This window comes from Niveispirillum sp. FG148, from assembly GCF_057809655.1.
On record NZ_JBMDKJ010000023.1, the window covers coordinates 55,691 to 100,852 of the forward strand.

Annotated in this window: 51 protein-coding genes (1 of these 51 running past the window's edge); 38 read left to right on the top strand and 13 right to left on the bottom strand. The window is 64.0% G+C overall.

What is annotated here, in order from left to right; translation table 11 throughout:
- Positions 1–38: the final stretch of a helix-turn-helix transcriptional regulator gene (locus ACODTW_RS20590; RefSeq protein ID WP_488947953.1), read on the top strand. It extends 655 nt beyond the left edge of the window; the window shows 38 of its 693 coding nt (coding positions 656–693); its start codon lies beyond the left edge, outside the window; the stop codon is at positions 36–38.
- Here ACODTW_RS20590 and ACODTW_RS20595 read toward each other — a convergent pair.
- From ACODTW_RS20595 to ACODTW_RS20605, 3 genes are all read right to left on the bottom strand, one after another.
- On the bottom strand, positions 35–907 hold the full coding sequence (locus ACODTW_RS20595; RefSeq protein WP_488947954.1) for a protein phosphatase CheZ: 873 nt from the start codon (positions 905–907) through the stop codon (positions 35–37). The genes ACODTW_RS20590 and ACODTW_RS20595 overlap by 4 nt on opposite strands.
- Positions 908–913: 6 nt before the next feature.
- Entirely contained in the window at positions 914–1,285 is a 372-nt protein-coding gene (locus tag ACODTW_RS20600) for a chemotaxis response regulator CheY (RefSeq protein ID WP_488948005.1), read from the bottom strand.
- A gap of 242 nt (positions 1,286–1,527) precedes the next feature.
- Positions 1,528–3,198, bottom strand: coding sequence for an NAD+ synthase (locus ACODTW_RS20605; protein WP_488947955.1), 1,671 nt, complete (start codon positions 3,196–3,198; stop codon positions 1,528–1,530).
- A 278-nt stretch (positions 3,199–3,476) separates the two neighbouring features.
- On the opposite strand from ACODTW_RS20605, the gene ACODTW_RS20610 reads away from it, so the two are divergent.
- The 5 genes from ACODTW_RS20610 (at position 3,477) to ACODTW_RS20630 (ending at position 6,119) form a co-directional block, all read left to right on the top strand.
- Complete coding sequence (locus ACODTW_RS20610; protein ID WP_488947956.1) at positions 3,477–4,133, top strand: hypothetical protein; 657 nt, start codon at positions 3,477–3,479, stop codon at positions 4,131–4,133.
- Positions 4,130–4,621, top strand: coding sequence for an FKBP-type peptidyl-prolyl cis-trans isomerase (locus ACODTW_RS20615; protein WP_488947957.1), 492 nt, complete (start codon positions 4,130–4,132; stop codon positions 4,619–4,621). Before ACODTW_RS20610 ends, ACODTW_RS20615 begins: the two co-directional genes overlap by 4 nt.
- 89 nt (positions 4,622–4,710) lie before the next feature.
- The gene (locus ACODTW_RS20620) at positions 4,711–5,274 is read left to right on the top strand and encodes an FKBP-type peptidyl-prolyl cis-trans isomerase (protein ID WP_488947958.1); all 564 of its coding nucleotides are present in this window, start codon (positions 4,711–4,713) and stop codon (positions 5,272–5,274) included.
- A 107-nt stretch (positions 5,275–5,381) separates the two neighbouring features.
- On the top strand, positions 5,382–5,582 hold the full coding sequence (locus ACODTW_RS20625) for a YdcH family protein (protein ID WP_488947959.1): 201 nt from the start codon (positions 5,382–5,384) through the stop codon (positions 5,580–5,582).
- A gap of 132 nt (positions 5,583–5,714) precedes the next feature.
- A complete protein-coding gene (locus ACODTW_RS20630) occupies positions 5,715–6,119 on the top strand; it encodes a VOC family protein (protein ID WP_488947960.1) in 405 nt (134 codons plus the stop codon).
- Between the two features lie 70 nt (positions 6,120–6,189).
- Here ACODTW_RS20630 and ACODTW_RS20635 read toward each other — a convergent pair whose 3' ends face one another.
- Complete coding sequence (locus tag ACODTW_RS20635; protein ID WP_488947961.1) at positions 6,190–6,822, bottom strand: LabA-like NYN domain-containing protein; 633 nt, start codon at positions 6,820–6,822, stop codon at positions 6,190–6,192.
- Between the two features lie 186 nt (positions 6,823–7,008).
- Between ACODTW_RS20635 and folK the strand changes: the two genes are divergently transcribed.
- From folK to era, 9 genes are all read left to right on the top strand, one after another.
- Positions 7,009–7,581 carry a 2-amino-4-hydroxy-6-hydroxymethyldihydropteridine diphosphokinase gene (gene folK / locus ACODTW_RS20640; RefSeq protein WP_488947962.1) on the top strand — a complete coding sequence of 191 codons (573 nt, stop codon included), beginning with the start codon at positions 7,009–7,011 and terminating at the stop codon, positions 7,579–7,581.
- 83 nt (positions 7,582–7,664) lie between these two features.
- Positions 7,665–8,051 (top strand): DNA-directed RNA polymerase subunit omega, encoded by a 387-nt coding sequence (rpoZ, locus tag ACODTW_RS20645; protein WP_488947963.1) that lies wholly within the window; start codon positions 7,665–7,667, stop codon positions 8,049–8,051.
- Between the two features lie 65 nt (positions 8,052–8,116).
- Entirely contained in the window at positions 8,117–10,324 is a 2,208-nt protein-coding gene (locus ACODTW_RS20650) for a RelA/SpoT family protein (RefSeq protein WP_488947964.1), read from the top strand.
- Between the two features lie 40 nt (positions 10,325–10,364).
- On the top strand, positions 10,365–10,916 hold the full coding sequence (locus ACODTW_RS20655; RefSeq protein ID WP_488947965.1) for a DUF2062 domain-containing protein: 552 nt from the start codon (positions 10,365–10,367) through the stop codon (positions 10,914–10,916).
- Positions 10,913–11,662, top strand: a complete 750-nt coding sequence (locus ACODTW_RS20660) for a pyridoxine 5'-phosphate synthase (protein ID WP_488947966.1) — start codon at positions 10,913–10,915, stop codon at positions 11,660–11,662. The genes ACODTW_RS20655 and ACODTW_RS20660 overlap by 4 nt, the downstream gene beginning before the upstream one ends.
- The gene (gene acpS / locus ACODTW_RS20665) at positions 11,659–12,081 is read left to right on the top strand and encodes a holo-ACP synthase (protein ID WP_488947967.1); all 423 of its coding nucleotides are present in this window, start codon (positions 11,659–11,661) and stop codon (positions 12,079–12,081) included. The genes ACODTW_RS20660 and acpS overlap by 4 nt, the downstream gene beginning before the upstream one ends.
- Positions 12,082–12,085: 4 nt before the next feature.
- On the top strand, positions 12,086–12,946 hold the full coding sequence (gene lepB / locus ACODTW_RS20670) for a signal peptidase I (RefSeq protein WP_488947968.1): 861 nt from the start codon (positions 12,086–12,088) through the stop codon (positions 12,944–12,946).
- Positions 12,943–13,632, top strand: a complete 690-nt coding sequence (gene rnc / locus ACODTW_RS20675; RefSeq protein ID WP_488947969.1) for a ribonuclease III — start codon at positions 12,943–12,945, stop codon at positions 13,630–13,632. Before lepB ends, rnc begins: the two co-directional genes overlap by 4 nt.
- Positions 13,629–14,600, top strand: a complete 972-nt coding sequence (gene era, locus ACODTW_RS20680; protein WP_488947970.1) for a GTPase Era — start codon at positions 13,629–13,631, stop codon at positions 14,598–14,600. Before rnc ends, era begins: the two co-directional genes overlap by 4 nt.
- A gap of 184 nt (positions 14,601–14,784) precedes the next feature.
- Here the strand turns inward: era and ACODTW_RS20685 are convergent, their stop codons facing one another.
- Positions 14,785–16,359 (bottom strand): PI-PLC domain-containing protein, encoded by a 1,575-nt coding sequence (locus ACODTW_RS20685; protein WP_488947971.1) that lies wholly within the window; start codon positions 16,357–16,359, stop codon positions 14,785–14,787.
- A gap of 365 nt (positions 16,360–16,724) precedes the next feature.
- Here ACODTW_RS20685 and ACODTW_RS20690 point away from each other — a divergent pair, with 365 nt between their 5' ends.
- The 9 genes from ACODTW_RS20690 to ACODTW_RS20730 all read left to right on the top strand — a co-directional run bounded on the left by ACODTW_RS20690 (position 16,725) and on the right by ACODTW_RS20730 (position 24,056).
- On the top strand, positions 16,725–18,494 hold the full coding sequence (locus ACODTW_RS20690; protein WP_488947972.1) for a hypothetical protein: 1,770 nt from the start codon (positions 16,725–16,727) through the stop codon (positions 18,492–18,494).
- Positions 18,495–18,656: 162 nt separating this feature from the next.
- Positions 18,657–18,809, top strand: a complete 153-nt coding sequence (locus ACODTW_RS20695; RefSeq protein ID WP_488947973.1) for a DUF3309 family protein — start codon at positions 18,657–18,659, stop codon at positions 18,807–18,809.
- Positions 18,810–18,890: 81 nt separating this feature from the next.
- Positions 18,891–19,370, top strand: a complete 480-nt coding sequence (locus ACODTW_RS20700; protein ID WP_488947974.1) for a nucleoside deaminase — start codon at positions 18,891–18,893, stop codon at positions 19,368–19,370.
- 19 nt (positions 19,371–19,389) lie between these two features.
- Positions 19,390–20,019 (top strand): bifunctional nicotinamidase/pyrazinamidase, encoded by a 630-nt coding sequence (pncA, locus tag ACODTW_RS20705; RefSeq protein WP_488947975.1) that lies wholly within the window; start codon positions 19,390–19,392, stop codon positions 20,017–20,019.
- Positions 20,020–20,121: 102 nt separating this feature from the next.
- Positions 20,122–20,844, top strand: a complete 723-nt coding sequence (locus ACODTW_RS20710) for a glycosyltransferase family 2 protein (RefSeq protein WP_488947976.1) — start codon at positions 20,122–20,124, stop codon at positions 20,842–20,844.
- A complete protein-coding gene (locus ACODTW_RS20715) occupies positions 20,841–21,161 on the top strand; it encodes a lipid-A-disaccharide synthase N-terminal domain-containing protein (protein ID WP_488947977.1) in 321 nt (106 codons plus the stop codon). The genes ACODTW_RS20710 and ACODTW_RS20715 overlap by 4 nt, the downstream gene beginning before the upstream one ends.
- The gene (locus ACODTW_RS20720) at positions 21,158–22,810 is read left to right on the top strand and encodes an ArnT family glycosyltransferase (RefSeq protein ID WP_488947978.1); all 1,653 of its coding nucleotides are present in this window, start codon (positions 21,158–21,160) and stop codon (positions 22,808–22,810) included. Before ACODTW_RS20715 ends, ACODTW_RS20720 begins: the two co-directional genes overlap by 4 nt.
- A 72-nt stretch (positions 22,811–22,882) precedes the next feature.
- Positions 22,883–23,350, top strand: a complete 468-nt coding sequence (locus tag ACODTW_RS20725) for a RidA family protein (RefSeq protein WP_488947979.1) — start codon at positions 22,883–22,885, stop codon at positions 23,348–23,350.
- 136 nt (positions 23,351–23,486) lie between these two features.
- Entirely contained in the window at positions 23,487–24,056 is a 570-nt protein-coding gene (locus ACODTW_RS20730) for a DNA-3-methyladenine glycosylase I (RefSeq protein WP_488947980.1), read from the top strand.
- A 643-nt stretch (positions 24,057–24,699) separates the two neighbouring features.
- On the opposite strand, the gene ACODTW_RS20735 is transcribed toward ACODTW_RS20730, so the two are convergent.
- Positions 24,700–25,995, bottom strand: a complete 1,296-nt coding sequence (locus ACODTW_RS20735; RefSeq protein WP_488947981.1) for an NCS2 family permease — start codon at positions 25,993–25,995, stop codon at positions 24,700–24,702.
- An 81-nt stretch (positions 25,996–26,076) separates the two neighbouring features.
- On the opposite strand from ACODTW_RS20735, the gene ACODTW_RS20740 reads away from it, so the two are divergent.
- Genes ACODTW_RS20740 through ACODTW_RS20750 form a run of 3 tightly spaced genes read left to right on the top strand, consistent with a single transcriptional unit; the run spans position 26,077 to position 28,649 of the window.
- Positions 26,077–26,472: a hypothetical protein gene (locus tag ACODTW_RS20740; protein ID WP_488947982.1), complete on the top strand. Its 396-nt coding sequence runs from the start codon at positions 26,077–26,079 to the stop codon at positions 26,470–26,472.
- Between the two features lie 19 nt (positions 26,473–26,491).
- Positions 26,492–28,207, top strand: a complete 1,716-nt coding sequence (gene ade / locus ACODTW_RS20745) for an adenine deaminase (protein ID WP_488947983.1) — start codon at positions 26,492–26,494, stop codon at positions 28,205–28,207.
- Positions 28,208–28,217: 10 nt separating this feature from the next.
- The gene (locus tag ACODTW_RS20750; protein WP_488947984.1) at positions 28,218–28,649 is read left to right on the top strand and encodes a DUF805 domain-containing protein; all 432 of its coding nucleotides are present in this window, start codon (positions 28,218–28,220) and stop codon (positions 28,647–28,649) included.
- Positions 28,650–28,811: 162 nt separating this feature from the next.
- Here the strand turns inward: ACODTW_RS20750 and ACODTW_RS20755 are convergent, their stop codons facing one another.
- Complete coding sequence (locus ACODTW_RS20755) at positions 28,812–29,024, bottom strand: antitoxin MazE family protein (protein ID WP_488947985.1); 213 nt, start codon at positions 29,022–29,024, stop codon at positions 28,812–28,814.
- Positions 29,025–29,238: 214 nt separating this feature from the next.
- Here ACODTW_RS20755 and ACODTW_RS20760 point away from each other — a divergent pair, with 214 nt between their 5' ends.
- The 4 genes from ACODTW_RS20760 to ACODTW_RS20775 all read left to right on the top strand — a co-directional run bounded on the left by ACODTW_RS20760 (position 29,239) and on the right by ACODTW_RS20775 (position 32,807).
- On the top strand, positions 29,239–29,784 hold the full coding sequence (locus tag ACODTW_RS20760) for a hypothetical protein (RefSeq protein WP_488947986.1): 546 nt from the start codon (positions 29,239–29,241) through the stop codon (positions 29,782–29,784).
- A gap of 84 nt (positions 29,785–29,868) precedes the next feature.
- The gene (locus ACODTW_RS20765; RefSeq protein ID WP_488947987.1) at positions 29,869–30,780 is read left to right on the top strand and encodes an endonuclease/exonuclease/phosphatase family protein; all 912 of its coding nucleotides are present in this window, start codon (positions 29,869–29,871) and stop codon (positions 30,778–30,780) included.
- A gap of 119 nt (positions 30,781–30,899) precedes the next feature.
- Positions 30,900–32,213 (top strand): proline--tRNA ligase, encoded by a 1,314-nt coding sequence (gene proS, locus ACODTW_RS20770; RefSeq protein WP_488947988.1) that lies wholly within the window; start codon positions 30,900–30,902, stop codon positions 32,211–32,213.
- Between the two features lie 198 nt (positions 32,214–32,411).
- Positions 32,412–32,807 (top strand): hypothetical protein, encoded by a 396-nt coding sequence (locus tag ACODTW_RS20775; RefSeq protein WP_488947989.1) that lies wholly within the window; start codon positions 32,412–32,414, stop codon positions 32,805–32,807.
- A 336-nt stretch (positions 32,808–33,143) separates the two neighbouring features.
- On the opposite strand, the gene ACODTW_RS20780 is transcribed toward ACODTW_RS20775, so the two are convergent.
- Positions 33,144–33,563: a winged helix-turn-helix transcriptional regulator gene (locus tag ACODTW_RS20780; protein WP_488947990.1), complete on the bottom strand. Its 420-nt coding sequence runs from the start codon at positions 33,561–33,563 to the stop codon at positions 33,144–33,146.
- A 124-nt stretch (positions 33,564–33,687) separates the two neighbouring features.
- Between ACODTW_RS20780 and ACODTW_RS20785 the strand changes: the two genes are divergently transcribed.
- On the top strand, positions 33,688–34,560 hold the full coding sequence (locus ACODTW_RS20785; RefSeq protein WP_488947991.1) for an SDR family oxidoreductase: 873 nt from the start codon (positions 33,688–33,690) through the stop codon (positions 34,558–34,560).
- A 69-nt stretch (positions 34,561–34,629) separates the two neighbouring features.
- On the opposite strand, the gene ACODTW_RS20790 is transcribed toward ACODTW_RS20785, so the two are convergent.
- Entirely contained in the window at positions 34,630–36,156 is a 1,527-nt protein-coding gene (locus ACODTW_RS20790; RefSeq protein WP_488947992.1) for an acid phosphatase, read from the bottom strand.
- 162 nt (positions 36,157–36,318) lie between these two features.
- On the opposite strand from ACODTW_RS20790, the gene ACODTW_RS20795 reads away from it, so the two are divergent.
- Positions 36,319–37,491 carry a cytochrome-c peroxidase gene (locus tag ACODTW_RS20795; protein ID WP_488947993.1) on the top strand — a complete coding sequence of 391 codons (1,173 nt, stop codon included), beginning with the start codon at positions 36,319–36,321 and terminating at the stop codon, positions 37,489–37,491.
- Between the two features lie 3 nt (positions 37,492–37,494).
- On the opposite strand, the gene ACODTW_RS20800 is transcribed toward ACODTW_RS20795, so the two are convergent.
- The 4 genes from ACODTW_RS20800 to ACODTW_RS20815 all read right to left on the bottom strand — a co-directional run bounded on the left by ACODTW_RS20800 (position 37,495) and on the right by ACODTW_RS20815 (position 40,032).
- The gene (locus ACODTW_RS20800) at positions 37,495–38,106 is read right to left on the bottom strand and encodes a DNA-3-methyladenine glycosylase I (RefSeq protein WP_488947994.1); all 612 of its coding nucleotides are present in this window, start codon (positions 38,104–38,106) and stop codon (positions 37,495–37,497) included.
- Positions 38,107–38,117: 11 nt separating this feature from the next.
- Complete coding sequence (locus ACODTW_RS20805; protein WP_488947995.1) at positions 38,118–38,408, bottom strand: YciI family protein; 291 nt, start codon at positions 38,406–38,408, stop codon at positions 38,118–38,120.
- 14 nt (positions 38,409–38,422) lie between these two features.
- Positions 38,423–39,001: a TetR/AcrR family transcriptional regulator gene (locus ACODTW_RS20810; protein WP_488947996.1), complete on the bottom strand. Its 579-nt coding sequence runs from the start codon at positions 38,999–39,001 to the stop codon at positions 38,423–38,425.
- Between the two features lie 80 nt (positions 39,002–39,081).
- A complete protein-coding gene (locus ACODTW_RS20815) occupies positions 39,082–40,032 on the bottom strand; it encodes an alpha/beta hydrolase (RefSeq protein WP_488947997.1) in 951 nt (316 codons plus the stop codon).
- A 227-nt stretch (positions 40,033–40,259) separates the two neighbouring features.
- Between ACODTW_RS20815 and ACODTW_RS20820 the strand changes: the two genes are divergently transcribed.
- From ACODTW_RS20820 to ACODTW_RS20840, 5 genes are all read left to right on the top strand, one after another.
- Complete coding sequence (locus ACODTW_RS20820) at positions 40,260–40,874, top strand: phytanoyl-CoA dioxygenase family protein (protein ID WP_488947998.1); 615 nt, start codon at positions 40,260–40,262, stop codon at positions 40,872–40,874.
- 93 nt (positions 40,875–40,967) lie between these two features.
- Positions 40,968–42,206: a lipoprotein-releasing ABC transporter permease subunit gene (locus ACODTW_RS20825; RefSeq protein ID WP_488947999.1), complete on the top strand. Its 1,239-nt coding sequence runs from the start codon at positions 40,968–40,970 to the stop codon at positions 42,204–42,206.
- Positions 42,199–43,449, top strand: a complete 1,251-nt coding sequence (locus tag ACODTW_RS20830) for a lipoprotein-releasing ABC transporter permease subunit (RefSeq protein WP_488948000.1) — start codon at positions 42,199–42,201, stop codon at positions 43,447–43,449. Before ACODTW_RS20825 ends, ACODTW_RS20830 begins: the two co-directional genes overlap by 8 nt.
- Before the next feature lie 4 nt (positions 43,450–43,453).
- Positions 43,454–44,134 carry an ABC transporter ATP-binding protein gene (locus ACODTW_RS20835; RefSeq protein WP_488948001.1) on the top strand — a complete coding sequence of 227 codons (681 nt, stop codon included), beginning with the start codon at positions 43,454–43,456 and terminating at the stop codon, positions 44,132–44,134.
- A gap of 2 nt (positions 44,135–44,136) precedes the next feature.
- Positions 44,137–45,006: a DNA-3-methyladenine glycosylase family protein gene (locus ACODTW_RS20840; RefSeq protein ID WP_488948002.1), complete on the top strand. Its 870-nt coding sequence runs from the start codon at positions 44,137–44,139 to the stop codon at positions 45,004–45,006.
- Positions 45,007–45,162: the final 156 nt, after the last annotated feature.

Genomic DNA, 45,162 nt, shown 5'->3' on the forward strand with positions numbered 1-45,162 from the left:
GCTGGCAGGACAGCCTGAGGCGGCCCGACTGCGGTTAAGGGAACAGGTCGTCCACGGCCGATTGCGACAGGACGGGACCGCTGGCCGGCGCCTCATCCTCCGGCGGTGCCACGGCACGCGGGGCAGGCGGGGGCGGTGGCGGGGAAGAGGCGGCAACGGGTTGCACTGCCAGCGGGTCGGCGCCGGCGGCCCGCGCCGCAGCACCCCCGGTCAGCAGCAGGTCGACGGCATCCTGGTTGATGGCGCCCTTCAGCGGCGGGCCATGCATCAGATGGGCGTCGGGACGGGTATCCCGAGGTTCATCCGCCAGGGCGGCGGCCATTTCCGCCTCGTCCAGGTTTTCCAGGCCCCAGATCTGGATCATGGCATGCACGCGCCGCTCGATATAGCGCAGCGTGTTGACCACCTTGGTCATGCGCTGGCCCGTAATGTCCTGGAACGAACAGGCCGTCATGATCTCCGTCACCTCGTTATCCAGCATCTGGGCGAGGTCGGGATGGGTCTTGCGCAGGCGATCAGCCACCGACTGGATGCGCTCCGATCCGTTCAGGATCTCCGTCGTCGCATGTTCGGTGGATTGCAGGATGGCGTCCAGTTCCTCCGTCGCCCGCATGATGCGGTCGGCGGACGGGTCATCCGGCTTCAGCGCGGCAATTTCCCGCCGCGTTTCGGCTATATGCGAAGAAAGGTCCTGCAGCTCCCGCCGCAGAACCTTGATATGGGACTTCGGGTCCACTTCCGGATGTTCGCGATGATCGCGGATCAGGCGGCGGACATCGTCCACCGCCACCACCCGATTCCGCCGGTCGCGTGCGCGCAAGAAGGCGCGACCGCGCGGACTGGACATCAACGCGTCCTCGATCTCGTCATAGTCCTGGTCGGACAGATCGAAGATCGGTTCGGACACGATCGATCAGCCCAGCGCGCCCAGAACGCTTTCGATCTTCTTCTTCAGCGTGTCGGCGTTGAAGGGCTTCACAATGTAGTTGTTCACGCCGGCTTCCTTGGCCGCGATGACGTTTTCCGTCTTCGATTCGGCGGTCACCATGATGAAGGGCGTGGCCTTCAGACGCACATCGGCGCGCACTTCCTTCAGAAGCTGCAGGCCGGTCATCGGCTCCATGTTCCAGTCGGAGATCACCAGACCGAACGGCGCGGCGCGCAGCTTGGCCAACGCTTCGGCGCCGTCGGCAGCCTCGTCGATCTTCGTGAACCCGATCTGGGTGAGCAGGTTCCTGATGATACGCCGCATCGTCGCGTAATCGTCGACAACCAGCACCTGAATGTTCAAGGACACTGCGGAACCCCCACCTGAACGTGTTGCACCAGCAAATTGCTTAATTCCTGATCAGCGATCGAACGACATGCCAATGCTGACCAAACTACCGTTTCAGGTTACCCGATCGGAAATGACAAGCCAATCGTGTTCACCCTTATCGGCGTACACGGCCGCACTTTGGTGGGCGGCCCTGTGCTTGTCAAGCCGTCCAAAAACGGAGCGGCCTGAACTTTTCCGCCATTCTATCCCTATGCACCGCGCAGCAGCGACAGCAGACCGCTGGTGATGGGATAGCGGCGGTCGCGTCCGAAACTCCGCGACGTGATCTTGACCCCCGGCGGCGCCTGCCGGCGCTTATATTCTGCGCGGTCCAGCATGCGCCAGACCCGGTTGACCGTGGCCGCGTCATGGCCCCGCGCCAGGATCTCCGCCAGCGACATGTCACGTTCGATCAGGCATTCCAGAATATCATCCAGGACAGCATATTCCGGCAACGTGTCCTGGTCCTTCTGGTCGGGTTTCAACTCCGCCGTCGGGGCCTTGGTGATGATCCGTTCGGGAATCACCTGCCCCGTCGGGCCCAGCGCGCCATCGGGCCGGTTGGCATTGCGCCAGTGCGACAGCTTGTAGACGGTCGTCTTGTAGACATCCTTCAGGACATTGTAGCCGCCGCACATATCGCCATAGAGCGTGGCATAGCCGACCGACATTTCCGACTTGTTGCCTGTGGACAGGACCATGCCGCCAAACTTGTTCGACAGCGCCATCAAGGTGACGCCACGCGACCGGCTTTGCAGGTTCTCCTCCGTAATGTCGGCCTGTTGGCCGGCAAAGGACGGGGCCAGCATCTCGGCAAACGCTTCCATGGCCGGGCGGATGGAGATGGTGTCGATGCGGCAGCCCAAGAGGCCGGCGCATTCGGCCGCGTCATCCAGGCTGTCCTGGCTGGTATAGGGGCTGGGCATCATGACGCAGTGGACCTTGTCCGCCCCCAGCGCATCGACCGCCACGGCGGCGGAAATGGCCGAATCGATGCCGCCCGACATGCCCAGGATGACGCCGGGGAAGCGATTCTTGCGCACATAATCGCGCAGGCCCAGCACCATGGCCCCATAGATGGCGCCCAAGGCATCGGGTGGCGGGGTCATCGCATCGGACGCCCCGGTCCAGCCTTCGGCGCTGCGTGTCCAGCGGGTGATGGCGACAGCGGGTGCGAAGGCCGGCAATTGCGCCACCAGCGACCGGTCGCGGTTCAGCACGAAGGAGGCGCCGTCAAACACCAACTCATCCTGCCCGCCCACCTGGTTCAGATAGATCAGCGGCAGCCCCGTTTCCACCACCCGCGCCACGGCCAGTTCCAGGCGGCGGTTGGTCTTGTCGATCTCAAACGGGCTGCCATTGGGCACAACCAGGATCTCGGCCCCCGTCTCGGCCAGGGTCTCTGCCACTTCGGCCGTCCACATATCCTCACAGACCAGCACGCCCAGGCGCACGCCGCGGAAATTCACCGGGCCGGGCAGGGGGCCAGCGCTGAACACGCGTTTTTCATCGAAGGGGCCATAATTGGGCAGGTCATGCTTCAGCCGCACGGCCGCGATGGTCCCGCCATCCAGCAGCAGGGCCGCATTATGCCGCTGTCCGTCCACGCGCCAGGGTGCGCCGACCAGCAGGGCCGGGCCGCCATCGGCCGTGTCGGCGGCCAGCGCACGCACGGTGGCTTCGACCTTGTCCAGGAAGAAGGGCTTCAGCACCAGATCTTCGGGCGGATAGCCGCAGACCGCCAGTTCGGGATAGACGACCAGATCGGCGCCGGCGGCGGCGGCTTCGGCGCGTGCGGCGCGGATCAGGGCGGCATTGTCGTCCAGCGCCCCCACGGTGGGGTTGATCTGCGCCAGTGCGATGGTCAATTGATCAGTCATGTCACCTGGTCCCGCCGGTCCTTTGGAAGCGTCATACCAATCTCCCTTGATCGTGACCGACCAAGGGAGTTTTCGTGTTCCCTCAATCGCCGGGCGCCGCCATCCGGCGGCTTGGCTCACGGCGCATGAGCGCCGGGCCGGCTCTATCCGTTATGCTCTTGCTGAGTATAAGGGGTCAAGCCAGTGGCGAAGGCCGGAAGGAACATGGCGGCATTGCTTGCCCGGCCCTACCGCCCGCCCTTATCCTGCTGGCCATCCCGTGTTGGAGTAACCGCCTTATGTCCCGTTTTCCGACCATGCTGTCCGCTGCGATGCTGTGGGCAGGCCTGGCCCTGCCGGCCTTGGCCGACACCCTGCCGGCGCCCAATGCCGCTTTTTCGGCATCCCAGGACCTGACGGTCGACGGCGTGTCCCTGACGGCGCGGCTGTTCCATGACCATGGCAAGGAGCGGCGGGAAAGCAAGGTCGACGGGCTGAACAACCTGCTGATCGTGCGGCCCGACCAGAATCAGGCCACCGTCATCCAGCCCGACAGCCGCATGGCCATGAAATTGCCGCTGAACGACCCGGAGGTGGGGCTGGTGCCCAGCCTGCTGGCCCGGCTGTCGGGCACAGCGGAGGGGACGGAGACCCTGGCTGGCGAAAAGGTTACCCGCTACCGCGTGCAGGATGTGGCCCCCGATGGCGGCGGCTTTGACGGGCGCGTCTGGGCCACGGCCGATGGCATCTATGTGAAGCTGGAAGGCCACGCCGGCGGGCAGGGGGCGGCGGCCGTCAGCATGACCCTGTCCGCGATCACGCGCGGGACCCAGGACCCGAGCCTGTTCGACGTCCCGGCGGGATTGCAGGTGATGACCCTGGACCCGCTGGAGGGGCGCACGCCGCCTGCCTTCCAGGCGGACGCGGACAAGAAGGCAAAGCAGGAGAAGAAATGAGGCGGCGCGAATTTCTGGGGCTGACGGCGGTCCTGACCTTGCTGCCGGTCGCGGCGGTGGGCGCGCAGCAGCCCGCCCTGTCGCTCGCCGAGCAGGCCTTTCTGGACCGGCTGGACAGCCAGGGCTGGAAGGTGGGCCCACGCGGGCCGACACGGTACCGCGTCATCCGGTCCGGCCCGCCAAACGGTGCCAGCCCCAGCGTGATTGACATGGCCAGCCTGCATTACCAGGGACGTCTGGAAAACGGCACGGTATTCGAGGATACGCGCGCGGCCGGCAAATCCGTCGCCCTGCAACTGACCCGCACCATCGGCGGTTGGAAGCAGGTGGTGCCGCTGATGCGGCCGGGGGATGTCTGGGAACTGGGCGTGCCGGCCAGTGCCGCCTATGGTGCTGCCGGATCGGGCAGCGGCAAGGTGCCGCCGGGGGCCAACCTGTTCTTCACTGTCGAGCTTCTGTCCTTCACCCGGCCGCGCATCGGTGGTTGAGGGGGCTGCGGCATGCTTGGCGCGTGACCGGCGGCGCGATCCATGGTAACCCGCTGCGATCAAATCCCGTCATATTGCGGAGCGTTGACATGACCGGCCGTCGCCTGACCGTCGTTCCCCTGTTTGCCATGGCCCTGACCCTGGCCGCCCCGGCCGGTGCCCAGCAGGCGGCCCAGCCGCCGCAGGGTAATGTCAGCGACGTGCTGTCCATGCCGCGCATCGATCCGCAGATGCAGTATCTGGTCGAGAACCAGAAGAAGCCGGGCTGGCAGGTGACGCCCAGCGGCCTGCAATACCGGGTCGTCCGCCGTGTGGCCGGCAATGCCCCGCGCCCGCTGCTGACCGACGAGGTGACGGTGAATTACCGCGGCGTCCTGATCGACGGCAAGGAATTCGACAGTTCCTATGGCCGTGGCCGCCCCGCCAGTTTCCCCGTATCAAAGGTGGTGCGTGGCTGGCAGGAGGCGCTGCCCATGATGCGGGTGGGCGAGCAGTGGGAACTGGCCATCCCCGGCAATCTGGGCTATGGGCTGCGCGGCCAGCCGGATGGCGGCATCCCGCCCAACGCCACCCTGCTGTTCACCATTGAACTGCTGGGTATCCGCAAGCCGGACATGACCAACCTTCTGGCCAAGCCCGGCTCCATCCGGTGACCAAGTCCGATGCTTGAAAATTGCGTGCCCCACGGCGCGCGGTTTTTGTGGTATGGATGCGCCCGGGCGTTGGAGCGCCTGGGACAAGGTGTGCGACGCGGAACCCGATGAACGACCAGCACCTGTTGAAGGAAAAGCTCGCAGCTCTGAGAACGGAGCATCGCGATATGGACGACGTCATCCAGCGGTTGACGATCCAGTTTCCTGTCGACCAGCTTCAGATTCAGCGACTGAAGAAGCGTAAGCTTCTGCTGAAGGACATGATCGCCCGGCTGGAAAGCCAGCTTGTGCCTGACATCATTGCCTGAACATCGTTCATGGCATTCGCCGGGCCTGTCCGGACGTCGAAAATTCATGGGACAAGGGCACGGTGCCTTGCCACACTTCTTCCTCTCGACCACCCCGCGCGGGGTGGGGGACTGAAGAAGGGGAGACGGGGGATGTCGGATGCGCCCATGGCCATGCCGCCCTTTGGCAGCTTTGTTTGGCAGGAACTGAACACGCCCGATCCGGAGCGGGCATCGGCCTTTTTCGGCGCCCTGCTGGGCTGGACCTTCACCAAGAAGGACATGGGGGCGATGGGAACCTACACCCTGTGTCACAATGGCGACCATCAGTTCGGCGGCATGCTGAAGATGGAAGGTCCGATGTGGGACGGCATCCCACCCCACTGGATGTCCTACATCAATGTGGCGGATGTGGAGGCCAGCGCCGCCAAGGTGGTGGACCTGGGCGGCCAGATCTGCGTGCCGCCCTTTGACATTCCCGAAGTGGGCCGCATGACCGTCATCAAGGACCCCACCGGGGCGGCCATCAGCCTGATCCAGTTCAATATGCCGGGGTGATGGGGCCAAAAATAAAAGGGGGACGGCCGAGACCATCCCCCTTTCCCATGATGCCTATCGGCATCCGACCTCATTCGCCCTGTTCGGGATGCTGATCCGGCTGCGGCAGGTGGTCGTCGTGGGTGGCGTGGTCATGGACTAGCGGCGATTGCTGGTAACGGTTGCCGTGGCTGCGCTGGATGCTGGGAGCCAGGTCCTGCAGTTCCAGGAAATTGTCGGCCTGGCGGCGCAGCTCGTCGGCCACCATGGGCGGGGTGGAGCGCACGGTGCTGATCACGGTGACGCGCACGCCCTTGCGCTGCACGGCTTCCACTAGGCGACGGAAATCGCCATCACCGGAGAAGAGCAGGATGTGGTCAACATTCTCCGCCATCTCCATCACGTCGATGGCGAGTTCGATGTCCATGTTGCCCTTGATCTTGCGGCGACCAGAGGCATCGGTGAATTCCTTGGTCGGCTTCGTGACCATGGTGTAGCCGTTATAGTCCAGCCAGTCGACCAGCGGACGGATCGGCGAATATTCCTGATCTTCGACCAGGGCGGTGTAATAGAAGGCCCGGATCAACCGGCCCTCTGCGGCGAAAAGTTCCAGAAGACGCTTGTAATCAATATCGAAACCAAGAGAACGAGCCGCGGCGTACAGATTGGCGCCATCGATGAACATGGCCAGCCGTTCCTGCTGGTAAAATATCTTTCGAGCCATCTCATTCCTCTGAAGAATGTGTTGTTAAAATTAGCCATCCCGGAATTTATTTTGAAGAACCGCCCCAACCGGGAGGGGAGGGTTCAGGCCACAGCCCACCGCCGGCATCAGAGCCAGAAGCAAGCAGCAGATGACGAACAGTTTCCGGCACGGTATGCCATCGCCTGTTCAGCAGCAAGTGCCGTCATGCGCCTCCGCCCACAGGTGGGGCGCGGACGTGCGGATTTCCAGGGAAAGCCCGTGATTCTCATCGCCATCGGCTCAAATTTGCCTTCGCCCGCGCTGGGAATGCCGGCCCAGATTTGTGAGCGGGCGTTGCGGCGGCTCGACTCCGGTGACATCCATTTGTGTGCTATCTCGCGATTCTTTGAGAGCGCCCCGGTGCCGGCCTCCGACCAGCCCTGGTATGTGAACGCCGTGGCGCGGGTGGATACGGCCCTGTCGCCGGCCGATCTGCTGACCCGGCTGCACGCGGTGGAGCAGGCGTTCGGCCGGGTCCGGCGGCAGGTGAACGAGGCGCGGGTCCTGGATCTTGACCTTCTGGACTATAACGGCCAGCGAAATGAAGGGGCGCCGCTGCTGCCGCACCCGCGCATGGCGCAGCGGGCCTTCGTGCTGTTGCCGCTGCGCGACGTGGCGCCGGATTGGCGCCATCCCGTCGATGGCCGGTCGCTGGACGATCTGATCGCAGCCCTGCCGACGGACCAGGGCATCCGGCCCGTCGCCGGTTCCGCACCGCGCCTGTCGGGGCTGGATTGACGAAAGTGCTGGCGCCTTTCCTTGCCAAGCCTGCCACCGGTCCCTATAAATAAAGGCTTATCCGTCGCTGGAGTTTATGTGGAATGGCCCGCGTTACCGTTGAAGATTGCGTCCTGAAGATTCCGAACCGGTTCGAACTGGTGATGATGGCTGCCCAGCGCGCCCGTGATATCGCCTCTGGTTCGCCCCTGTCGCTGGACCGCGACAATGACAAGAACCCGGTCGTCGCCCTGCGCGAAATCGCCGACGAGTCGGTGTCGCTGGAAGTGCTGAGGAACAGCCTGATCAAGGGCCATCAGCGCGTGCCGGAGCAGGACGAGCCTGAGGAAGAGATTGTCGAACTGATGGCCGGCGAGGCCGGCTGGGCCCAGGACGCCGCGCGCGCCGAGGCTGAGGACGAGCTGGGTGGCGAGATGGACTTCTCCGAAGGCGAAGTCGGCGGTGCCGACTTGGCCGACGAGGATATCTGAGCCAGCGGACCCGGGGAAATGGAAGGCCCGTGTTGGCGCGATAATGCCCGGAATGGCGGTGTAGCATGAGCCGCCAGACCAAGATCATCCGCCAGTACGAGCTGGTTGAGCGCGTGATGGGGTACGACCCCAATGCCGATGAGGACGCGCTCAACCGTGCCTATGTCTTCACGATGAAGGCGCATGGCTCGCAGACGCGGGCCAGCGGCGATCCCTATTATGTCCACCCGATCTGGGTGGCATGGCTGTTGACGGAGCTGAAGCTCGACGCCAACAGCATCATCACGGCGCTGCTGCACGACACGGTCGAGGATACGCTGACGACGCTGGAGGAAATCCAGCGTCTGTTCGGCGCAGAAGTGGCGCGTCTGGTCGATGGCGTGACCAAGCTGTCGCGCATCGAGTTGCAGAATATCGGCGAGCAGAGCGAAAGCACCAAGCAGGCGGAGAATTTCCGCAAGCTGGTGCTGGCCATGTCGGAGGATATCCGCGTCCTTCTGGTCAAGCTGGCCGACCGCCTGCACAATATGGGCACGATCCAGTTCCTGAAGCCCGAAAAGCGCCGCCGCATCGCGCGCGAAACGCTGGAAATCTATGTCCCGCTGGCCGAGCGCATCGGTATCCAGCGCTGGAAGGATGAGCTGGAGGATCTGGCGTTCAAGGAATTGAACCCGGATGCCTATGAGAGCATCAAGATCCGCCTGGATGATCTGCAATCCACGGGCAAGGCCCGTGTCGACCGCATCATCGAGGAATTGGACAAGACCGTCCGCTTCAGCAACGATTCGGCCGTCGCCAATGCCGAGATCTATGGGCGCCTTAAATCGCCCTATTCGATCTGGCGCAAGATGCACGCCAAGAATGTGGCGTTCGAGCAGCTGTCCGACGTGATGGCCTTCCGCGTCGTCGTCGACACGCTGGGCGAATGCTATCAGGCGCTGGGCATCATCCATGCCCGCTATCCCGTCGTGCCGGGCCGGTTCAAGGATTACATCTCCACACCCAAGCCCAACGGTTACCAGTCCATCCACACCACGGTCATCGGGCCGGAAAAGCAGCGCATCGAGGTGCAGATCCGCACCCGCGACATGCATGAGGTGGCGGATATGGGCGTGGCCGCCCACTGGTCCTACAAGCAGGGAGCGCCCGAAGCCGCCCAGCCCAAGACCGAGGGGCGGCAATATCGCTGGCTGCGCGAGCTGCTGGATATCCTGGAACATGCCCAGCGGCCGGAAGAATTCCTGGAACATACCAAGCTGGAACTGTTCCAGGACCAGGTGTTCTGCTTCACGCCCAAGGGCGACCTGATCGCGCTGCCGCGTGGCGCCACGCCCGTGGATTTCGCCTATGCCGTCCACAGCCAGGTCGGCGACACCTGCGTCGGTGCCAAGATCAATGGCCGCATGCAGCCGCTGCGCAGCCATTTGCAGAATGGCGACCAGGTGGAGGTGCTGACCTCGAAGAATTCCTCGCCCTCGCCGGACTGGGAAAACTTCGTCATCACCGGCAAGGCGCGCGCCCGCATCCGCCGCTTCATCCGCACGCAGCAGCGCGGCGAGCATATCAAGCTGGGCCGCGGCCTGCTGGAACGCGTGTTCAAGCAGGAAGGCTATGAATATTCCGAAAAGGGCGTCGACGGCGTCCTGAAGATCTATCAGCAGCCCTCTGTCGATGACCTGCTGGCCGCCATCGGCGCCGGTCAGACGGGGGCCCGCGACGTCTTCAATTCCATCTTCCCCGGCCACCGCAACGTCAACCCGGTTGTGGCGGACGAGAAGGTGGTGGCCATCGCCAACAAGCCCAAGGTGGCGCGCAAGGGCACGACGCCCCTGGCCATCCGCGGCCTGATCCCCGGCATGGCCGTGCATTATGCCCGCTGCTGCCACCCGATCGTGGGCGACCGCATTGTCGGCATCGTCACCACGGGCAAGGGTGTGACCATTCACACCATCGATTGCGAGACGCTGGAGAGCTTCCACGACAGTCCGGAACGCTGGATCGACGTATCCTGGGACCCCGATGCCGACACGCCGGACGAACTGGTGGGTCGTCTGTCCGTGGTGGTCGCCAACGAGACGGGGGCGCTGGGCACGCTGTCCACGGTGATCGGCAAGAATGGCGGCAATATCACCAATCTGAAGATCACCAACCGCACGCCCGATTATTTCGAGATGCTGATCGATGTCGACGTCAAGGACGTGAAGCATCTGACCAACATCATGGCGGCGCTGAGGGCCACGCCCGTGATCCAGTCGGTCGAACGCGGCCGTTGACGGCGCCCCCAGGGGGGCCGGGAAGGAACCAGGACCGATCATGTTCAGGCGGCGGGAACCGTTGACACCGGCGGCGCGATTACGGCAGCTGCTTTGGCCCAGCATGGGGCTGACGCGGTCCGGCCGCTACATCGCCTATCGGGTTGTGCGCATCCAGGGCACGCCGCATGCCATCGCCCTGGGCATGGCCTGTGGCGTGGCCGTGGCCATGACGCCGCTGCTGGGCCTGCATTTCCCCATCGCCTTCCTGATGGCCTGGCTGTCCCGGGCCAGCGTCATGGGTGCCATGGTCGGCACCATCACCGCCAATCCCTGGACCATTCCCGCCATCTGGTATGCCAGTTACCGGCTGGGCTGCCAGCTGCTGGGCATGGCACCGGGGCATGAGGATCAGGCGCGGCTGACGCTGGCCTTCCTGCTGGATCATCCCTGGCAGGTCTTTGCCCCGATGCTGGCCGGCGGCGCGTTGATGGGGGTGGGTGCCGGCGCCGTCGCCTATGCGATTGCCAAGCCCGTGATCCAGTTTTATCAGGAAAGACGGCGGGAGCGGCGAAGGGCCAGCCACCGTCTGCGCGAAGAGGAACTGCGATGAGTGCCAAGCCGCTGCGCCTGGGTGTGAACATCGACCATGTCGCCACCGTGCGCAATGCGCGCGGCGGGGACAATCCCTGCCCGGTGCGTGCCGCCTTGCTGGCCGTCCATGCCGGGGCCGATGGCATCACCGCGCATCTGCGCGAGGATCGCCGCCACATAAGGGACGAGGATATCGACCGGCTGATGGCCGAACTGCACAAGCCGCTGAACCTGGAGATGGCGGCGACGCAGGAGATGCTGGCCATCGCCCTGCGCCACCGGCCGCATGCCGTCTGTCTGGTGCCGGAAAAGCGGGAGGAGCGGACGACGGAGGGCGGGCTGGATGTCATCGGCAACCGTGCCCATCTGAAGCCCTATATCGACCGCCTGTCCGATGCCGGCATCCGCGTGTCCATCTTCATCGGTGCAGATCTGGACCAGTTGGACATGGCCCGCGAACTGGGCGCGCCGGTGGTGGAACTGCATACCGGCGCCTATGCCGATGCCGCCACCGGTGCCGCGCGGGAGGCAGAGCTGGCCCGGCTGGTGGCCGGTGCCGCGCATGCCGCCTCCATCGGCCTGGAATGCCATGCCGGCCACGGCCTGACCTTCGACAATGTCGGGCCGGTGGCCGCCATCCAGTCCATCGTTGAGCTGAATATCGGCCATTTCATGATGGGGGAGGCCATGTTCATCGGCCTGCCGGCCACCATCGCCGAGATGCGGTCCCGCATGAATGAAGGCCGCCGCGCGGGGGCCGCATGATCCTGGGCATCGGCAGCGACCTGATCGATATCCGCCGGATCCAGGCCAGCCTGGACCGGTTCGGGGAAAGGTTCGCCGCCCGTGTCTTCACAGCCGCCGAGCGCGCCCGCGCCGATGGGGCGGGCACGCCCGCATCGCGCGCCGCATCCTATGCCAAGCGCTTCGCCGCCAAGGAGGCGGCGAGCAAGGCGCTGGGCACCGGATATGCTGAAGGCGTGCATTTCAAGGATATCGAGGTCGTGTCCGACGGGCGCGGGCGGCCGACCCTGGCCCTTTCCGGCGGGGCGGCCGATCGGTTGCGGGAGATGCTGCCGCCCGGCATGCAGGCGCGCATCGACCTGTCACTGACGGACGAGCCGCCCTTTGCCCAGGCCTTTGTCGTCATCTCCGCCATCCCCGCAACCGCGGCGCGGGGGTAGGCCCATGGACCCGTTGCAGCATCGCCGCCGCCCGCCGCCGCGCCTGCGTGAGGAAGAGCCGCTGCCGCCGCTGGTGGAGACGGTACCCCACCATATCCATGGCGGCTGGGGGGAGATGCTGCGCGTCATCGCCATCGTCGCCTTTGTCATCATCGGCTTCCGCACCCTGGCGGTGGAGGCGTTCAACATCCCCAGCGGGTCGATGGTGCCCACGCTGCTGGTCGGCGATTACCTGTTCGTGAACAAGGGCGCCTATGGCTATAGCCGCTATTCGCTGCCCAGCTTCCTGCGCTTCGGGGGCAAGGCGGCCCCGGTGACGACGGATTGCACGGCGGCCCCGGGACGGCTGTTCGGCGGGCTGCCCGCCCGCGGTGACGTGGCCGTGTTCAAGCTGCCCAAGGATACGTCGGTCGACTACATCAAGCGCATTGTCGGCCTGCCCTGTGACCGGCTGCAGATGATTGGCGGCGCGCTTTATGTGAATGGGGAGATGGCGGGCCGCCTGCGCATGCCCGATTATGTCATCGAGGAGGCGTTCGGCGGCGCCTTCACCGCCCCGCAATATATCGAAACCCTGCCCGGCGGCCGGCAATATCCCGTGGTCGAAATGGCGGGCGACAAGGGCATGCTGGACAATACCCCCGTCTTCACGGTGCCGCCCGGCTATGTCTTCGGCATGGGCGACAGCCGTGACAATTCGCAGGATAGCCGCGTGCCCGAGGCCGTGGGCTTCATTCCGGTGGAGAACCTGGTCGGCCGTGCCACCTATATCTTCCTGTCGGTGAAGGAAGGCGAGAGCCTGTGGCGCTTCTGGCGCTGGGGACATTCCGTCCGCACCGACCGTTTCTGGGAAAGGGTTGAATGATGGAAGCCGGGATCGAAGGCTTGCAGGACATCCTGGGCCACCGCTTCGCCAATCCGGCCCTGCTGACGGAGGCGCTGACCCACCCGTCGGTGGGCGGCGTCAGCCGCAAGGCCGTGGGCAAGGGCTATGAGCGGCTGGAATTTCTGGGCGACCGGGTGCTGGGCCTGATCGTGGCCGAATGGCTGCTGGAACGGTTCCCCAAGGAGCAGGAGGGCGCGCTGGCCCGCCGCCTGACGGCCCTGGTCCGGGCCGAGGCGCTGGTCGTCGTGGCCGGGCGCATCGGGTTGGGCCAATATCTGCGCCTGGCACCGGGCGAACAGGGGGGGGAGGTGAAGCCCGCCATCCTGGCCGATGCGTGCGAGGCGGTGATCGGTGCCTTGTACCTGGATGCCGGCCTGCCGGCGGCGGCTGCGTTTATCCGCAAGCATTGGGACGGCGCCCTGGAAGGGGCCAAGGCCGCACCCCCGCAGGACCCGAAGACCGGCCTTCAGGAATGGGCGCTGGCGCGCGGGCTGAAATTGCCGCTCTATAAGGATATCGGCCGCAGCGGCCCGGACCATGCCCCCGTCTTCCAAATCTCCGTGGAGGTGGAGGGCCATGCCCCCGTGACCGCCAGCGGACCTTCCAAACGGGCGGCGGAAAAGGCTGCCGCCGACATGTTGCTTTCGCAGATCAGGACCAGATGACCGACGATATCGTTGCCCGCTTCCTGTCGGGCCAGGACACCAGTGGCGATGCCCCGGCACGGCCCGCACCCACCCATCCGCGCTGCGGCTTCGTGGCGCTGGTGGGCGCGCCCAATGCCGGCAAGTCGACCCTGCTGAATGCGCTGGTCGGGTCCAAGATCTCCATCGTCAGCCCCAAGGTGCAGACCACGCGCTCGCGCGTGCTCGGCATCGGCATGGTCGATGACAGCCAGATCCTCTATGTGGACACGCCCGGCATCTTCACGCCCAAAAAGCGGCTGGAACGCGCCATGGTGGCCGCTGCCTGGCAGGGCGCCACAGATGCCGACCAGATCGCGGTCCTGTTCGACGCCAGCCAGCGCCGCATCGATGATGACACGCGCGGCATCGTGGAACGGCTGGTCGAGGCCGGGCGCAAGGCCGTGCTGGTCCTGAACAAGATCGACCTGATCAAGCGCGAGCGCCTGCTGGCGCTGGCCGCCGAATTCGCCGAATTCGGCCTGTTCACGGAAACCTTCATGGTCTCCGCCCTGACCGGCGACGGTCTGGAAGGCCTGCTGAAATTCTTCGCGGCCGGGTTGCCGGAAGGGCCGTGGCTGTACCCGCCCGACCAGCTGTCGGACATGCCGGAACGGCTGCTGGCCGCGGAAATCACGCGCGAGAAGCTGTTCCTGCAACTGCACCAGGAAGTGCCCTACGCCACCAGCGTGGAGACGGAGACGTGGGAGGAGTTCGAAAACGGCTCCGTCCGCATCGCCCAGGTGATCTATGTGCAGCGCGACAGCCAGAAGGCCATCATCCTGGGCAAGGGCGGGGCGCGCATCAAACAGATCAGCACCGCCGCCCGCGTGGAGATGCAGGAATTCCTGGGCCGCCCCGTGCATCTGGTTCTGTTCGTGAAACTGCGCGAGAACTGGACCGAGGATAAGGAACAGTACGACGCCTGGGGGCTGGACTTCAACGCGTGAGGGGGGCGTTTGTCTTACCGTCATCCCGGCTTGCTACCGGGGGGACAATAGACAAGGCGTCCGCCGAAGCCCCCACTTCGACCGTATAGGGTTCATCGCGCCTTAAAATATCTCCTTGTCCATTAGCGGCCGCAGGGCCAACCCATCACGCCGGTACTCCGGCGTGATAGCGTCGGTCATGGCACTAAATTCCGGCTTGTGCGATGCGCGACAGATTGGCGGCGAGCGCCAGATTCACCGTGCTACCGTCGAAATTATCGCAGATGAAAAAGTTGACGTTCTGCACGAAATTTTCAGCTGTCTTGCTTTGCGGCGACACTAGTGGGTTAAGCAGAATTTGGGCGGCCATGTTAGAGAAAGTTGCAGCCTTCCGATTGTCATACTGCCCGTGGGGCAGCAGGATCGTTTTTAATATATCGGTGCTTTGCGCCGTTAGCTGAGTCTGCAGAAGATTGAAAGAATTCCCTGCAGTGGGGATGTTGTCGCTGATCCAGTTGACTAATTGTTCGGTGTTGTTCGTATTGGCGTAATTGCCGAAGCCGGAAATTGAGTTTTGGCTGCCCTGCCAGAATAAGTCCTGTCCTGCCGGTTTGCTGTCTTGGGTTGGGATTTTAAGATCCTCCTTACCATCGCCGATGACCACGTCGTCTGAAGTGTCGACGAAGACCACGACATTTCTCCCAGGATAATTGGTCCAGATGTCGGCTAGCGTCGTGGACGGAGAGACATTATTGGGGAGCATAACATTCTCTAATATTTCGTATGCCGTCGCAAGTGCTAGAAACTTGCAGGCCGGCATCCATGGCAGCGTTTCCGTCATCTTCGTGAATGGATTGATGAAACTGAACGAATTTTCCGCAATCTCTTCTGGGTATGCGTTCACAATCATTCCATTATTATTTTCTCTAATCATAGATTCCATTGTATCTCTATCAGCAAATGTGAAATTATTAGTCGAAGTGAAATGGGACAGACTTAAAAATATGATCTCTCTTGGGTGAGATGCTGCGTATGTCGCGATATCAGATATGATCGCGTCATAGCTGGCGCAGGCAATGACTGTTTGTTCATCGGGACTGTGAACGTGAAATAGGGGATTCGAAAATAGATCTTTGCTCGGCAGCGTTCCACCTGGCCGAATATCAAAAAAGCGGCACCCAAATAGTAATTGTGATGGGATGTCGGTACCGCCAACGGGCATGCTCTGTGTTAAAATCGTGGAGTCAGCTAAGAGGGCGCCACCTATCCCTTCAATCCCTGAATCCTGAGAAATGAATTGTAGAACATTTGCGCCGGAATCATGACTACCCGGGACGCATATCTGCTTGAGCATCAATTTCTCAAGTCCTGGCGTTGTCGTCATCCAATTTTCCCAGCTGAATGGTGCCTCCAATATCGAGATCCCGAAATACGCCTGTATGACTGGGTCTAAATTGATGGTGCCCCATGTAAAATTATTGAAGAATGTCACCACGAGATTGCCGGGCGCAGAGTTGCTGTCGAGTGAATAAAAATTTTCAGCGGAGATTCCTATCTGGCCGACTATTGCGCTGCCATCCGCATACTCTATCGTCGCGCTAAATTTCGCCGGCGTTGTCGTCGTTTCAACGTAGATTTGGCCGGTCGTGCCGCCCGGCATTATGTTCTTACTGAGTTGAGATGGTGATGCGGTATCAGAAAAGTTGGCAATTCCGGTAACTGTTACGGTGACGGGCTTGCCGGTCCAGTTCTTGATCATGATATAGGCGCCGGTAGTCATTGAGCATCCTCCAATATCATTGTCATTCTGTACAGAAGCACATTGGTTGGTCTAATCGTCAAGGGGTGACTTATCCCCCGCCATCCGGCGTCTCGATATCTGGTGCGGTGCGTGTCTTTCATGATTGAACATATCATGAGCTATATGTCGTTGGAGGGGTCGAGTGCCCGGGTTTCCGCGCTCAACACAAGTGCCCTTGCGCTGAAAGTCGGCCTCGCGTGCAGGCCGGCTGCCGCCCCGTCGATCTGTTGAGGGTGGCCTATCGGATCTGGCTTGTAGAAATTCGGAAGCAGGCGCAGTGTCGGATATAACCGGAGTCTATCTGAGCGAGATAGTCATCCGGTGAATGATGCCCGGAGGGCGCCATGACCTGCGACATTGCAATTACGTCATTCGCGGGCGTCGGTGCCTCGCAGAACGGCGGATTTCAGGCCGTTACCGTGACCGCTTCGGTTTCCGGCTGTGACGAGGTTTCCATCGAGATCTTCGCGGTGGGGGCGGCCACGCCGCTGTTGTCGACGACCGCCTTCACCGCCGGCGGGTCGGTGACGGCGACCCTGACGGCGCCGGCGGGGCGGCCGCTGCCCTGTGGTGGTGACTATCGTGTCCGGGTCACCTGCGTGGCGAACAAGGATTGCTTTGCCGATCAGCAGATCAAGCTGCCCTGTGGCGATGATTGCTGTGTTGATTTCACCATCACGCCAACGATCGGACCGTGCGTGAATGGCGGGAGGCAGGTGGATTTTCTCGTGTCCTTCACGCTGAACGACCCGCGATGCCTGCCCTATGTTCTGGCCATCGATTTTGGACATAATAACAGTTTCAGCGCGTCGCACGTCTATACCACGCCTGGATCATTCTCGTTCCAGGAGAGCGTGATTTATCCATCCGCGGTGGCGACGGACTATCTGGTGCGCATTGAAGACAGCCTGCATGGCGCCTGTCCCGCATCCGCGATCAATCTGCATCTCGACGCCTGTGAACCGCCGGACTGCTGTGCCCTTGTCGGGCCGCTGTCGGCCCAGGTCGGTGATTGCGGCGACAATTGCGGGCGCCAGGTGGTGCTGACCGCCAATTTCAGTCCGCCATCGCCGCCCTGTGCCCCCGCGACGCTGCAATGGCAGATCAAGGATCAGGCGGGCACGATCGTCGGCTGGAATTCCGTGGCCTTCTCCACCGCCGCCGCGTCCCCGAACGTGCAAGTGCCGCTGGAATTGAGCGCGGCGGGATCGCCCTATCTGGCCACGCTGGTCGCCATCCATCCCACGCCCTGCACCTATGGCAGTGTCGCGATCGTCGTTCCGCCCTGCAACACGCCGGCAGAATGCCCGGATAATCTGGAACTCTCTGCGACCGATCTTGGCTGCCAGAAGGATGGCAACGGAACCTGCGCGCGCAAATATGTCTTCTATGTCGATGCGACAACAGATGCGGGATGCGGACAGGGGGCCGCGGGCACGCAATTCAACCTGTCGTTCGGCGACGGCGCCAATGTGCAGTTCGGTGCCGGCGGCAGCGGTCACCAGAGCTTCACCTTCTACCATTATTTCACGAATGGCGGTTCGCACACGGCGACATTGAGCGTGACCGCCCCCGGCGGCTGCCCACAGACGGCCAGCGTCACGCTGGATGTGCAGAAATGCACCACCGGAGACTGCGCCACTGGCGGCGGTGGCGGTGATCCACCCCCGATCAAATGCGTGATGTGCCGGAACTGTCAGGATTATCTGGGCAAGGTCGGGGCGTCGTTCTGGCGGGCGGTCGGGTGCAAATTGCTGATGCTGACGCTGGCGCTGGGATTGGGGGCGATGCTGGCCATCATGGCCACGGCAGCCACAGGTATGCCCCTGGTTCTGGCCTATTTCTTCAGCCCCCTTGGGGGGGTACTGACCGCCATTGGCGCCTTTGCCGGCATGGTCGCCGGCTTCGCCCTTCTTCCCCGCCTGTGCGGCAATTGCTGTCTATATTGCGCCATTCTGGCGGCGCTGGTGCTGGCCGTCATCTTCATCATCGTTGAGGCGATACTGGGATTGGTCACGGGCGGCATCATACCCGCGATCTTCTTCATCATCGTCCTGTTCTACATCAACGAAACGACGGTGAAGCCGAGATGCCAGAGCGAGTTGAATGCTTGAGGAGGATGTTCCTGGCCTGATGGCATGGCGGCGATCGCCATCGCTGCCCGCCCGCCCCAACGACGTACCCTGCATGGGGTAATCCCGCTGGGCCCGCGCCCGATCCTGTTTCCCGCGTGTTGAGAAGGCTGGAGGAACAACAACAGAAGATGGGTGCTTGCCATGACCACCATTCTCCTTGTCATCCTGATCATCATTCTGATCGGCGCCTTGCCCGCCTGGCCGTACAGCCGCGGCTGGGGCTATGCGCCGACAGGTCTGCTCGGCACCGTGCTGATCATCCTGCTGATCCTGATGCTGATGGGCCGGCTGTGAGGCGAATATCCCCGTGACAGGGGGTGGGCGGTGACGCTATCCCTTGAGGGACGGACTGCACGACCCCAGGGGTTTCCTTCCATGTCGCATGATCAAGACCAGCCGTTCCTGGCCCTGGCTGCCGCCCTGTCCCGACAGGGGATGGAAGCGGGCCAGGGTGGTCCGTTCGGCTCCGTCATCGTGATGGACGGGGTCGTGGTGGGCCAGGGCTGCAACCAGGTCACCTCCACCAACGATCCCACCGCCCACGCCGAAGTGGTCGCCATCCGCGACGCCTGCCGCAATCTGGGCCGGTTCGACCTGCGCGGGGCCGTGCTCTATGCCAGCTGCGAGCCCTGCCCGATGTGCCTGTCCTCTGCCCTGTGGGCGCGGGTGGACCGCATCGTCTTTGCCAATGACCGGTTCCAGGCGGCCGATATCGGTTTCGACGACGCCCTGATCTATGAACAGGTGGCGCTGCCGGCCGACCAGCGTATCATTCCCTGCGAACACCGTCCCCATCCCGAGGCCCTGGCCGTGTTCGAGGCCTGGCGCGGGAAGGCGGACCGCGTTCCCTATTGAGGCAGGCGGGCGGGGGATCATGCTGCTGTCGGCAACCGATCTGCTGGTGCTGGTTGATATCCAGAATGATTTCTGTCCCGGCGGCGCCCTGGCCGTGGCCGATGGCGATGCCGTCGTGCCCGTGGCCAACCATCTGGCCCGCCGGTTCCATGCGGCCGGGGCCGGTGTCGTGCTGACCCAGGACTGGCATCCGCCCGGCCATTCCAGCTTTGCCGACAGCCACCCGGGAACGGCGCCGTTCCAGACCATCGATCTGGATTATGGGGCACAGACCCTGTGGCCGGTGCATTGTGTGCAGGGCACCAAGGGTGCGGATTTCCATCCCGGCCTGGATGTGCCCATGGCGGCCCTGGTGGTGCGCAAGGGCTTCCGCCCCGGCATCGACAGCTATTCAGCCTTTTTCGAGAACGACCGGGAAACACCCACGGGCCTGGGCGGCTATTGCCGGGAGCGGGGCTTCACGCGGCTGTTCTTCGCCGGTCTGGCGACCGATTATTGTGTCGCCTATTCGGCGCAGGATGCGGCGCGGCTGGGCTTCGCGTCGGTGCTGCTGACGGGCGCCAGCCGGGCCATCGACCTGCACGGATCGCTGGAAGCCGCCCTGGCGCGGCTGACGGCTGCCGGGGTGGATGTCAGGGAAAACCTGTGATCCTGCTTGCGACGCACGGCCGCTGCATGAAAGCGTCACTTTCCTTCGTATCATATTCGGATTATCCCGCGGCCAGCGTGCGCCGCACGTAAGGGAGGCTGCGTGTACCTTTCGGTGATCATCCCTGTTCATGACGAACAGGACAATATCCTGCCGTTGCTGGCGGAGATTTATGCCGCCCTGGCCGCCGGCCCGCCGTTCGAGGTGATCGTCGTCGACGATGCCTCACGCGATGCCAGCGCCGAGCGGGTGCGCGCACGGCTGGCCGAATATCCGACCTTGCGCCTGATCCGGCATGAGGACTGCGCTGGCAAGGCAGCGGCGCTGATCTCCGGTGCGCGGGCGGCCCTGGGCCAATGGATGGTCATGATCGATGGCGACGGGCAGAATGACCCGGCCGACATCCCTGCCATGCTGGCCATGGTCCAGGACAAACCGGCCCTGGCCCTGGTCAATGGTGCCCGCCGGGCCCGGCGCGATACGCTGTCCAAGCGTCTGGCGTCGCGCGTTGCCAACCGGTTGCGCCGCGCCATGCTGCGCGATGATTGCCCCGACACGGGCAGCGGGCTGAAGCTGATCCGCCGCGACCTGTTCCTGGACCTGCCGGGCATCGACTGCCTGCACCGGTTCATGCCGGCGCTGGTGAAGGGCCGGGGGCTGGCCTATGCCAATTGCCCCATCAATGACCGGCCGCGCCTGACGGGCCAGTCCAAATATACCAATCTGCACCGCGCAGCCGTCGGCGTGTTCGACCTGTTCGGTGTCATGTGGCTGCTGCGCCGACAGAAGCGGGCCCACGCCGTGACCGAGGTGAAGGCCCCATGATCTGGACCCAGTTGGAAGCCTGGTGGCATGCCGCCGTCGACGGGCAGGAATGGCTGGTGCTGTTCGGCATGGCCGCCCAGACCATGTTCATGATGCGCTTTGTCGTGCAGTGGATCAGTTCGGAACGGGCCAAGCGCTCCGTCATGCCCGTCGCCTTCTGGTGGTTCAGCCTGGGCGGCGGCCTGCTGCTGACCGTCTATGGTTTTCTGAAGCATGAACTGGTCATCATTGCCGGGCAGTTGCCGGCGCTGATCATCTATACCCGCAACCTGCATCTGATCCGGCGGGAGAAGCGGGCGGCGGCGGGGGCGGCATGAACGACGCGCGGCTGGTCTGGAAGCATTGGGCCCTGCTGGCCATCGTCGCCCTGATGGCCTTCCTGCCCGGTTTCATCAGCATCCCGCCGTTCGACCGTGACGAAAGCCGCTATGTCCAGGCCAGCCGGCAGATGCTGGAAACGGACGATTATGTCGATATCCGGTTCCAGGACGAAGCCCGGCACAAGAAGCCGGTCGGCATCTACTGGATGCAGGCGGCCACGGTGCATGTGCTGACGGGTGGGGCTGATAACGGGCCTATTGCGCTGTACCGGCTGCCATCGCTGGTCGGGGCTGTGGCTGGCGTGCTGCTGACGGCCTGGGTCGGGCTGGCGCTGTTCGGGCCGGGTGTCGGGCTGGCGGCCGGGCTGATGATGGCGACCTGCGTCATCCTGGGCGTGGAAGCGCGCATGGCCAAGACCGACGCCATGCAGTTCGCCTGCGTCATGGCCTGCATGGGCGTGCTGGCACGGGCCTATCTGCGGCCCGACCGGGCCCTGTCAACCGGCACGGCGCTGTTGTTCTGGGCGGCGCTGGGCGTGGGCATTCTGGTCAAGGGCGTCATCCTGATGGTCGTGGGCACGGCGCTGCTGGCGCTGTGGATCATGGACCGGGATGCGCGCTGGATGCGGCGGCTGCGGCCAGGGATCGGGTTGCCGCTGATGCTGGTGATCGTGCTGCCCTGGCTGATTGCCATCGCTATTGCCACCAAGGGCGCCTTTTTCAGCTATGCCATCGGGCATGAATTCCTGGGCAAGGCGGGGACGGGGCAGGAGAACCATGCCGGGCCGCCGGGCTATTTCCTGGCCACCTTCTGGCTCAGCTTCTGGCCCTGGGCGCCGCTGGTGCTGCTGGCGCTGCCGTGGATCTGGCGCCATCGCCATGCACCCGCTGTGCGCTTCTGTCTGGCCTGGATCATCCCCACCTGGGTCATCCACGAGATCGTGGTGACCAAGCTGCCGCACTACACCCTGCCGGTGCTGCCCGGGCTGGCCCTGCTGGCCCTGGCCGCGGCCGACGCGCGCTGGCGCACGGGCGAGGGGCGGTCGGCCGGCTGGCGCTGGGCCGCCATCATCCTGTCGCTGCTGGTCTCTGTAGCGTTTGCGGGGATCGTGGTGGGCTTCCCCGTGCAGCTGACGGGCGGCATTGTGCCCATTGCCGTGGTTGGCGGCGTTTTCATCCTGGCCGTTGCCGGTTTCCTGCTGATGCTGGAAAGGCGCGGCGAGGTGGATCGCTGGGGGCGGGCGGCGCTGCTGGGGACGCTGGCAGCCTATGTCGCCATTTTCGGCATGGTCCTGCCCAACTTGACGCCCATGTGGATCAGCCCGCAGGTTCGCCAAGCCTTCGACACCTACAAGCCGTGCCCCGCCAGCATCCTGGCCGCCGGCGGCTATAACGAGCCCAGCATGGTCTTCCTGGTCGGCACGGCCACCCGTCTGGGCGGCGGGGAGATGGTGGCAGGTGAAATGCTGGCCGATCCCGCCTGTTCCATCGGCCTGCTGGCCGTGGGCCGGGAGGAGGAGGCGTTCAAGGCCCGGCTGGCGGCGGCAGGCTTTGCCGTGCGTCAGGTGGCCGAACTGTCGGGCTTCAACTATCCGCGTGGCAAGAAGACGGTGCTGCATCTTTATGTGGCGACACCGTCACCCTGACAATGCCCGTCTTCCCCGGACGGGGGGCTGCCTGCTATCAAGGGCCACCTTAGCCCCTGGATGGAGGATGTCATGGCAGGTCGCATTGACGCGCGTCTGGCTGAACTGAATATCGAACTGCCCAAGGCCGCCGTGCCGCTGGCCGCGTACGTCCCGGCCGTGCGCACGGGCAACCAGCTTTTCATCTCCGGCCAGGTGCCGATGTGGAATGGCGAGCTGCGCCATGTCGGCAAGCTGGGCGACAATTACTCCATCGAGGAAGGGCGCGAGGCGGCCCGCACCTGCGCGCTGAACATCATCGCCCAGGCCAAGCTGGCGCTGGAAGGCGACCTGGACCGGGTCGTGCGCGTGGTCAAGCTGGTGGGCTTCGTCAATTCCACCGGCGATTTCAACGACCAGCCCAAGGTCATCAATGGCGCGTCCGAACTGATGGCCGAGGTGTTCGGCGATGCCGGCAAGCATGCCCGCTCCGCCGTGTCGGCCGCATCGCTGCCGTTCGGCGTTGCGGTCGAGATCGAGGCCATTCTGGAAGTGGTCTGATCCGTCTGCATCCGCCCCGGCCGGTCCTGGCCGGGGCGGTGTATTTTTGAACAAATCATGAACATTCCCGGCGACAGGCGTTGCGCGATGCCCTATGCTGACTGCCCGCGATCGACGACAGGAAGGAATGGCAGGCGTGTCGGGTTATTGCGATATAGCGCCGGGGCATGAATGGCACGGCCCCTATCACGACCATGAATATGGCGTGCCCCTGACCGGGGATGACGAACTGTTCGAGCGGCTGATCCTGGAAATCAACCAGGCGGGCCTGTCCTGGCTGACCATGCTGAAGAAGCGGGAAGGGTTCCGCGCCGCCTATGCCGGCTTTTCCGTCGACAAGGTGGCGGCGTTCGGGCCGGAGGATGTGGACAGGCTGCTGGCCGATCCCGGCATCATCCGCAACCGGCTGAAGGTGAATGCCGCCATCCATAATGCCCAGGTCATTCAGCGCCTGCGCACCAGCCACGGATCGTTCCATGCCTGGATCGCGGCGCATCACCCGCGGTCCAAGGCCGATTGGGTGAAGCTGTTCGCCAAGAATTTCCGTTTCACGGGCGGCGAAATCGTCGGCGAGTTCCTGATGAGCATCGGCTATCTGCCGGGCGCCCACCGGTCGGATTGCCCGGCGATGCGGCGCTGGTCGAATCACGATTTGCCCTGGCAGCGGGCCGTCGCCGAAGGGTGTACGGTATACGCTGCCTTCTGAAGTGGCATACGCTTGTTCGTGAATGCAGCATTTGCCCGCGATTTGGGCAAAAACACAAAAATCGACCAAATAAAAAGGCAAGCCGATAAAATCGGCTTGCCTTCATATTCAGAAAGTAAAAAACTTATCTTGTCGAACGGGGTTGGATCCCTGTTTTGACACCGCCTGGTGGCGATTCCTCCCTAAACTCAGGCCGCGCTGCCTTGCTGGCGCGGTCTTTTCTTTTGTGGGGCGGAGTATAAGCAGGGCCCGCGAAACCCGTCACCATCAAAATTCATCGTCCTGTCACTCCGCCCAAAAAGGTAGCGGTCACTGTGGCTGCATTGCCACGAATGCATGCATCCAGACGTATTCATTTTCCGTCTGTATGGTTCTGGCGCCAGCGGATATCAAGGTAAGTATTTGATTTAAAACGTATATCATGAGGTGGTGGAATTCCTGCGGCCTCAATTTGGCAGCTCCCGTTTACGTCAGGGGTATGTGGGCCTATAAAATAGGCAATTGCCCATATGTCACCCACTGCTATCGTTGTCATATTTCGGCATGCATAATCGATAGGCTGAACGATGACACATGAAAAAGGGGCGGCCCGATATGGGCGCGCCCCTTTGCCGGAATCGGGCCGAATCACCCCTGTCGATCGTCAGGCCAGCAGAATAAATTTCAGCAGGAACAGGCCGGCCAGCACCAGCACGACCGGACCGGCATCGCGCCAGCGCCCGGCCAGGACCTTGATCCCGGCATAGGTGATGAAGCCGATGGCGATGCCATGCGCGATGGAATAGGTCAGCGGCATGGCGATGGCCGCCATCATGCCGGGCGCATATTCGGTCACATCCTCCCAATCCATCTCCGTCAGGCCGCGCGCCATCAGGCAGGCGATGTAGAGCAGGGCGGGGGCCGTGGCATAGGCGGGGATGTTGGCGGCCAGGGGCGCCAGGAACAGGCAGGCCAGGAACAGCAGGGCCACGGTGACGGCCGTCAGCCCGCTGCGCCCGCCGACATTGGTGCCGGCCGCACTTTCGATATAGGAGGTGACGGTGGAGGTGCCCAGCGCCGCGCCGACGGTCGTCGCGGCGGCATCGGCGAACAGGGCCCGCTTCAGCCGCGGCAGCTTGCCATCCTTGTCCAGCAGCCCGGCCCGGTGCGACACCCCGATCAGGGTGCCGGCCGTGTCGAACAGGTCGACGAAGAAGAAGGCGAAGACGACGGTGATCAGCCCGACGCTGAACGCCCCCTTCACATCCATGGCCATGAAGGTGGGGCTGGGGTCGGGCGGCAGGGAGAAGATCTGTCCGCTGAACGGCGACACGCCCGTCGCCATGCCGAGGGCGGCGATGGCCAGAATGGTGATGATGACCGATCCCGTCACCCGTCGCGCCGCCAGCGCACAGATCAGCACGAAGCCCAGGGCTGCCAGCTGTGCCGGGGGCTGGGTCAGATCGCCAATGGTGACCAGCGTCACCGGGTGGGCCCGGATCAGCCCGGCATTTTCCAGGGCGATGATGGCCAGGAACAGGCCGATGCCGGCGGAGATCGCCATCTTCAGGCTGCGCGGGATGGCATTCACCACTGCCTCGCGCACGGGCAGCACCGACAGGATGATGAACAGCACGCCCGACAGGAACACGGCCCCCAGCGCCACTTGCCAGGAATAGCCCATCTGCCCCACCACGGTGAACGCGAAATAGGCGTTCAGCCCCATGCCCGGCGCCTGGGCGATGGGATAATTGGCGTAAAGCCCCATGATGGCCGAGCCGATGGCGGCGGCCACACAGGTAGCCACGAACACGGCGCCATGGTCCATCCCCGCCGCCGACAATATCTGCGGATTAACGAAGATGATGTAAGCCATGGTCAGGAAGGTGGTGAAGCCGGCCAGCAGCTCCGTCCGGACATCACTGCCCAGTTCGTTCAGCTTGAAGTAGGATGTCAGCATGCGTATGGCGCCCTTTGCGGCGAAAGGGAGGGGGAAGGAATGCCAGTATTCCTTGGAAAAGCCTTGAGGGCCATAGGGTTGATGGGGCTTTTCGCAGGTGCGGCGGGCCCGGCCGCTGCGCAAGGGGCGGGCGACCCGCCCACCATCCGCGTCGATCCCGCCGCCTGTCGCTATCTGACGCGCTATCAGCCCAGCGCCGATGTGGAATACAAGCCCGGCGTGGATGTGCATGGAAAGGCCGTGGCCCCGGCCGATCTGCCCGACAGTTACGGGATCGAGCTGCCGAAAAGCATCGATATCGAGATCACGGCCGATATCGCCCGCCGCTTTGGCATCGCCACAAATAACCTCTACCGGGGGGAGGCCCAGATCGGTACCGTAACGGTCCAGGGCAGTCAGGTCCTGTTCAACGGCAAGCCCATCCAGTCGGCAGCTGAAGCGGACCTGATCGCGCTCTGTGCCAAGACCCCGCATTAGCATTGATTGAGGTATCCCCATGGACCGCGCCGCCGCCAAAGCCATCCTGAAACAGCGGATCGATCAGGCCATGGGGCGCAACCGCGCCGATCTGGTGATCAAGAATGTCCGGCTGCTGAATGTCGCCACCGGGTCCATCGATGAAACCGACATCGCCATCTGCGGCGATACCATCGTCGGTACCTATGACCGTTATGACGGGGTGGCGGAGATTGACGGCAAGGGCCGGTTCGCCGTGCCGGGCTTCATCGATACCCATGTGCATTGTGAAAGCACGCTGGTCGCCCCGTCGGAGTTCGACCGCTGCGTCCTGCCGCGCGGCACGACCACGGCCATCTGCGACCCGCATGAGATCTGCAATGTGCTGGGGGAGACGGGGCTTCAGTACTTCCTGGACAGTGCCGGGACGACGGCGCTGGATTTGCGGGTGCAGCTATCTTCCTGCGTGCCGGCCACGCATCTGGAAACGGCGGGGGCGCGCCTGTCGGCCGACGATCTGGCCCGGCATCGCCACCATCCCAAGGTCATTGGCCTCGCCGAGTTCATGAACTTCCCCGGCGTGCTGTGGAAGGATGAGGAGACGCTGGACAAGCTGGCCGAGTTCTATGGCGCCCATATTGACGGGCATTCGCCCCTGGTCACGGGCAAGGAACTGAACGCCTACCTTTCCTGTGGCATCCGCAATTGCCATGAATGCACGTCGCAGGCCGAAGCGCGGGAGAAGATCGCCAAGGGCATGCAGGTGCTGATCCGCGACGGGTCGGTGTCCAAGGATGTGGACGCTCTGTCAGGCCTGATCGACCCCGTCACCAGCCCCTTCCTGGCTTTCTGCACCGACGACCGCAACCCGCTGGATATCGCGGAGGAAGGGCATCTGGACCATCTGATCCGCCGCGCCATCGCCCATGGGGCGGACATCGCCGCCGTCTACCGCACGGCCACCTGGTCGGCCGCGCGCGGCTTCGGGTTGAAGGATCGGGGGCTGGTGGCGCCGGGCTATCTGGCCGATATCGTGCTGCTGGACGATCTGGCGCAGTGCACGGTGTCCCAGGTGATCCGCGCCGGCAAGCCGGTGACGGCGGACAGCTTCGCCGGCCGCCGGTCGCCGCCGCCCGTGGGCCTGAACTCCATCAAGCGGGCGCGGATCGTTGCGGAGGATCTGGCCATCCCGGCCGCCGGCCCCGGCACGCCCGTGATCGGCGTGCTGCCCAACAAGATCATTACTGAGGCGTTGCAGGCGACGGTGCCCTATCGCAATGGCCGCCGCCATGCCGACCCGGACAATGACATCCTGAAGATCGTGGTGGTCGAGCGCCACGGCTTCACCCGCAATATCGGCAAGGGCTTCGTGAAGGGCTTCGGCATCCGCTCCGGTGCCCTGGCCAGTTCGGTCGGCCATGACAGCCACAATATCTGCGCCGTCGGCGCCAGCGATGCCGACATGGTGGTCGCCATCAACCGCCTGATCGAGATCGGCGGCGGGTTCGTGGCCGTGAAGGATGGCGCCGTGGTCGGCGAACTGGCCCTGCCCGTGGCCGGGTTGATGAGCCTGAAGCCGTTCGAGGCGGTGGAGCATGAACTGGAGGCCCTGCGCGCCTCGGTGAAGGCGCTGGGTTGCCCTCTAGCGGAGCCGTTCCTGCAACTGGCCTTCCTGCCCCTGCCGGTGATCCCGCATCTGAAGATCACCGATATGGGGCTGGTGGATGTGGACCGGTTTGAACTGGTGGCGGCGTGAGGAGATGACTATGGAGCCGATTGTAATTTTAGTTGTGGTCTCATTGTTTACCGTTTCAATGGCGATCTCTACACTTACGGTCTACACGACGAAATCGACTACCACACTGCAGAGGGGTGCGTTCGCCGGCAGATTTGCTTCGGCATTGCTTCTAGGCATGTTTCTGCGCGCGTTCGTCTCCAATGCCCCTTTTGGTGAAGCCATCGGAATCGTGATCAGCGTGGTTTTTGTGATCTACACGACCCGTTGCACTATTTTTCGATGCAACGACGCGGGCCTTTCACGGAAACTGGCCATTCTTGTGGGCATTCCGCTTCTGGGACTGTTCGTCCCTCTGGTGCTGATGTTCGCCGAAAGCAAACAGCCAGCCCCGACCGATCTTGATGCTCTGGATAATGCACCATCCGAGGGGACAAAGACCCTGCCGGATGCCACAGCCTGACTGCCCGCAACCATTTGATCATACAGTGCCGCTCGATATTCTCCTGCTGGATGGTCTACGCATTGTCCACCATGATCCGGTGATCTGGTCGCCCCTGGACGACCGGGCCGAGCGGGTGTGCCAAAGTCGCCAAGGGCGTGACGATGGCGACATCAGAGCCCTTTATTCCCAACCCTCTGTATCACCGACCTGTTCCAGCCAATCCGCCACTTCTTTTTCCTGCGGATCATCGCGCAGGGACAGCGATTGCCGGCGGCATTCCTCGGCAAAGCCGGGCCGGCGGGTGTCCGGCACACAGATCTGGATGGGGCGCAGGCCAGCGGCGCGCAACGTTGCGTGGTGCTTCTGGACGCGGGATGTGCTGGACCTGCTCATCGCTTAATCCTTCTTGTTACATGCAACATATGCCGGGTCTGGTGTCCCGGCAGGGGCCTCCAAACCGCACCCAATGATTGCTGTTATATGCAGGTCACACACATATACGCACTTGGGGGCATAGAACCAGACGCGCCTGCCCTGATAGTCATTTCGTCATCGCTTGGTGTGGTTATCAGGCGAACGACAATGGAACAGAGCAGGAGTGAAGAAGATGAGCGCGAAGGCCAAGGCTGCACTTGAAATTGCGAAGATCGTCGGTGAGAAGGCCTGGACGATGATCGATCCGCCGTCGGAACTGAAGAGCAAGTTCCGCAACACCACCGTCACCATCAACAACAAGACCCAGTTCGAGATCCAGTGGACGGGCAAGGAATATTTCGACAGCGGCCGTTTCTGGGAAGCGCCCAGCAGCATCTCTGCTGCCGAGCAGGGCCAGTTCTCCATCTGCAACAAGGACAGCAGCTTTGCCACGGGTGCGTCCGCCGGTGGCGTGTTCAAGGTCAAGCTGCCCGGCGGCAGCGATTTCGAATTCGCACTGGGCGCCTCGAACCCCGCCTGGGGCGGGTACAAGATCGCTGTGGTCGCCAGCGGTTCCGCCAAGGATGCCTATGAGCATCTGGGCACCGGCTCCGCCACCATGTCGCACAGCTTCGACGCGGACACGGATGAGGGCAAGGTGAAGATCACGCTGAACTTCATCGCCACGCCCGGTAACCTGGCGTCGCTGACCATCAGCGAAGAGCATCGCAAGGCCTGATCGGCCGGCAGGCGGGGTGGCCGGACGATGTCGCGGTCACCCCGTTTCCTTGATGGACTTCGTACCATGTCAATGGGGGCGGCGATGACGACGATCAGCGTTCTGACCTACAATACGCATCTTTTTGGCACGTCCCTGGGAGGTTCGGCGGGAAGCTTCCTCAGCGGGGTCAAGAACATATTTGGCGGCAAGGCTGATCTGGTGGTGTTTGACGATGACGGGCGGCGCCACGACATCCAGACCCGCCTGCACCGGCTGGCGCCGGACATTATCGGCCTGACCGAAGTCTGGGACAGTGGCCATGCCGTCGCCTTTACCGGCGGTCTGCGGTCGTCCCACCCATATGCAGCCAGCGATGGCGGTAAATCGGCACAGGGTTCCGGTCTGCTGCTGATCAGCCGCCACCCGTTGAGCCACGCCCGGTTCGTGGCGTTCCGGACGCTGTCGGGTTCCGACAAGATGGCGTCCAAGGGCTTCATCGTGGCGACGGTGGCGATCGGTGGAACCCATCTTCGCGTGGTTCTGACCCACACGCAGGCGGATGAGGATGCCGCGGCCCGTGCCGCGCGCGCCGACAATTTCCGCCAGATCATCGATGAACTGCGCCAGGCCGAGGGGCCTTGCCTGCTGATGGGTGATTTCAACGTGATCGGTGAGGCGGGCGACGGCAGCCCGACGCAGGAATATCGTCAGGTGAACAGGGATCTGTCGGGGCTGGGCATGGCGGACCTGTTCCGGACCGTGCATGGCGATACGCGGCAGCAGCCCGGCTTTACCTATGACGCAACCATCGCCAACACGCTGATCGCCAAATTCTCCGACAAGGATTTCCAGGCGCGGGCGCGGCAGCGGCTGGACTATGTTTATACCCGCGACTGCCGGGCCATGGCCGCCACCGTGCCGATCGAGGATTTCATACGCAGCACGGCGCGGGGGCCGGAGCCGCTGTCGGACCATGATCCGCTGCTGGTGGAACTGTCGGTCGGTCAGGGCTGAGGGGCGGGGCCGGTTGGCCGGCGCGCAAGGGTGGGGGGCAGCTTGACCGCTTGCCCCCGGTCCCGCCAGCCCATAAAGTCCGGGACCCGATAACCAACCGGCTTTGCGAGTTCCCACCCATGCGCATGTCCAGCTATTTCCTGCCCACGCTGAAGGAAACGCCGTCCGAGGCGCAGATCGTCAGCCATCGCCTGATGCTGCGCGCCGGCATGATCCGCCAGACCTCGGCCGGCATCTATGCCTGGCTGCCGCTGGGCTGGAAGGTTCTGCAGAAGGTGTCGCAGATCGTGCGCGAGGAGCAGGACCGTGCCGGGGCGCAGGAACTGCTGATGCCGACCATCCAGTCGGCCGACCTGTGGAAGCAGTCGGGCCGGTACGAGGCCTATGGCAAGGAGATGCTGCGCATCACCGACCGCCATGACCGCGAAATGCTGTTCGGCCCCACGAATGAGGAGATGATCACCGACATCTTCAAGACCTTCGTGAAGTCCTACAAGGACCTGCCCAGGAACCTGTACCATATCCAGTGGAAGTTCCGGGACGAGGTGCGCCCCCGCTTCGGCGTCATGCGCGGCCGCGAATTCCTGATGAAGGACAATTACTCCTTCGATCTGGATGCCGAGGGCGCGCGTCTGTCGTACCGCCGGATGTTCTTGGCCTATCTGCGCACCTTCGCCCGCATGGGCATCAAGGCCATCCCGATGCGTGCCGATACCGGCCCCATCGGCGGCGACCTGAGCCATGAATTCATCATCCTGGCCGAAACGGGCGAAAGCCAGGTCTTCTGCGACAAGAAGTGGCTGGAACTGGATGTGCTAGCCGATAATCCGGACGCCAATGGCGACCTGAAGGATTTCTTCGCCAAGTACACCTCCGTCTATGCCGCCACCGAAGAAATGCACGACGCCGCCAATTGCCCGGTCCCGGCCGAGGAGCTGGAAACCGCGCGCGGCATCGAGGTCGGCCACATCTTCTATTTCGGCACCAAGTATTCCGCCCCCATGGGGGCCGTGGTGACGGGGCCGGACGGGCAGCCGGTGACGGTGGAGATGGGCAGCTACGGCATCGGCGTGTCCCGCGTCGTCGCCGCCCTGATCGAGGCCAGCCATGACGATGCCGGCATCATCTGGCCGGACCAGGTGGCCCCGTTCAAGGTGGCGCTGATCAACTTGAAGGCCGATGACGAGACCTGCCGCAGCACCTGCGATGACCTGTATGCCAAGCTGCAGGCGGCAGGCGTCGAGGTGATCTATGACGACCGCAACGAGCGGCCGGGTGCCAAGTTCGCCGACATGGACCTGATCGGCATTCCCTGGCAGCTGACCATCGGCCCCCGCGGCCTGAAGGCCGGCACCGTGGAACTGAAGCGCCGCGCCACGGGCGAAAAGCTGGAACTGAAGCTGGAAGAGGCGCTGGCGAAGGTCGTGGCGTAAGATACTCAGTCGGTTTCGAGCTGATCAAGGGGGCGGTCCAATCGGGCTGCCCCTTTTTCTATTTGGTTTCGGCTTTTTCAATCTCCCAATTTATGGTGAGAGATAGGGGGCACTGGTATAGGGTCCAGTGATGCAATCTATTGAGCCGCATTGACTTCCCATACAAAGTACGACCTTGCCGAACGGAGATGGTTGGACATGCACATGCCGCCCGCAAATGGTAAAGTGGCCGTCGTACTCGACCCAAATTTGGGGGAGAAACTCACGGAATTGGCTAAGGCACAACCTATCTGGGCCTGGAGCAGTCTCGCGAATCGCATGGCAGTCCAGGCCCTGTGGGATAGTAGCCCTGCCTCAGATCAGGCCACCTATTCAGATCAGGCCACCTATTTCGATGCAGCAGGAGCAAAGACAGCGGAAGACGCCCTCCTCTATATCTTGGATACAGTGGACCAGCACCACCCGGCTTGGCTGCAGCTTCTCGTGATCGGCACTGCGCCGACTGTGGCGATAAGGGGCGCCCTTGCGGAATACGGCGCTGGCAGCATCGAAGAAACTACATCTGGGTTTATTTTTAAACGGCCTGTGGGCTGAAAAAGTCATATTGCTAACAAAGTTCTGATACTAGGCGGGAGGCAATCGGATCATCTCACCGTGTAGCGCATCGAACATGCGCCGTCCCGACAAGCATATCCGCTGTGTTCAGGACAAGGCAGCATGCGGCTTAAGAGTCTGTCTAGAAAGTTTCTATTTATTATCAATATCTTACCGTATCCTCTCCGTCACCCCGGCGAAGGCCGGGGGCCAGGTTCGTAGAGCAAGGCGCCTGTGATTCTGGACCCCGGCCTTCGCCGGGGTGACGGTACTGCGGAAAGTCGATTCGTGTAAGGCATTGAAACAACATGAAACTTTCCGGACGGGCTCTAAGGTCTACCACCCTACCGCCTCCTGGCTTTCCGCCATCCGCTGGCGGGCGGCCTGGACGGCGGTGTGGTTGGCTTCGGCCCAGGTGATCAGGGCCAGCATGGGGCCCATCAGGCTTTGGCCCAGGGGGGTCTGGGAATAGGTGACGCGGGGGGGGACGGTCGGTTCCACTTTGCGGTCGATCAGACCGTCGGCTTCCAGATGGCGCAGCGTCTGCGACAGCATGCGCTTGGAAATGTCGGGCACGCCGCGGGCCAGCGCGTTGAAGCGCAACGGACCCGCCGCCAGCATGGTCAGCAGCAGGATGGACCAGCGGTCGCCGATCCGGTCCAGCAGGTCGCGCACGGGGCAGCGGGTGGGGTCCAGGCCCAGGCTCCGCCACTCCGCGATCTTCGCCCCCATGGCGGCGCAGGCATCGTCCATCATGGTATCCTTCCTGTTACCTGGTGACGGGAAAGTGCCGTCTTGCGGGATTTGGATGAAGCCTCAATATGGGCTTTATCAGGTCTCTTCCTGAGACCTACTATTCCATAGAGACCGGAGAGAGTCCATGTCCACCCAACCCCGTTTCTTCGTCACCGGTGCCGCCGGTCAATTGGGCCGTCTGGTCGTGGCGGAACTGGCGCGTCGTGTCCGCCCGGACAGCATTGTCGCCATTGTGCGTGATCCGGCCCGCGCCGCCGGACTGTTCCCGGTGGGCGTCAGCCTGCGTCAGGGTGATTATGACCAGCCGGCGAGCTTGGCCACGGCGCTGACGGGGGCGGAGCGGGTGCTGCTGATCTCCTCCAACGCCATCGGCGCGCGGGTGCCGCAGCACCGCAATGTCATCGAGGCCGCGAAGAAGGCTGGTGTGGCGCGCATCCTCTATACCAGCGTGCTGCATGCCGATGTCTCCGCCCTGGGTCTGGCGGAGGATCACCGGCAGACAGAAGCGCTGATCGCCGACAGCGGCCTTGCCCATACGCTGCTGCGCAATGGCTGGTATACGGAGAATTACACCGCCTCCATCCCACCGGCCCTGCAACATGGCGCCCTGATTGGCAGCGCGGGGGGCGGGCGGATCAGTAGTGCGGCCCGCGCCGATTATGCCGAAGCGGCCGCCATTGCTCTGCTGGACGATGCGGCACCGGCACGGGTGGTTTATGAGCTGGCGGGGGATGCGTCCTACAGCCTGACGGAATTCGCGGCCGAACTGTCGCGGCAGACGGGGCGGACCATCCCCTATGTCGACATGCCGGAGGCCGATTATCGCGGTGCCTTGCTGGCGGCTGGGCTGCCGGCGCCGCTGGCCGATCTGCTGGCCAATTCCGACGCGGCGGCGGCCAAGGGCGCGCTGTTCGATGAGGGCAAGGCGCTGTCGACGCTGCTGGGCCGGCCAACCACTCTGCTGTCCACGGTCATCGCGGATGCGCTGGCAGGCTAAACGTCCGGTGCGTTAAGTCGACCTACAGAACACAACCATTTAGGCACTGCCGCCCACCGGCAATAGGGGTCACAAATTCAACGCTGCGGTCAGGTCGCCCATGGGCTTCTGGCCGTTGGCGGCCAGGGCGTCATCGCGCAGCTTGATCCCCGGCAGCGTCGGCAGGCCGAAGCGGCGGGCCAGGAAGCGGTTGATGGAGCCGGTGTCGTACTGGGTGTGGTCGACGAAACCCTTCTTGGCGAAAGGCGAGATGATCAGGGCCGGGATGCGGGTGCCGGGGCCCCAGCGGTCGCCCTTGGGCGGGGCGACATGGTCCCAGAAGCCGCCATTTTCGTCATAAGTGACGATGACCAGCATGTGCTGCCATTGCGGGCCTTTCTCCAGATGGGCCACGATGTCGGCGATGTGCTGGTCGCCGCTCAACACCTCGGCATAGCCCGCATGTTCGTTCAGGTTGCCCTGCGGTTTGTAATAGCTGACCTGGGGAAGGCGGCCTTCGTCCACGGCCTTGATGAACTCCACGCCGGCCAGCCCGCCATCGCGCAGATGTTCGGCCCGCGCCGCCGTGCCGGGTGCGTAATTGGCGTAATAGTTGAAGGGCTGGTGATGGGTTTGCAGGTTGGGCACCGGTTCCTGGTTGCCATCGTTCAGCACGGCCTGCCAGGCCCCGCCATACCAGGCCCAACTGATCCCCTTTGCCGACAGAAGATCGCCAATGGTGGTTGCATTCTGTGGCGGCAGGGTGGTGGGCTTGGCCGGATCGGCAAAGGCCGGGTCACCGCCCGGGGCCGGTTTGTTGTTGGAGGGTTGATAGGGGGGCTGCATGGTGTTGACGGCGTAGAAGTCGGGCGTCAGGTTGCCGTCCTTCAGATATTTGGGCCGCCCTTCCAGCGCGGATTTCGGTGAATTCTCCGCCAGCTTCAGGGTGATGCCATCATCCTCCACTTTCGTGATCAGGTCCTTGGCCGGGCTTTTGTCGGCGTCGGGATAGACGGGCGCGCAGGCGCAGATCAGTTGCTGATGGTTGAAAAACGACCCGCCGAAACCGGACATGAAGAAATTGTCGGCCAGCGTATAGCGCTGCGCCACCTTCCACAGCGGCAGTTTGGACCCGTCATAATGGCCCATGACCAGGGCGCCCGTGTCGCCCCAGGCCACGAACCCGTCATTGCGGCCGCCATTGATCTGCATCTGGTTCTGATAGAAGCGATGCCACAGATCCTGTGTCGCCACCGACAAGGGCTGGTTGAAGCCCTTGGGATCGTCGATGGCGAAGGGGCCGTTGGGCAGATGCGCCGTCTGATCCTGGGTGATGGCGGGTGTCACCCCCTTGGCCGTCAGCCCGCCCCAGACGGGCGGCAGTTCCGTCATGCGTCGCCCGTCGCGGTCCCGCTGCACCATCGACTCGCCCGTGGCATTCTTCAACCCGTTGGCGCCGGGAAAATGGCCATAGAGATTGTCGAAACTGCGATTTTCGGCATAGATCACGACCACAGTCTGGATGGCGTCCAGGCCCTTGGCGGGGGCGGCCCCTGCCGGGGCGACAGCGGTGGCGGACAGCAGCAGGGCGGACAGGAATGAACGGGTGCGGATCATGGCCAGGCTCGTGATGACGAAGGCGGTGACTATCCCACCGATGCCGCACCATTGGCAATTTGTTGAAGCGGCCGGCGGCAACGGGATGGAAGGGCAGGAAGGACGCGTATGGTAAGCCGGGGCGGACGATGGCGATGGGCGATGACATTGCCCGGACTTCTGATGGGCCTTGCCGTCGGATCAATGGCCTATGCTGCCCCGTTGAGCCGTGACGACGCCTATCGCCGGGCCGCCGACCTGCGGGCATTGGGGGCGGAGATCTTCAGCGATCCCCGCCTGTCGGGGTCGGGGCGCATGGCCTGTTCCAGTTGCCACGCACCGGCTGCGGCCTTTGGTCCCAGCGGGGACCGGGCCGTGGAAATGGGGGGAAAGAACCTGGACCAGCCCGGCCACCGCGCCGTGCCCAACCTGACCTATCTTCAGGCCGTTCCCGACTTTACCGAGCATTATTTCGACCGGGACGAGGTGGGGGATGACAGTGTCGATAATGGCCCCAGTGGCGGGCTGACCTGGGACGGGCGCGTCGACCGCACCGCCGATCAGGCGCGCACCCCGCTCTATTCGCCGTTCGAAATGGCGGCCGAAGGCCCTGCCGCCGTTGCCGCTGCCCTGCGTGCGGCACCCTATGCCGACCGGTTGCGGGCGCTGGCCGGGGTGGCGGGGGACGATGCCCTGGTCAACACGGCCCTGTCGGCGCTGGCGGCCTATCAGCAGACGCCGGACCTGTTCTATCCCTATAGCAGCAAGTATGACGCCGTGCTGAAGGGCCGGGCCCGCCTGACGGAACAGGAGGTGCTTGGGCTGAACCTGTTCAATGATCCGGCCAAGGGCAATTGCGCGTCCTGCCACAAGTCGGCGGTGGGGGTGGACGGGTCGCCGCCGCATTTCACCGATTTCGGCCTGATCGCGCTGGGCCTGCCGCGCAACCGGGATATCCCGGCCAATGAAGACCCGGCCTTTTTCGATCTGGGCCTGTGCGGCCCGGACCGCACGGATTTCAAGGGCCGGGCCGAGTATTGCGGGCTGTTCCGCACGCCCAGCCTGCGCAATGTGGCAAGGCGCCAACGCTTCTTCCATAATGGCGTCATCACCAGCCTGAAGGATGCCGTTGCCTTCTATGCCACCCGCGACATTGATCCCGGCCGCTGGTATCCGCGCCGGGCGGATGGGGGCGTGGATATCTATGACGATTTGCCCGAACCCTTCCGCGCCAACCTGAACCTGGACCCGCCCTTTGGCGGCAAGCCGGGTGACAGGCCGGCGCTGGACGAGGGGGAGATTGAGGCCATCGTGGCCTTCCTGGGGACGTTAAGCGATGGATGGGGCGGACGGTAGGCGTCAACGGCCAGGTGGCTGGAATGCCTGGCGGGCCCTGGCCGCTTCCTCCCGGATGACGCAGCCTTCGGCATGGTCGTTGATCAGGCCCATGGCCTGCATGAAGGCGAAGATCGTCGTGGGGCCGACGAATTTCCAGCCGCGCTTCAACAGATCCCTGGAGAGTTTCACAGAGGTAGGGGAGGTGGAGGCTGACTGTGGCGGGCCATGTTCCCCGGCCGGGGGTTCGTGCCGCCAGAACCAGGCGGCCAGCGAGCCTTCGGCAGCCACCAGTTCGCGGGCGCGGCGGGCATTGTTGATCGCGGCTTCGATCTTGCCGCGGTGGCGCACGATGCCGGCGTCCTGCAGCAATCGTTCGACATCCCGATCGTCAAAGGCGGCGACGGCGTCAATGTCGAACCCGTGGAAGGCGGCGCGGAAATTTTCCCGCTTGGCCAGGATGGTGCGCCAGGACAGGCCCGATTGGAACCCCTCCAGGCACAGTTTCTCAAACAGCCGCCCGTCATCGGCCACGGGGAAACCCCATTCGGTATCATGGTAATGCGGGAATTCCGGGGCCGAGGCGCACCAGCGGCAGCGGGGACGGCCATCGGGGCCGGGCAGGGTCTTGTCCATCGGGGTCTCTGTCAGGCGGCGCGCAGGAAATCCAGCCGCGCATCGGTGCGGCCGGGGGCGATGGCGTGGATGTCCGGGGTGACGATGCCTTCGATCACGAAGGGATCGGCGGCGACACGGGAACGGATGGCATCCAGGCTTTCCCCTTGCGCCAGAATGGCCCCGCCCTGTCCGGCATCCAGACCACCGGCCAGCAGGAACACGCCGTCGTCAAATCCCTGACGCAGCCAGGCATTGTGGAGGGCCATGAAAAGCGGCGCGCGTTCCTTGTCCACGGTGAAGCGCAGGAAGATGACGAACATGGGTTGCCTCTGCGTCAATGGTTTGCGGATGGGGTCAGGGCGGACAGCCAGGCTTCCATGGCCGCCACCTCCCGCCGTACGTAATCTTCATCCTTGAAGGCTGTTGCCAGCGTCGCCACCCCCTGGCTGCGGCCCAACAGATGCAGGGCCAGTTCATCGGCGCGGTCACCCAGGCCCAGCAGGGTGAATTGCTGCGTCAGCCAGACGCGGAACAGGGTGAAGACGCGGGCCGCATCCGGCAGGGCCACATGGTTCAGCTTCGCCAGTTCGGTCGACAGGGTGCCGACTGGGCAGCCATGGGCCATGATCTGGGTCTGGTTGGTGATCAGGATGCGGATGAAGGACAGGATGCGCGCTGCCGGCCCGTCGCCCGCCGCTTCCCACCCTTCCAGCATGGCCTGCGTCGTTGCCAGCCGCCGGTCGATAACGGCTGCCAGAATCTCGTCCTTGGCCTTGAAATGATAGGTCAGGTTGCCGCGCGCGATCCCCACCGCCTGCGCGATGTCGGCCAGGGACGTATGGTCGAAGCCGCGCTGGTAAAACAGCGTATCGGCGGCTTCCACAATCTGGGCACGGGTGGCGGGGCCGGTCATGGCAGATGCACTCTAGGGCAATTGACCTAAATATTGATTAGGTCAATTGCCCTAGGTCTGTCAAGGATGGTTCGGAGCGATCACCGGTGATCCCCCAGCAGATAGAGCAGGGGGATGTCCAGGCGGGCGCGCCAGGATTGTTCGTTATGGTCGGCCCCGTCGAACCGGCGGGACATGAAGTCCCGGTCGGGCGCCAGCCCCCGCGCCGTCAGGGCCGCGACCATGCGTGCATGTTCGGGCGGATAGCTGGCATCCAGGTTCAAGGTGCCATGGTCGAAATAGAGCCGGTGGCCGCCATCGGCGGGGAACCGGCCGGCGACGTAATCGGTCATGGCCTGCAGGGGCGTCACTTCGCCCTGCCACCAGGGCTGGAAGTCGGTGCCGATGGAGCGCCAATGCGCCGACACGGCCGCCGCCCCGCCAAACACATCGGGATATTCCAGCATGGCGTAGGTGGCGATCAGGGCGCCGCTGCTGGACCCGATGGTCACGGTATGGGCGGCATCCGGTCTGGTGCGGTAGGTGCGGTCGATGAACGGCTTCACCTCCTGCACCAGATAGCGCAGATAGGCATCCGACACAGGCTTGCGCAGCGTGTTGGCATAGATGCTCCAGCGGGTGCGCCAGCTGGCCGCGTCGAGCACCTTGGCCGGGGTATATTCGGCCCAGCGGTTATCCGTATTCCAGATGCCGACCACGATGGTGCGGGGCAGCTTGCCCTGGGCCATCAGGTCGGTCACCACCTCGTCCACGCCCCATTCATGGCCATATGAGGTGGTGGCATCGTCGAACAGGTTCTGGCCATCATGCATGTAGATGACGGCATAGCGGTCATCGCCCTGGTCGTACCCGTCCGGCAGCCAGACGGCGATGCGGCGGGGCGTAATGTTCTGCGACGGCAGATCATCATGGAAGACCAGCTTGCCTGCCGTCACCGTGCTGTCGGCCGCGCGAACCGCCGGTGACAGTATCAAGAGCCCCGCCAGGAGGAAGGCGGCCAGCCGCCCCGCATGTGCCCATACCCGTATCACCCTGTACCTCCCCCTTGCGGACCGGCTGATTGAAATAATTGAAATTATTCAAGAATTGGTCGCCCGGTCCTGTGGGTTTGATACGCGTCGCGCGAATGTCCGTCGAGGACCGGTTTGGCCGGCGGCGGTTGGTGCCAGTATGGTTAACCCTGGTACCATCGCAGATTGTCGCCCCCTCGACATTCAAGGCCGCCCATGCCAGGCTTTGCCCGTTTCCATTTGAGAGAATGACCGTGTCCACCCTGGATTTCGAGCAGTTCCATGAACGCAGTGCCCTGCATGTCCCCGGCCTGCTGGATGACAGCGCGGTGGAGGCATTGCGGGTGGCGCTGGCACCCTTGCCGATGACGGACAATCACCGGATGCTGCCGGGGGTGCCGGCCTTGCGTGAACTGGTCGGGTCCGAAGGGGCGCTGGGACGGCTGGCGGCGCAACTGCTGGGCACGTCAGCCACGCCGGTAGGCATGCGGTTTCTGGACAAGGTGCCGGGGGACAATTGGGTGTCGCATTGGCACCAGGATCTGGCGGCCGGCAAGGATCAGATGGTGGGAATGGTCACCATCCGCCTGCATCTGGACGATGTGGACGCAGATAACGCGCCGTTGTTCTATGCACCGGGTTCTCACCGGTTCGGGTGGCTACGCGCGGCTGCGGTGCCGGATGTGGTTGAACGCTGCGGCATGGCCCTTTGTCTGGCGCGGGCCGGCGATGCCTGGGCGTATCCGACTTTGTTCCTGCATGGATCGGACCCCGCCCGCCGGCCCCGCCGCCGCCGCGTGCTGCATGTGGATTTCGCGCCGGTGGAGATGGCAATGGACGGGGGAGGCTGGTCCGATCCTTGACCCGGTGCCGCCAGGGCTTCCTCCCCCGCCCCAATTCCGCCTATAAGCAAGGCTAAACCCGCTTCCGTTCCGTCCCCCGCCTGACGAGCCCCGATGATCTTCACGCCGTTTGAACGCATGGTCGCCTTCCGTTACCTGCGGGCGCGGCGGCAGGAGGGGACGGTGTCGGTCATTGCCGGCTTTTCCTTCATCGGGGTGGCTTTGGGTGTGGCGACCTTGATCATCGTCATGTCGGTGATGAACGGGTTCCGGGCGGAGATGATTTCCCGCATCCAGGGTGTGAGCGCTCATGCCGCCATCGCGCCGGAAACGGGGCTGCTGGCCGATTACCAGCCGCTGCTGGACCGCCTTCGCGCCACGCCGGGCGTGGTGGCCGCCATGCCGGTGGTGGAGGGCCAGGCACTGGCCACCGTGGAAGGGCGGGCCACGGGTGTGAAGGTGCGCGGGCTGGAGGTTGCGGATTTCAAGACGCGGCCCATTGTCGGGCGGTCCATTGTGTCGGGCACGGCCGACCTGGGGGAGGATGGGGTGGCGCTGGGCTATGGGCTGGCGCGGTCGCTGGGCCTGCTGTCGGGGGGCGAGGTGACGCTGATCAGCCCCAAGGGCACGGCCACACCGTTCGGCACCATGCTGCGCAAGAAATCCTTTCCCGTCGATGCCGTGGTCGATCTGCGCATGCCCGAACAGGATGGCAGCCTGATCTATATGCCCCTGTCCACCGCCCAGGCGTTCTTCCGCAGCGGGGCGGCCGTCAGCGGCATTGATGTGTTCGTGGACAAGCCGCTGGATGTGGAGGGGCTGCACCGCCTGCTGGACCCGATTGCGGGGCCGGGGCTGAAGGTTACCGACTGGCGAGAGGCCAATAAGGGGCTGGTGACGGCGCTGGGGGTGGAGCGGGTGGCGATGTTCACGGTGCTGACCCTGATCATCCTGGTCGCCAGCTTCAATATCGTGTCATCCATGGTCATGCTGGTGCGGGGCAAGTCCGCCTCCATCGCCATTCTGCGCACCATGGGGGCGCCGGCGGCCAGCATTTCGCGCATCTTCCTGCTGGCAGGGGCCTCCATTGGGGCCGTGGGCACGCTGGTGGGCTTCGTGCTGGGCCTGACGCTGACCGTCAATGTCCAGGCCATCGGTCGGGCGCTGGGTCAGGTGCCCGGCATCGGCGGGTCACAGATGCTGCTGTTTTTGACCACCTTGCCCGCCATCATCGATTGGGCGGAGGTGACGCTGGTGGTGGCCGTCGGCCTGCTGCTGTCGGTGGGGGCCACCTTCTATCCCGCCCGCCGGGCCGCCGCCCTGGACCCGGTGGAGGCGCTGCGCCATGGCTGAGGGGAAGACCCGCATGTTCGGCATTGTCGAACGCTGGATCGCGTTGCGTTACCTGCGCGCGCGGCGGCAGGAAGGCTTCATTTCCGTCATCGCCGGCTTCTCCTTCCTGGGGATCGCGCTGGGCGTGGCGACGCTGCTGATCTCGCTCTCCGTTTTCAACGGGTTCCAGCGCGACCTGCTGGCCCGTGTGCTGGGCTTCCAGGGGCATGTCGTGGCCATGGATGGCAAGGGCACCTTCCCCGTCACCGACCTGCTGCTGCGCAATGTGGCGCAGGTGCCGGGCGTGGTGTCGGCGGTGCCCAGCGTGGATGCACAGGGGCTGCTGTCCTTCCGCGACTATGCCGGCGGGGTGCTGGTCAAGGCGCTGCGGCCGGCCGACATGGCGGCGCGGCCCGCCTTTGCGCAGGCGCTGGTGGAGGGCACGCTGGCGGACGGCGACGGCGTGGCCATCGGCGCGCGTCTGGCGGAAAAGGCCGGGATCAAGGTCGGCGACCGCATCACCATCCTGTCGCCCAATATCGATGGACGCGGCGGGGCGCCGCGGTCGCGCGGCTTCACCGTCAATGGCATCGTGGCCCTGGGCGTGTCGGAGTTTGACAGCGCCCTGGTGCTGATGGACCTGTCGACGGCCCAGTCCTTTTTCGAGCTGTTCGACACGGTGACGGCCGTGGAGGTGATGCTGGACGATCCGCAGCAGGCCCGCGCCAGGCTGGGCGACCTGACGCGGCAATTTCCGGCCGGGCTTTATGTCCGCGACTGGGCGCAGGTCAACGGCGCCTTTTTCGGCTTCATCGAGACGCAGCGCAATGTCGTCACCCTGATCCTGGGCATGATCGTCGTCGTCGCTGCCTTCAACATCATTTCCGGCATGATCATGATGGTGCAGGACAAGGGGCGGGAGATCGCCATTCTGCGCACCATGGGCGCCGGGCGGGGCACCATCCTGCGCATCTTCCTGATGTCGGGTGCGTCCATCGGCGTGGCCGGCACGGCGGCCGGGGTGGCGCTGGGCCTGGGCCTGTCGGGGCACATGGAAGAATTGCGGCAACTGATCAAGGCGGTATCAGGAGTCGATCCGTTCAATTCGGACATCTATTTCCTGTCCGCCTTGCCTTCCTTCACCGATCCGTGGCAGGTGGCCCAGGTGGCGCTGGCCTCTGTGGCGCTGTCGCTGCTGGCGACCCTTTACCCTTCCTGGCGGGCGGCCAATCTCGACCCCGTCGAAGCCCTGCGATATGAGTAGAGATATGGGTGACATCGTCCTGCGCCTGACTGACATCCACCGCAGCTTCACCCAGGTGGAAACCCCGCTGCATGTGCTGCGCGGGGTGAATGCCGCCATCAAGGCCGGGGAGATGGTGGCCCTGGTGGGGCCCAGCGGGGCGGGCAAATCCACCCTGCTGCATATTGCCGGCCTGCTGGAACATGCCGACCGCGGCGGGATCGAGATTGCCGGGCAGAAGGCCGACGGCCTGTCGGATGCGGCGCGCACCGCCATCCGCCGCGACAAGATCGGCTTCGTCTATCAGTTCCATCACCTGCTGCCCGAATTCACGGCGGAGGAGAATATCATCCTGCCGCAGATGCTGGCCGGTGTGCCGCGCGCCAAGGCGCGGGAACGGGCGCGGGAGCTGCTGGGGCTGGTCGGCCTGTCCGCCCGCGCCGGCCACCGCCCGGCCAAGCTGTCGGGCGGGGAGCAGCAGCGGGTGGCCATTGCCCGCGCGTTGGCCAACCGTCCCCGCCTGCTGATTGCGGATGAACCGACGGGCAATCTGGACATGCATACGGCCGAAACCGTCTTTGCCCTGTTCGCCGGGCTGGTGCGGGAACAGGGGCTGGGCGCCCTGGTCGCCACCCACAATCTGGACCTGGCCAAGCGCATGGACCGGGTGGTGGAGATGCGCGACGGCGTGCTGGTGGCGCATTGACCATGGAAAGGCTGCCCGACATCGCTTTGCCCGCGGGATACCGGGCCGACTGGGTCCTGTCCTACCATGGGCGCGACCCGGACGGGCTGTCGGAGCGGGTTTCGGGCAATGTCATCACCAAGCTGCTGGCCCCCGCGGGCCGGGCCATCAAGGTGGAAATCACCCTGGAGGAGGGGCGCGCCGCCCTGACGGCCGATCCCGGCGATGTGACAGCAGTCGAAGCGGCGCTGATCGGCAAGGCCGTGGCCCGCATGCTGGGCGTGGCCATCGATGTGTCGGGCCTGGAACAGGCCGCCGCCGCCGACCCGCAGGTGGAACGGCTGCTGTCCCGCTGCGGCCCCGGCCTGCGCTTAGCCCAGACGGCGGGCGTGTTCGAGGCCGTGTGCTGGGCCGTGGTGGGGCAGCAGGTCAATCTGCGTTTCGCTGGGCAATTGCGCCGCACCCTGATCGATCTGGCGGGCATTCCGCATGCGTCGGGCATGAAGGCGCACCCGACCCCGGCCGGGATTGCCGCCCTGGACCCCGACCTGCTGGGTACGCTGAAATTCTCCCGCTCCAAGGCGGCTTACCTGATCAACATCGCCTCGGCCGGCATCGATTTCGAGGCGCTGCCCGAGGGCGATGCGGCGGGTGCCGAGGCGGCGATGACGGGGATCAAGGGCATCGGCCCCTGGACGCGGGCCTATGTCCTGTTGCGCGCCTGTGCCTTTCCCGATGTGGCCCCGGTGGGTGATGCCGGGCTGGCAGCGGCCTTGCAGAATTTCCACGGGCTGGACCATCGGCCCAGCCCGGCGGAGCAGGAGGCGCTGATGCGCCCCTTCGCACCGTGGCGCAGCCTAGCCACGGCGCATCTGTGGGCGGGCTGGACCTGATGCCAATACCGGAAAAAGTTCCGACCTGTGGTCGGCTCTTTCCGGCCCCTCAAACGTCGGGCGGCCCGCATCCGCGGGCCTTGGCTTCGCGGGCACGCGCCCGTGCGGCCGCCGTCGCGGTCGATACCAGGGCCAGAAGTCAGAACTTACTGGCCC

What these genes read in the sequence shown, in the direction of transcription:
- era (WP_488947970.1), top strand. Translation starts at nt 13,629, where the DNA reads ATGACCGACGATATCGTTGCCCGCTTCCTGTCGGGCCAGGACACCAGT.
- acpS (WP_488947967.1), top strand. Translation starts at nt 11,659, where the DNA reads ATGATCCTGGGCATCGGCAGCGACCTGATCGATATCCGCCGGATCCAG.
- ACODTW_RS20610 (WP_488947956.1), top strand. Translation starts at nt 3,477, where the DNA reads ATGTCCCGTTTTCCGACCATGCTGTCCGCTGCGATGCTGTGGGCAGGC.
- ACODTW_RS20695 (WP_488947973.1), top strand. Translation starts at nt 18,657, where the DNA reads ATGACCACCATTCTCCTTGTCATCCTGATCATCATTCTGATCGGCGCC.
- lepB (WP_488947968.1), top strand. Translation starts at nt 12,086, where the DNA reads ATGGACCCGTTGCAGCATCGCCGCCGCCCGCCGCCGCGCCTGCGTGAG.
- ACODTW_RS20760 (WP_488947986.1), top strand. Translation starts at nt 29,239, where the DNA reads ATGAGCGCGAAGGCCAAGGCTGCACTTGAAATTGCGAAGATCGTCGGT.
- ACODTW_RS20700 (WP_488947974.1), top strand. Translation starts at nt 18,891, where the DNA reads ATGTCGCATGATCAAGACCAGCCGTTCCTGGCCCTGGCTGCCGCCCTG.
- ACODTW_RS20780 (WP_488947990.1), bottom strand. Translation starts at nt 33,563, where the DNA reads ATGATGGACGATGCCTGCGCCGCCATGGGGGCGAAGATCGCGGAGTGG.
- ACODTW_RS20830 (WP_488948000.1), top strand. Translation starts at nt 42,199, where the DNA reads ATGGCTGAGGGGAAGACCCGCATGTTCGGCATTGTCGAACGCTGGATC.
- proS (WP_488947988.1), top strand. Translation starts at nt 30,900, where the DNA reads ATGCGCATGTCCAGCTATTTCCTGCCCACGCTGAAGGAAACGCCGTCC.
- ACODTW_RS20790 (WP_488947992.1), bottom strand. Translation starts at nt 36,156, where the DNA reads ATGATCCGCACCCGTTCATTCCTGTCCGCCCTGCTGCTGTCCGCCACC.
- ACODTW_RS20810 (WP_488947996.1), bottom strand. Translation starts at nt 39,001, where the DNA reads ATGACCGGCCCCGCCACCCGTGCCCAGATTGTGGAAGCCGCCGATACG.
- rpoZ (WP_488947963.1), top strand. Translation starts at nt 7,665, where the DNA reads ATGGCCCGCGTTACCGTTGAAGATTGCGTCCTGAAGATTCCGAACCGG.
- ACODTW_RS20635 (WP_488947961.1), bottom strand. Translation starts at nt 6,822, where the DNA reads ATGGCTCGAAAGATATTTTACCAGCAGGAACGGCTGGCCATGTTCATC.
- ade (WP_488947983.1), top strand. Translation starts at nt 26,492, where the DNA reads ATGGACCGCGCCGCCGCCAAAGCCATCCTGAAACAGCGGATCGATCAG.
- ACODTW_RS20725 (WP_488947979.1), top strand. Translation starts at nt 22,883, where the DNA reads ATGGCAGGTCGCATTGACGCGCGTCTGGCTGAACTGAATATCGAACTG.
- ACODTW_RS20655 (WP_488947965.1), top strand. Translation starts at nt 10,365, where the DNA reads ATGTTCAGGCGGCGGGAACCGTTGACACCGGCGGCGCGATTACGGCAG.
- ACODTW_RS20755 (WP_488947985.1), bottom strand. Translation starts at nt 29,024, where the DNA reads ATGAGCAGGTCCAGCACATCCCGCGTCCAGAAGCACCACGCAACGTTG.
- ACODTW_RS20765 (WP_488947987.1), top strand. Translation starts at nt 29,869, where the DNA reads ATGACGACGATCAGCGTTCTGACCTACAATACGCATCTTTTTGGCACG.
- ACODTW_RS20630 (WP_488947960.1), top strand. Translation starts at nt 5,715, where the DNA reads ATGTCGGATGCGCCCATGGCCATGCCGCCCTTTGGCAGCTTTGTTTGG.
- ACODTW_RS20735 (WP_488947981.1), bottom strand. Translation starts at nt 25,995, where the DNA reads ATGCTGACATCCTACTTCAAGCTGAACGAACTGGGCAGTGATGTCCGG.
- ACODTW_RS20625 (WP_488947959.1), top strand. Translation starts at nt 5,382, where the DNA reads ATGAACGACCAGCACCTGTTGAAGGAAAAGCTCGCAGCTCTGAGAACG.
- ACODTW_RS20605 (WP_488947955.1), bottom strand. Translation starts at nt 3,198, where the DNA reads ATGACTGATCAATTGACCATCGCACTGGCGCAGATCAACCCCACCGTG.
- ACODTW_RS20685 (WP_488947971.1), bottom strand. Translation starts at nt 16,359, where the DNA reads ATGACTACCGGCGCCTATATCATGATCAAGAACTGGACCGGCAAGCCC.
- ACODTW_RS20650 (WP_488947964.1), top strand. Translation starts at nt 8,117, where the DNA reads ATGAGCCGCCAGACCAAGATCATCCGCCAGTACGAGCTGGTTGAGCGC.
- ACODTW_RS20835 (WP_488948001.1), top strand. Translation starts at nt 43,454, where the DNA reads ATGGGTGACATCGTCCTGCGCCTGACTGACATCCACCGCAGCTTCACC.
- ACODTW_RS20720 (WP_488947978.1), top strand. Translation starts at nt 21,158, where the DNA reads ATGAACGACGCGCGGCTGGTCTGGAAGCATTGGGCCCTGCTGGCCATC.
- pncA (WP_488947975.1), top strand. Translation starts at nt 19,390, where the DNA reads ATGCTGCTGTCGGCAACCGATCTGCTGGTGCTGGTTGATATCCAGAAT.
- ACODTW_RS20740 (WP_488947982.1), top strand. Translation starts at nt 26,077, where the DNA reads ATGGGGCTTTTCGCAGGTGCGGCGGGCCCGGCCGCTGCGCAAGGGGCG.
- ACODTW_RS20805 (WP_488947995.1), bottom strand. Translation starts at nt 38,408, where the DNA reads ATGTTCGTCATCTTCCTGCGCTTCACCGTGGACAAGGAACGCGCGCCG.
- ACODTW_RS20800 (WP_488947994.1), bottom strand. Translation starts at nt 38,106, where the DNA reads ATGGACAAGACCCTGCCCGGCCCCGATGGCCGTCCCCGCTGCCGCTGG.
- ACODTW_RS20690 (WP_488947972.1), top strand. Translation starts at nt 16,725, where the DNA reads ATGACCTGCGACATTGCAATTACGTCATTCGCGGGCGTCGGTGCCTCG.
- ACODTW_RS20750 (WP_488947984.1), top strand. Translation starts at nt 28,218, where the DNA reads ATGGAGCCGATTGTAATTTTAGTTGTGGTCTCATTGTTTACCGTTTCA.
- ACODTW_RS20620 (WP_488947958.1), top strand. Translation starts at nt 4,711, where the DNA reads ATGACCGGCCGTCGCCTGACCGTCGTTCCCCTGTTTGCCATGGCCCTG.
- ACODTW_RS20775 (WP_488947989.1), top strand. Translation starts at nt 32,412, where the DNA reads ATGCACATGCCGCCCGCAAATGGTAAAGTGGCCGTCGTACTCGACCCA.
- ACODTW_RS20820 (WP_488947998.1), top strand. Translation starts at nt 40,260, where the DNA reads ATGACCGTGTCCACCCTGGATTTCGAGCAGTTCCATGAACGCAGTGCC.
- ACODTW_RS20795 (WP_488947993.1), top strand. Translation starts at nt 36,319, where the DNA reads ATGGGCCTTGCCGTCGGATCAATGGCCTATGCTGCCCCGTTGAGCCGT.
- ACODTW_RS20715 (WP_488947977.1), top strand. Translation starts at nt 20,841, where the DNA reads ATGATCTGGACCCAGTTGGAAGCCTGGTGGCATGCCGCCGTCGACGGG.
- ACODTW_RS20840 (WP_488948002.1), top strand. Translation starts at nt 44,137, where the DNA reads ATGGAAAGGCTGCCCGACATCGCTTTGCCCGCGGGATACCGGGCCGAC.
- ACODTW_RS20785 (WP_488947991.1), top strand. Translation starts at nt 33,688, where the DNA reads ATGTCCACCCAACCCCGTTTCTTCGTCACCGGTGCCGCCGGTCAATTG.
- rnc (WP_488947969.1), top strand. Translation starts at nt 12,943, where the DNA reads ATGATGGAAGCCGGGATCGAAGGCTTGCAGGACATCCTGGGCCACCGC.
- ACODTW_RS20615 (WP_488947957.1), top strand. Translation starts at nt 4,130, where the DNA reads ATGAGGCGGCGCGAATTTCTGGGGCTGACGGCGGTCCTGACCTTGCTG.
- ACODTW_RS20660 (WP_488947966.1), top strand. Translation starts at nt 10,913, where the DNA reads ATGAGTGCCAAGCCGCTGCGCCTGGGTGTGAACATCGACCATGTCGCC.
- folK (WP_488947962.1), top strand. Translation starts at nt 7,009, where the DNA reads ATGCGCCTCCGCCCACAGGTGGGGCGCGGACGTGCGGATTTCCAGGGA.
- ACODTW_RS20825 (WP_488947999.1), top strand. Translation starts at nt 40,968, where the DNA reads ATGATCTTCACGCCGTTTGAACGCATGGTCGCCTTCCGTTACCTGCGG.